Annotated in this window: 43 protein-coding genes and 1 riboswitch (2 of these 44 running past the window's edge); of the genes, 16 read left to right on the plus strand and 27 right to left on the minus strand. The window is 73.0% G+C overall.

Annotation, left to right across the window (positions count from 1 at the left end):
- Positions 1-430, plus strand: the 3' portion of a protein-coding gene (locus AB0C26_RS21295; protein WP_360249795.1) for an alpha/beta hydrolase. 416 nt of this gene lie to the left of the window's left edge; the window shows 430 of its 846 coding nt (coding positions 417-846); its start codon lies beyond the left edge, outside the window; the stop codon is at positions 428-430.
- Between the two features lie 256 nt (positions 431-686).
- Entirely contained in the window at positions 687-986 is a 300-nt protein-coding gene (locus tag AB0C26_RS21300; protein ID WP_360249798.1) for a hypothetical protein, read from the plus strand.
- On the opposite strand, the gene AB0C26_RS21305 is transcribed toward AB0C26_RS21300, so the two are convergent.
- Positions 960-2,681, minus strand: a complete 1,722-nt coding sequence (locus AB0C26_RS21305) for a trehalase family glycosidase (RefSeq protein WP_360249801.1) — start codon at positions 2,679-2,681, stop codon at positions 960-962. The two genes, AB0C26_RS21300 and AB0C26_RS21305, sit on opposite strands and share 27 nt — an antisense overlap.
- 317 nt (positions 2,682-2,998) lie before the next feature.
- Between AB0C26_RS21305 and ileS the strand changes: the two genes are divergently transcribed.
- Positions 2,999-6,103: an isoleucine--tRNA ligase gene (gene ileS / locus AB0C26_RS21310; RefSeq protein WP_360249804.1), complete on the plus strand. Its 3,105-nt coding sequence runs from the start codon at positions 2,999-3,001 to the stop codon at positions 6,101-6,103.
- Between the two features lie 48 nt (positions 6,104-6,151).
- On the opposite strand, the gene AB0C26_RS21315 is transcribed toward ileS, so the two are convergent.
- The 3 genes from AB0C26_RS21315 to AB0C26_RS21325 are packed head-to-tail and all read right to left on the minus strand — an operon-like array spanning position 6,152 to position 9,188.
- Complete coding sequence (locus AB0C26_RS21315; protein ID WP_360249807.1) at positions 6,152-6,991, minus strand: carbohydrate ABC transporter permease; 840 nt, start codon at positions 6,989-6,991, stop codon at positions 6,152-6,154.
- Complete coding sequence (locus AB0C26_RS21320; protein WP_360249810.1) at positions 6,991-7,923, minus strand: sugar ABC transporter permease; 933 nt, start codon at positions 7,921-7,923, stop codon at positions 6,991-6,993. Before AB0C26_RS21320 ends, AB0C26_RS21315 begins: the two co-directional genes overlap by 1 nt.
- On the minus strand, positions 7,920-9,188 hold the full coding sequence (locus tag AB0C26_RS21325) for an extracellular solute-binding protein (protein WP_360249813.1): 1,269 nt from the start codon (positions 9,186-9,188) through the stop codon (positions 7,920-7,922). The genes AB0C26_RS21320 and AB0C26_RS21325 overlap by 4 nt, the downstream gene beginning before the upstream one ends.
- Before the next feature lie 202 nt (positions 9,189-9,390).
- On the opposite strand from AB0C26_RS21325, the gene AB0C26_RS21330 reads away from it, so the two are divergent.
- Positions 9,391-9,957, plus strand: coding sequence for an NAD(P)H-dependent oxidoreductase (locus tag AB0C26_RS21330; RefSeq protein ID WP_360249816.1), 567 nt, complete (start codon positions 9,391-9,393; stop codon positions 9,955-9,957).
- Between the two features lie 57 nt (positions 9,958-10,014).
- On the opposite strand, the gene AB0C26_RS21335 is transcribed toward AB0C26_RS21330, so the two are convergent.
- Positions 10,015-12,108 (minus strand): alpha-galactosidase, encoded by a 2,094-nt coding sequence (locus AB0C26_RS21335; RefSeq protein ID WP_360249819.1) that lies wholly within the window; start codon positions 12,106-12,108, stop codon positions 10,015-10,017.
- Between the two features lie 93 nt (positions 12,109-12,201).
- Between AB0C26_RS21335 and AB0C26_RS21340 the strand changes: the two genes are divergently transcribed.
- Entirely contained in the window at positions 12,202-13,794 is a 1,593-nt protein-coding gene (locus AB0C26_RS21340; RefSeq protein WP_360249822.1) for a methyl-accepting chemotaxis protein, read from the plus strand.
- Between the two features lie 22 nt (positions 13,795-13,816).
- Positions 13,817-14,659, plus strand: coding sequence for a P1 family peptidase (locus tag AB0C26_RS21345; protein ID WP_360249825.1), 843 nt, complete (start codon positions 13,817-13,819; stop codon positions 14,657-14,659).
- Positions 14,660-14,670: 11 nt separating this feature from the next.
- On the opposite strand, the gene AB0C26_RS21350 is transcribed toward AB0C26_RS21345, so the two are convergent.
- The 3 genes from AB0C26_RS21350 to AB0C26_RS21360 all read right to left on the minus strand — a co-directional run bounded on the left by AB0C26_RS21350 (position 14,671) and on the right by AB0C26_RS21360 (position 21,018).
- Positions 14,671-15,078, minus strand: a complete 408-nt coding sequence (locus AB0C26_RS21350) for a hypothetical protein (protein ID WP_360249828.1) — start codon at positions 15,076-15,078, stop codon at positions 14,671-14,673.
- Between the two features lie 91 nt (positions 15,079-15,169).
- Positions 15,170-18,115 carry an FtsX-like permease family protein gene (locus tag AB0C26_RS21355; RefSeq protein WP_360249831.1) on the minus strand — a complete coding sequence of 982 codons (2,946 nt, stop codon included), beginning with the start codon at positions 18,113-18,115 and terminating at the stop codon, positions 15,170-15,172.
- Entirely contained in the window at positions 18,112-21,018 is a 2,907-nt protein-coding gene (locus tag AB0C26_RS21360) for an ABC transporter permease (RefSeq protein WP_360249834.1), read from the minus strand. Before AB0C26_RS21360 ends, AB0C26_RS21355 begins: the two co-directional genes overlap by 4 nt.
- Before the next feature lie 97 nt (positions 21,019-21,115).
- Here AB0C26_RS21360 and AB0C26_RS21365 point away from each other — a divergent pair, with 97 nt between their 5' ends.
- Genes AB0C26_RS21365 through AB0C26_RS21375 form a run of 3 tightly spaced genes read left to right on the plus strand, consistent with a single transcriptional unit; the run spans position 21,116 to position 22,977 of the window.
- Positions 21,116-21,985 (plus strand): TIGR03560 family F420-dependent LLM class oxidoreductase, encoded by an 870-nt coding sequence (locus AB0C26_RS21365; protein ID WP_360249837.1) that lies wholly within the window; start codon positions 21,116-21,118, stop codon positions 21,983-21,985.
- A 45-nt stretch (positions 21,986-22,030) separates the two neighbouring features.
- Positions 22,031-22,357: a metalloregulator ArsR/SmtB family transcription factor gene (locus AB0C26_RS21370; protein WP_360249840.1), complete on the plus strand. Its 327-nt coding sequence runs from the start codon at positions 22,031-22,033 to the stop codon at positions 22,355-22,357.
- Positions 22,357-22,977, plus strand: coding sequence for a cation transporter (locus tag AB0C26_RS21375; RefSeq protein ID WP_360249843.1), 621 nt, complete (start codon positions 22,357-22,359; stop codon positions 22,975-22,977). The genes AB0C26_RS21370 and AB0C26_RS21375 overlap by 1 nt, the downstream gene beginning before the upstream one ends.
- Here AB0C26_RS21375 and AB0C26_RS21380 read toward each other — a convergent pair.
- Genes AB0C26_RS21380 through AB0C26_RS21405 form a run of 6 tightly spaced genes read right to left on the minus strand, consistent with a single transcriptional unit; the run spans position 22,910 to position 32,638 of the window.
- Positions 22,910-23,485, minus strand: coding sequence for a DUF6518 family protein (locus AB0C26_RS21380; RefSeq protein ID WP_360249846.1), 576 nt, complete (start codon positions 23,483-23,485; stop codon positions 22,910-22,912). The genes AB0C26_RS21375 and AB0C26_RS21380 overlap by 68 nt on opposite strands.
- A 13-nt stretch (positions 23,486-23,498) precedes the next feature.
- Positions 23,499-24,002, minus strand: a complete 504-nt coding sequence (locus tag AB0C26_RS21385; RefSeq protein ID WP_360249849.1) for a hypothetical protein — start codon at positions 24,000-24,002, stop codon at positions 23,499-23,501.
- Complete coding sequence (locus AB0C26_RS21390) at positions 24,002-28,591, minus strand: AAA family ATPase (protein WP_360249852.1); 4,590 nt, start codon at positions 28,589-28,591, stop codon at positions 24,002-24,004. Before AB0C26_RS21390 ends, AB0C26_RS21385 begins: the two co-directional genes overlap by 1 nt.
- The gene (locus tag AB0C26_RS21395; protein ID WP_360249855.1) at positions 28,588-30,177 is read right to left on the minus strand and encodes a trypsin-like peptidase domain-containing protein; all 1,590 of its coding nucleotides are present in this window, start codon (positions 30,175-30,177) and stop codon (positions 28,588-28,590) included. The genes AB0C26_RS21390 and AB0C26_RS21395 overlap by 4 nt, the downstream gene beginning before the upstream one ends.
- A complete protein-coding gene (locus AB0C26_RS21400; protein WP_360249858.1) occupies positions 30,177-31,151 on the minus strand; it encodes a MoxR family ATPase in 975 nt (324 codons plus the stop codon). The genes AB0C26_RS21395 and AB0C26_RS21400 overlap by 1 nt, the downstream gene beginning before the upstream one ends.
- 8 nt (positions 31,152-31,159) lie before the next feature.
- Positions 31,160-32,638 carry a serine protease gene (locus AB0C26_RS21405; RefSeq protein WP_360249861.1) on the minus strand — a complete coding sequence of 493 codons (1,479 nt, stop codon included), beginning with the start codon at positions 32,636-32,638 and terminating at the stop codon, positions 31,160-31,162.
- Between the two features lie 182 nt (positions 32,639-32,820).
- On the opposite strand from AB0C26_RS21405, the gene AB0C26_RS21410 reads away from it, so the two are divergent.
- From AB0C26_RS21410 to AB0C26_RS21420, 3 genes are all read left to right on the plus strand, one after another.
- Positions 32,821-34,254, plus strand: coding sequence for a gamma-aminobutyraldehyde dehydrogenase (locus AB0C26_RS21410; RefSeq protein ID WP_360249864.1), 1,434 nt, complete (start codon positions 32,821-32,823; stop codon positions 34,252-34,254).
- Between the two features lie 188 nt (positions 34,255-34,442).
- Positions 34,443-37,142, plus strand: coding sequence for a LuxR family transcriptional regulator (locus AB0C26_RS21415; protein ID WP_360250024.1), 2,700 nt, complete (start codon positions 34,443-34,445; stop codon positions 37,140-37,142).
- The gene (locus AB0C26_RS21420) at positions 37,139-40,558 is read left to right on the plus strand and encodes a LuxR family transcriptional regulator (RefSeq protein ID WP_360249867.1); all 3,420 of its coding nucleotides are present in this window, start codon (positions 37,139-37,141) and stop codon (positions 40,556-40,558) included. Before AB0C26_RS21415 ends, AB0C26_RS21420 begins: the two co-directional genes overlap by 4 nt.
- Positions 40,559-40,660: 102 nt before the next feature.
- Here AB0C26_RS21420 and AB0C26_RS21425 read toward each other — a convergent pair whose 3' ends face one another.
- The gene (locus AB0C26_RS21425) at positions 40,661-41,839 is read right to left on the minus strand and encodes a saccharopine dehydrogenase C-terminal domain-containing protein (RefSeq protein WP_360249870.1); all 1,179 of its coding nucleotides are present in this window, start codon (positions 41,837-41,839) and stop codon (positions 40,661-40,663) included.
- 157 nt (positions 41,840-41,996) lie between these two features.
- Between AB0C26_RS21425 and AB0C26_RS21430 the strand changes: the two genes are divergently transcribed.
- Positions 41,997-42,455 carry an Lrp/AsnC family transcriptional regulator gene (locus AB0C26_RS21430; RefSeq protein WP_179855722.1) on the plus strand — a complete coding sequence of 153 codons (459 nt, stop codon included), beginning with the start codon at positions 41,997-41,999 and terminating at the stop codon, positions 42,453-42,455.
- Entirely contained in the window at positions 42,452-43,714 is a 1,263-nt protein-coding gene (locus AB0C26_RS21435; RefSeq protein WP_360249878.1) for an FAD-dependent oxidoreductase, read from the plus strand. Before AB0C26_RS21430 ends, AB0C26_RS21435 begins: the two co-directional genes overlap by 4 nt.
- A gap of 206 nt (positions 43,715-43,920) precedes the next feature.
- Here AB0C26_RS21435 and AB0C26_RS21440 read toward each other — a convergent pair whose 3' ends face one another.
- Both AB0C26_RS21440 and AB0C26_RS21445 read right to left on the minus strand, forming a co-directional pair.
- Positions 43,921-44,391 carry a GNAT family N-acetyltransferase gene (locus AB0C26_RS21440; RefSeq protein ID WP_360249881.1) on the minus strand — a complete coding sequence of 157 codons (471 nt, stop codon included), beginning with the start codon at positions 44,389-44,391 and terminating at the stop codon, positions 43,921-43,923.
- A 229-nt stretch (positions 44,392-44,620) separates the two neighbouring features.
- Positions 44,621-44,872 (minus strand): DUF3040 domain-containing protein, encoded by a 252-nt coding sequence (locus tag AB0C26_RS21445; protein ID WP_360249884.1) that lies wholly within the window; start codon positions 44,870-44,872, stop codon positions 44,621-44,623.
- Positions 44,873-44,954: 82 nt separating this feature from the next.
- On the opposite strand from AB0C26_RS21445, the gene ctaD reads away from it, so the two are divergent.
- Positions 44,955-46,700, plus strand: a complete 1,746-nt coding sequence (gene ctaD / locus AB0C26_RS21450) for a cytochrome c oxidase subunit I (RefSeq protein ID WP_360249887.1) — start codon at positions 44,955-44,957, stop codon at positions 46,698-46,700.
- Here ctaD and AB0C26_RS21455 read toward each other — a convergent pair.
- Genes AB0C26_RS21455 through AB0C26_RS21465 form a run of 3 tightly spaced genes read right to left on the minus strand, consistent with a single transcriptional unit; the run spans position 46,697 to position 49,162 of the window.
- Positions 46,697-47,488: a DUF72 domain-containing protein gene (locus AB0C26_RS21455; protein ID WP_360249890.1), complete on the minus strand. Its 792-nt coding sequence runs from the start codon at positions 47,486-47,488 to the stop codon at positions 46,697-46,699. The two genes, ctaD and AB0C26_RS21455, sit on opposite strands and share 4 nt — an antisense overlap.
- The gene (locus tag AB0C26_RS21460; RefSeq protein ID WP_360249893.1) at positions 47,418-48,368 is read right to left on the minus strand and encodes a sigma-70 family RNA polymerase sigma factor; all 951 of its coding nucleotides are present in this window, start codon (positions 48,366-48,368) and stop codon (positions 47,418-47,420) included. The genes AB0C26_RS21455 and AB0C26_RS21460 overlap by 71 nt, the downstream gene beginning before the upstream one ends.
- Complete coding sequence (locus AB0C26_RS21465; RefSeq protein ID WP_360249896.1) at positions 48,341-49,162, minus strand: alpha/beta hydrolase fold domain-containing protein; 822 nt, start codon at positions 49,160-49,162, stop codon at positions 48,341-48,343. Before AB0C26_RS21465 ends, AB0C26_RS21460 begins: the two co-directional genes overlap by 28 nt.
- Before the next feature lie 205 nt (positions 49,163-49,367).
- Between AB0C26_RS21465 and AB0C26_RS21470 the strand changes: the two genes are divergently transcribed.
- Positions 49,368-50,228 (plus strand): PhzF family phenazine biosynthesis protein, encoded by an 861-nt coding sequence (locus AB0C26_RS21470; RefSeq protein ID WP_360249899.1) that lies wholly within the window; start codon positions 49,368-49,370, stop codon positions 50,226-50,228.
- A gap of 19 nt (positions 50,229-50,247) precedes the next feature.
- On the opposite strand, the gene AB0C26_RS21475 is transcribed toward AB0C26_RS21470, so the two are convergent.
- The 7 genes from AB0C26_RS21475 to AB0C26_RS21505 form a co-directional block, all read right to left on the minus strand.
- The gene (locus AB0C26_RS21475; protein ID WP_360249902.1) at positions 50,248-50,901 is read right to left on the minus strand and encodes a hypothetical protein; all 654 of its coding nucleotides are present in this window, start codon (positions 50,899-50,901) and stop codon (positions 50,248-50,250) included.
- 154 nt (positions 50,902-51,055) lie between these two features.
- The gene (locus AB0C26_RS21480; protein ID WP_360249905.1) at positions 51,056-51,442 is read right to left on the minus strand and encodes a cobalamin biosynthesis protein; all 387 of its coding nucleotides are present in this window, start codon (positions 51,440-51,442) and stop codon (positions 51,056-51,058) included.
- Between the two features lies 1 nt (position 51,443).
- Positions 51,444-52,796, minus strand: a complete 1,353-nt coding sequence (locus AB0C26_RS21485) for a cobyrinate a,c-diamide synthase (RefSeq protein ID WP_360249908.1) — start codon at positions 52,794-52,796, stop codon at positions 51,444-51,446.
- A complete protein-coding gene (gene cobO, locus AB0C26_RS21490) occupies positions 52,790-53,380 on the minus strand; it encodes a cob(I)yrinic acid a,c-diamide adenosyltransferase (protein ID WP_360249911.1) in 591 nt (196 codons plus the stop codon). Before cobO ends, AB0C26_RS21485 begins: the two co-directional genes overlap by 7 nt.
- A gap of 229 nt (positions 53,381-53,609) precedes the next feature.
- Positions 53,610-55,679: a VWA domain-containing protein gene (locus tag AB0C26_RS21495; protein WP_360249914.1), complete on the minus strand. Its 2,070-nt coding sequence runs from the start codon at positions 55,677-55,679 to the stop codon at positions 53,610-53,612.
- A gap of 29 nt (positions 55,680-55,708) precedes the next feature.
- Positions 55,709-55,831, minus strand: a riboswitch (cobalamin riboswitch).
- Between the two features lie 44 nt (positions 55,832-55,875).
- Positions 55,876-57,450: a gluconokinase gene (locus AB0C26_RS21500; protein ID WP_360249917.1), complete on the minus strand. Its 1,575-nt coding sequence runs from the start codon at positions 57,448-57,450 to the stop codon at positions 55,876-55,878.
- 61 nt (positions 57,451-57,511) lie between these two features.
- Positions 57,512-57,671 carry the end of a hypothetical protein gene (locus AB0C26_RS21505; protein WP_360249920.1) on the minus strand. Its footprint extends 1,061 nt past the window's final position, so only the last 160 of its 1,221 coding nucleotides appear in the window; its start codon lies beyond the right edge, outside the window; it ends in the stop codon at positions 57,512-57,514.

The following is a 57,671-nucleotide window of genomic DNA, read 5'->3' on the forward strand; positions in this document are numbered from 1 at the left end:
GACCCCGGAGGCCGCGGCCGCCCTGGCCCGCCCACCGGCCACGACCAGGGACGAGATCATCGCCGGGGCCGCCGCCACGTCCCGCGTCATCGGCTCCCCGGCCTACCCGGCGAGCGACGAGTGGCTCCACAAGCGCGCGGCCGTCAAGTTCGACCGGGCCTTCAACCCCCTGGGCACCCAGCGCCAGTACGCCGCGATCATCGCCTCCCCCGACCGCACCCCCGGCCTGCGCCAGATCACCGCCCCCACCCTGGTCATCCACGGCGCGGCCGACCCGCTCATCGACGTCAGCGGCGGCCGGGCCACCGCCGCCGCCATCCCCGGCGCCGAACTCCTGGTCATCGAGGGCATGGGCCACGACCTCCCGCAGCCTCTCTGGCCCACGATCATCGACGCCATCGCCACCAACACCCACCGGCAACCCCTTTAGAGATACGGGATTCTCAACCCCCACAACAGCAGGCGGCGCCACCGCCGAGGGGCCTACTCTCCCGGCAACGCAAGGCCGCACGCCGCTTGCGACCATGTGGGCGGAATACTCGCCGTCACAGGGTCACGAGGAGGCGCACCGGTGGGTGAGTTGCGGGACGGGGACGAGCGGTACCGCGACGACCCGGCCCTGGCCGACGACCGGGTGGGCTCCCTCCGGGCCGGCGCCACCGCCGATCTCTAGTAGGCGAGGTGCGGTGGAACGGCATTTCGAGCGCGGCGAGGCCATCCGCTACCGCCAGGTGCGCGGCGGCCGGGTGATGCTCGCGGCGCCCTTGCGGGTCGTCGAGGACACGCCGGAACGGGTGGTGCTCTACCAGGCGCCGGACACCGCCTTCAAGTCGGCGCGCACCGCCGGCGGCAAGGATGCACGACACCGCGTGATCGAGCGCGTGCGGCGCTGGGACCGGCCTTTCTCCGAGGACCGCTGGCCGGCCTGGACCCCGCCGGCCGGGTGGTCCGCCCCGCCGTCACTGCCGGCGCCCGCTGGTGAGTGATCCCGATCGGGGATGCTGCTCGTAGGCGGCGGCGAGGATCAGGTAGCTGCTGGCCGTCCACGTGTAGGCGCGGTCGCGGAGTCCCTTTCCCGTTTCGGCGTCGAAGTTCTCGGCGAAGCCGGATTTCTCGCAGAGCGCGCGGAAGCGGTCGCTGATGGTGTCCGCGAGTGCGGGGTAGCCGGCGCGGCGCAGGCCGTCTTCGATGAGGACGGTGGCGGGCGCCCAGATCGGGCCCCGCCAGTAGCCGTCGGCGGCGTAGTGGGGCGACGTGGTGGGTTCGGTGGCCAGGCCGTGGGCGGTGAGGTGCTGTTCGATACGGGTCGCCAGGTGGGCTCGGACGTCGGCGGGCAGGTCGTCGCCGAGCACGATCGGCATGAGGTCGAGCAGACTCGAGCTGGCGCGCAGTTTCCCGGTTCGGGCGGCCGCCGAGACGAACCGGGAGTCCTGCCACAGCTCCGTCAGCAGTGCGTCGCGGAGAGAATCGGCTGTCGTTTCCCACTCCTGGGCGTCGGCCGGACGGCCGAGTTCGCCGGCCAGCGAGGTCAGCTCTCGCAGTTGGAGGATGAGGAAGGCGGCGAGGTCGGCTGTCTCGATGACGCGGTCGTCGTCGAAGGTGGTGGCGTTGTCCCAGCCGCTGTCGTTGCCGTGCTGGTAGTGCGGTAGCCGGTGGCCGGTCACTCGTCGCTGGTCGAGCCAGAACCGGGTCCAGGCGGCGAGCCGCTTGTAGGTTTCGCTCAGCTGTTCCGGGTCGAGGTGGAGCTGTCCGCGCAGCCGCCGGAGTGCCCAGCCGTGGATCGGTGGTTTGACGAAGTTGTGCAGCACTTCCGAGTGGGCGATCGAGTCGGGTAGCGCCCCGGTCGGGTCCTGGTGGTCGAAGGGCAGCTGGAACTGGTCCCAGGAGAGGCCCGGTTCGCCGGCGGCGAGGGCGAGGGCGTTGAAGCAGTGGTCCCAGCTCCAGACCTTGTCCATCCAATGCTTGGACATCAGGACGGCGGGCCGGTTCACCATGCCCGCCGGGTCGACGGTGGCCGACCACAGCACGTACGCGGCGAGTTCCGCGGCCGGTGTCCGGGAGCTGCGCCACGGCGCCACCGCGTCGGCGAAGGCGGCGAACCGGGCCGCGGCGGCGGCGGCGACCTCGTCGAAGCCGAGGCTCGAGCGGAACGGCGGGCGGCCCGTCCGGTACTCCTCGATCGCGATCTCCCACCCGGTCCCGGCCGGCAGGGTGAGGTGCCGGTCGCCGTGGCCGAGCGCTTCCACACCGGCCAGGCCGGTGATCTCGCCGGTGAGAACGGTGATCCGGTAGCGGCGGCCGGTCTCGTACGAGGTGAGCACGTGGGCGCCGGCCACCGGGTCGTGGAACAGGTAGCTGCCGGTGAAGGGGGTCAGGACGCCGGCGGCGACCTCGATCCGCAGGCCGAGGCCGTCGCCGCGGAGCCGGATCGTGTCGGGGTTCTCGTAGGCCAGTTCGACCCGGCCGCCGTCACTGTGCCAGGTCAGCCGCGACGGCGTGGCGGTGACGCGCGTGTCGGCGCGCGCGTCATCGTGCCAGGGCAGGAACCGGACGACCGGATGCATGCCGGTCTGGTGGGAGACCAGGTGCAGATCTTCGGCGTACGTCTTCTCGGCGATGACCGGGGAGACGTCGAACCACGATCCGCGGTAGGAGAACGGGATGTCGTGGAGGGAGAACACAGTTCCTGCTTTCGTGGCTCTAGAGGTCCCCGGTGGTCAGCGGGGCGGGCGGGGTACCATTTTCCGGCAAGGCGTTGATGGGGACGAGTACGGCCGTACGCAGCCGGGAGCGACCCGGGGGTGGTGTGAGCCCGGGGGTGTGCGCGGTCGGAAGATCACCCCGGAGCTGCCGGAGGAAAAGCCCGCCCGGGCCCAGTAAAGCCGGTCGCAAGCACCTCGAGTGGGCCGGGTTCACCCGGTCAAGGAGGGTGGTACCGCGGGGCCCCGAACGGCCTCGTCCCTCCGTTGGAAGCGCAACGATCCGACGGAGGAACACGATGTACCCCCAGGTGCCGGCCCAGGTCGACCTGCCCGCCCTCGACCACGACGTGCTCGCCTTCTGGCGTGACAAGGGCGTCTTCCACCGCAGTCTCGAGCAGTCGGCGGGACGTCCCGAATGGGTGTTCTACGAGGGGCCGCCGACCGCCAACGGCATGCCGGGCGCCCACCACATCGAGGCCCGGGTCTTCAAGGACGTGTTCCCGCGCTACCGGACGATGAAGGGCTACCACGTGGCCCGCAAGGCCGGCTGGGACTGCCACGGCCTGCCGGTGGAGCTCGCCGTCGAGAAGGAGCTCGGGTTCAACGGCAAGCTCGACATCGAGAAGTTCGGGATCGCCGAGTTCAACGCGCGCTGCCGCGCGTCGGTGACCCGGCACACGGACGCGTTCGCCGAGCTCACCGAGCGGATGGGCTACTGGGTCGACCTGGACGACGCCTACCGGACGATGGATCCGGGCTACATCGAGTCGGTGTGGTGGTCGCTGAAGCAGATCTTCGACAAGGGGCTGCTGGTCGAGGACTTCCGGGTGGCACCGTGGTGCCCGCGGGACCAGACCACCCTGTCCGACCACGAGCTGGCCCAGGGCTACGAGACCGACGTCGACCCGGCCGTCTACGTGCGCTTCCCGCTGACCAGTGGGCCGCTCGCGGGCGAGGCGAGCCTGCTCGTGTGGACGACGACGCCGTGGACGCTCGTCTCCAACACCGCGGTGGCGGTCAACCCCGACGTGACGTACGTGGTGATCACCGACGGCGCGGCGAAGCTGGTGGTCGCCGAGCAGCTGATCCCCGAGGGCTGGGCGAAGACCGGGGAGAGGTTCACCGGGCGCGAGATGGAGCGGTGGGCCTACACGCCGCCGTTCGACCTGGTCGAGGTCCCGGACGCGCACTACGTGATCCTGGCCGGCTACGTGACCACCGACAGTGGCACCGGGCTCGTGCACCAGTCGCCGGCGTTCGGCGCCGACGACCTGGCCAGCTGCCGGGCGTACGGGCTGCCGATGGTCAACCCGGTGCGGCTGGACGGCACCTTCGAGGAGGACCTTCCGCTGGTCGGTGGGCTCTTCTTCCGTACGGCCAATGCGCCCTTGGTCGAGGAGCTCCGCGCGAAGGGGCTGCTGTTCCGCAAGGACGACTACGAGCACCAGTACCCGCACTGCTGGCGGTGCCACACCGCGCTGATCTACTACGCGCAGCCGTCCTGGTACATCCGGACCACGGCGGTCCGCGACGAGATGATCCGCGAGAACGAGAAGACGAACTGGCAGCCGGCCACGGTCAAGCACGGCCGGTACGGCGACTGGCTGAACAACAACGTCGACTGGGCTCTCTCCCGCAAGCGTTACTGGGGCACCCCGCTGCCGATCTGGCGCTGCGCCGAGGGTCACCTCACCTGCGTCGGCTCGCTCGCCGAGCTGTCCGGGCTGAGCAAGTCCGACCTGTCGGACCTCGACCCGCACCGGCCCTTCATCGACGCGGTGACGTTCGACTGCCCGGACTGCGGCGCTGAGGCGCGGAGGGTGGAGGAGGTCATCGACGCCTGGTACGACTCCGGGTCGATGCCGTTCGCCCAGTTCGGCTACCCGTACCGCAACCAGGCCCAGTTCGAGAAGAGTTTCCCGGCCCAGTTCATCTCCGAGGCGATCGACCAGACCCGCGGCTGGTTCTACACGCTGATGGCGGTCGGCACTCTCGTGTTCGACAAGTCCCCGTACGAGAACGTGGTCTGCCTGGGCCACATCCTGGCCGAGGACGGCCGCAAGATGTCCAAGCACCTCGGCAACATCCTCGAGCCGATCCCGCTGATGGACACTCACGGCGCCGACGCGGTCCGCTGGTTCATGGCCGCCGTCGGCTCGCCCTGGTCGGCCCGGCGGGTCGGCAACACGACGCTGCAGGAGGTCGTGCGCAAGACCCTGCTGACGTACTGGAACACCGTCGCCTTCCAGGCGCTGTACGGCCGTACGGCCACGTGGTCGCCGTCGGCGAGCGACCCGGCGCCGGCCGACCGGCCGGTGCTCGACCGCTGGGTCCTGTCCGAGCTCAACGAGCTGGTCCGCAAGGTCGACGCCGCCCTCGAGGCGTTCGACACCCAGGAGGCGGGCAAGCTGCTGGCCGCCTTCGTCGACGACCTGTCCAACTGGTACGTGCGCCGCAGCCGCCGGCGCTTCTGGCGGGGCGACCCGGCCGCGCTGGCCACCCTGCACGAGGCCCTGCGCACGGTCACGCTGCTGATGGCCCCGCTGACCCCGTTCATCACCGAGCGGGTCTGGCAGGACCTGGTCGTGGCGGTCGACCCGTCGGCGCCCGACTCGGTGCACCTGGCCGCGTTCCCGGTCGCCGACCCGGCGCTGATCGACCCGTCCCTGTCGGAGCACGTGGCCACCACCCGCCGCCTGGTCGAGCTGGGCCGGGCCGCCCGGGCCGAGTCCGGCATGAAGGTCCGCCAGCCGCTGTCGCGGGCGCTGGCCTCGGCGCCCGGCTTCGCCGCGCTGCCGGCCGATCTCCTGGCGGAGATCGCGGCCGAACTCAACGTGGGCTCGGTCGAGGCGGTCGCGGGGTCGTTCGTCGACACCACGGCGAAGGCCAATTTCCGTACGCTCGGCAAGCGTTTCGGCAAGCGCGTGCAGGAGGTCGCCAAGGCCGTGGCCGCGGCCGACGCCGCGGCCCTCTCGGCCGGCCTGCGGACGGCCGGCACGGCCACTGTCGACGTCGAGGGTGAGCCGATCGTGCTCTCCCCCGACGAGGTCATCATCACCGAGACCCCGCGCGAGGGCTGGGCCGTGGCCTCCGACTCGGGCGCGACGGTCGCCCTCGACCTGCACCTGACCGACGCCCTGCGCCGGGCCGGGCTGGCCCGCGACGCCATCCGCCAGATCCAGGAGGCCCGTAAGACGTCGGGCCTGGACGTGTCCGACCGGATCGACCTGCGCTATACGACCTCGTCCGACGAGACCGCGCAGGCCCTGGAGGAGCACAGCGCGCTCGTGGCCGACGAGGTCCTGGCCGTCTCTTACGAGGTGGGCGAGCCCGGCTGGCCGGCCCCGTTCACCGACGAGTCGCTCGGCTTGACGTTCTGGCTGCGCAAAGCCGGCCGGTAGGCGGCACCCGGCGGCGGGAACGCCCGACGTTCCCGCCGCCGGATCGCGCTACTTCACCGCGCCCCGGGTGACCCCGGAGATCACCCAGCGCTGCGCGAACACGTACACGATGAGCAGCGGCGCCATGGCCATCAGGTAGCTGGCGAACGCGGCCGGGTAGTTGGTCTGGAACTGCGACTGGAAGACGTACTGCACCAGCGGCAGCGTCGCCGACTCGGGGTCGGAGAGGATGACCAGCGGCAGCAGGAAGTCGTTCCAGGCCCACAGGCAGGTCAGGATGCCGACGGTGGCGTTCATCGGGGCCAGCAGCGGGAAGATGACCTTCCAGAAGACGCCCCAGGTGGAGGCGCCGTCGATCTGGGCGGCCTCCTCCAGCGCCTGCGGGATGCTGTTGATGTAGGCCGTGAAGATGAAGATGTTGAAGGCCAGGCCGTAGACGACGTAGAGCAGGATCAACCCGACCCGGTTGTCCAGGTGCAGGATCGCCGTCTCCTTGGCCACCGGCAGCATGATGATCGGGAACGGCACGAACAGGGCCGAGACGAAGTAGAAGTACAGGCCCTTGAACAGCCGGCGCCGCATGTTGCGGGCGATGGCGTACGCCACCATCGAGTTGGTGAGCAGCGTCAGGACCACCGCCCCGACCGTGATGACGGCGCTGTTGAGCGCGGTCGTGGGGAAGTCGGTGAGCCGCCAGGCGTCGGCGAAGTTCTCCCACCGGACGTCGGTCGGCAGCCCGAACCCGGTGCCGCCGAGCTGATCGGTGGTCTTCAGCGCGGTGACCACGGCGAAGTAGAGCGGGACGGCGATGGTCAGCGCGAGCACGATGAGCAGCGCGGTGAGCCACCAGTTGACCCGGTTGCGTCCCGAGACGGCTGTGGTGGACATCAGACTTCGACCTCCCGGCGCCGCAGCACGCGCAGCTGAACGATGGAGAATCCGACGATGACGATGAAGAAGATGACCGAGTTGGCGCTCTGGTAGCCGTACTCGCCGCCCTGGAATCCGCCCTTGTAGATCAGCAGGGCCACCGATTCGGTGTCGGTGCCCGGCCCGCCGCCGGTGAGCGCGACGATGTGGTCGAAGATCTGCAGGAAGCCCTTGAGCGAGAGCACCATGTTGATGGTGAAGAAGCCGGCGATCATCGGGAACGTGATGCTGCGGAACCGCCGCCAGGCGCTCGCGCCGTCGAGGTCGGCCGCCTCGTACATCTCGGTCGGCACGGTCTGCAGGCCGGCGATGTAGATGATGATGTTGAAGGCGGCCGACTGCCACACGGCCAGGATGACGATCGCGATCCAGGCCGTGCTGGCCTTGGTCAGCAGCGAGGTCGACAGCGATTCGATGCCGAGCTTGGCCGCCAGCGCCGGCAGCGAGTTGGAGAACAGGTAGTTGAAGATGTAGCCGACGACCAGGATGGCCAGCACGTTGGGGATGAAGTAGATCCCGCGCAGCCCGTTCTTGAACTTGATCCGGCCGTTGAGCCCGACCGCGATGGCCAGCGAGACGATGTTGACCGCGATGGTGGCCACGGCGGCGATGAGGAACGTGAACCAGTACGCGTGCAGCACCCGCGGGTCGGTGAACAGGGCGACGTAGTTGCGCAGCCCGACGAAGTCGGCCGGGCCGTAGCCGGGCGAGTCGGTGAAGCTGTAGTAGACGCCCTGGATGACCGGGACCGTGTGGAAGACGAAGAACAGGACGAAGGCCGGCAGCACCATCAGGTAGTAGGCGCCCGACAGGCGGATGCCCCGTTTGCGCCGGGGGCCCTCGGCGCTCCCGGCGCTCGCGGCCGTACGGCTCGGCGTCTCGATGGTCATGATCGCATCACCGCCCCCAGTCCCCAGGTGCGCCGCTTGGCGACCTTGTCCCAGTCGTCGTCGAGTTTGCGCAGGAACCGGTCCTCGTCCCCGCTGATCAGAAACTCCTGCAGCAGCGCACCCAGCGGGATGGCCTGGATGAACTGGTGGTCGGTGAACCCGACGATGCGACCCTCGTCGATGTAGCTCTGCACGTCGGCCAGCGCCGGATCGTCGTTGGTCAGGCCCTTCAGCGTCGGGATGGCGACCTGGGCCTTGCAGTAGTCCCGCATGACCTTCTCGTCCATCAGGAACTTGATGAACTTGCCGGCCTCGGCCGGGTGGGCGCCGTCGCGGTCGGCCGTGATCACCACGTCGACGCCGGAGACCAAGGTGGTGCGGGCCGGGTCGTTGGTGGCCGGCAGGGCCATGCTGCCCACCGTGAAGTCGGGCTTGGAGGCGCGGATCTGCGGTACGGCGTAGCTGCCCAGCAGGAGCATCGCGGACTCGCCCTTGGCGAACGCGGCGGTGCCGTCCTCGTAGCCCTTGGACAGCGGATCCGGTTGCGTGTAGCTGTAGAGCTTCGCCAGTTCCCCGGCGGTGCTGCGCCAGCCCTCGGCGAACGTCGTCTCGCCCGCGAACCGCTTCGGGAAGAAGTCGGCCGGCTGCAACTGGGCCGACAGCGGGGCGAGCGGGGACTGGGCCGTCCAGGAGTCGGCCAGCATGCCGTAGAACGGGGTGACCCCGGCCGCCTTCAACTTCTCGGCCGCGGCGACGAGCTCGTCGAACGTCTTCGGCACCGCGACGCCGTTGCCGGCGAAAAGCTCCTTGTTGTAGAGCAGCCCACTCGCGTTGGCCGCGAACGGCACCCCGTTGACCTCGCCCTTCGACCCCTGCCCGAGGTTGCCGATCACCGACAGGTAGGCCGGGTTGACGCCGGTCAGCGCCGGGTCGCCGCGGAAGTCCCGGAAGATCCCGGCGCTGGCGAACTCGCCGAAGGTCCCGTTGGCGTTGAGCGTCATCACGTCCGGGACATCATTCTTGACCAGCCGGGTACGCAGGGCGGTCTCCGGGTCGGCCGGGTTGTCGACGACCACCCGGACGTCCGGGTTGGCCTGTTCGAACTGGGCCGCGAGCTGCTGGAAGTACTGCTGGGCCTCGGACTTGAACTGAAAGAACGTGATGGTGGTGCGGTCGTCGCCCGAGCAGCCGCTCAGGGTGGCGACGGCGAGAAGGACAGCGACCAGGAAGAGGGAACCGCTCGCCGTCGGTCGACGTGATACCACGAGGACCTCCCAACATATCGAGCATGTTAATTTCGACAAGGTTGAAACTAACTAACCCGGCGCCTGCTCGCACACGGGCGAGCAGGCGGAGCGTTCTCGGCGCGCTCTGATGTGAACCGGGCAACTTGTCCGTGTCCCGGCGATCCGGCCACGCTATGTTTGCGTACGCAAATAGTCTGTGTCTGAGGGAAACGGGACCGCTGTGAGTAATCTGAATCTGTTGGTGATCGTGGCGAGCACGCGGCCGGGGCGGATCGGGCCGAAGGTGGCCGACTGGTTCGTCGACGAGGCCAAGGCGCACGGCGGGTTCCAGGTGAACGTGGCCGACCTGGCCGAGGAGAGCCTGCCCCTGCTCGACGAGCCGCACCACCCGCGGGCCCGCAACTACCAGCACGACCACACCAAGCGGTGGAGCGAGAAGGTCGACGCGGCCGACGCGTTCGTCTTCGTCATGCCGGAGTACAACTACGGCATCTCGGCGCCGTTGAAGAACGCCATCGACTACCTGCACCAGGAGTGGGCCTACAAGGCGGCCAGCGTGGTCAGCTACGGCGGCGTCTCGGCCGGCACCCGCTCCGCGCTCGGCCTCCAGGTCCCGGCGTACCCGCTGAAGCTGTTCGTGGTCCCCGAGTCGGTGAACATCCCGTTCGTGAACAACTTCCTGGTCGACGGCCACATCCAGCCGAACGAGACCATGCGCACCGCCGCCACGGCCGTCCTCGACGAGCTGGGCCGCGTCGCCGCCGCCCTCAAGCCCCTGCGCAAGTAACCCGCACCTTCCGAAATCCACTTCGGCCAGCACAGCGAGACCTGCCTGGCCAGGAGGTCACACGGCGTCGGCTTGGTAGAGGACGACGGTGTCGGGGTGTACGCGCGGGCCGGCCACGCCGGCGTGTTCCAGGATCGCGCCGGTCAGCACGAGGTCCTCGGCCCACCAGCGCGGCGGGTGGTCGACGGGCTGGAGGGGCCGCAGCCGGTAGAGGCGTCGCGGGTCCAGGCCGCGGAACCGCAACGGCGCCGGCGGGTCCGGGTACGGGCTGGCCATCGTCACCATCGCGATGAGCGCCCGGGAACGGTCGGGGGCCACCACCCCGTGCACGAGCACGTCGTCGCCGTAGCCGTCCATCCGGACGAGGTCGCCGCCGAGCAGCAGGTCGCGCCAGTCCTTGTAGCGCGCGATCCAGTCCGTCAGCTCGGACAGCTCGGCCGGCGACGCGGTCGTGAGGTCCCATTCGATGCCGAGGTGGCCGAAGATCGCCGTCCCGGCCCGGAAGGACAGGTCGTGCCGCCGGCCGGTGGTGTGGGAGCGGCCCGAGGCGACGTGCGAGCCCAGGAACTCGGGCGGCACGAGCTGGGTGGTCCAGCGGAGCATGTGCTGGCGGTCGTGCGGGTCGATGTTGTCGGAGACCCACACCCGGTCGGTACGCTCGAGGACCCCCAGATCGATCCGGGCGCCCCCCGACGAGCACGATTCGATCTCCAGCGCCGGGTGGGCCGCGCGGATCTCGTCGAGCAGCTGGTAGAAGGCCTCGGTCTGGGCGTGGACCCCGGGTTCGCCGCCGGGCCGGGTGCCGGCGTCGATCAGGTCCCGGTTGTGGTCCCACTTGATGTAGTCGATCGGGTATTCGCCGAGGATCGCCAGGATCCTCGCCTTGATGTGCGCGTACGCCTCGGGAAGGCCCAGGTTGAGGACCTGCTGGGTCCGTGACTCGACCGGCCGGCCCGAGCGCGCCGCCATGATCCATTCGGGGTGGGCGCGGGCCAGATCGGAGTCCTCGTTGATCATCTCCGGCTCGAACCAGAGGCCGAACTGCATCCCGAGTCCTCGCACCCGCTCGATCAGCGGGTGCAGGCCGTCGGGCCACACGTCGGCCGAGACGACCCAGTCGCCGAGGCCCGCGGTGTCGTCCCGGCGGGAGCCGAACCAGCCGTCGTCGAGCACGTAGCGTTCGACGCCGACCGACGCCGCCAGCGACGCCAGCTCGGTGAGCCGGTCCAGGTCGTGGTCGAAGTAGACCGCCTCCCACACGTTCATCGTCACCGGCCGCCGCGGGCCGACCGGCCGGCTGCGGGCCCGCAGGTGCCGGTGGAACCGGCGCGCCACCTCGTCCAGCCCCACGCCGAAACCGCCGTACACCCAGGGACTGGTGTACGCCTGGCCGCGCGCCAGCCGCACCTCGCCCGGCAGCAGGAGCTCGCCGCCGCCCAGGCGCTGCTCGCCGGTGAAGACCCGCTCCGCGTAGTGGGTGTGGTTACCGCTCCAGGCGGTGTGCACCGCCCAGACCCGGCCCGACTCGAAGCCGAAGCCGGGCGTGCCCGCGTGCAGCAGGTAGGCGCTGTCGGCGCCGGTGCGGCCCTTGCGGTTCTCGCGCAGGTGGATGCCGGCGCGCAGCGGGGAACGCTGCGGGACGCGTTCCCGGTTGTGCCGGCCGGCGAAGTCGAGCAGCTCGGTCGCCTCGGCCGGCACCGGGTAGGACAGGACCAGGTCGTTCAGGACGTACGGGACGTCGTGATCGTTACGGACGGTGGCGCGCTGCCGGGCCAGCCCCGACGGCAGCAGCTGGATCTCGAGGCGCAGCGTGAGGCCCGCCTCCTCGTCCACGGCCTCGTAGACGAGCGGGCCGCCCGGCACGGCGTACGACCGGAACGAGGGTGACCACCCACGGCCCGACGCCGAACCGCTCAGGCCGGGGCGGCCGGTCCAGCCGGTGCGGTGCTCGGGCAGGACGGCGACGCGCGGCACCGGATCGATGTTGTTGGTGCCGGCGACCGGCTGCGACGCGCGCAGCAGGGCGGCCAGCCGGCCGTCGTCGAGCGCGGGCAGCTCGGGACCCCAGTAGGCGATCACCGGGAGGCCCGGTCCCGAGGCGTCGACGACCAGCGTGACCCCGGCCTCGGTGAGCGCGACGACATCCCGCACGCTGAACAGATTGGTGCGACGCCGGGGGCGTGTCAACCCTTGCTCTCCCGCAAAAGCCACGCATCGGATATTTCGCAAACGTACGGTTGCCAGGTGAGTAGTGGGTTCTTCGTCAACCTCAGCGTCCGAGTCAAGATCGTGATCGTGTCGGCGATCGGGGTCGTGGTGGCCGCCGTGGTGGGCCTGCTCGCGCTCGTGGCGCTCGAGGAGGCGGCCGGCGCCGCCTCCGACATCCACGCGGTGAACGTCGAGAACGTGGCCGAGGTCGGCGCCCTGGAGGCCGCGCTCGGCGTGGCCCGGGTCGACCTGGCCAACCAGCTGGTCTCCCGGGACGACGCCACCACCGCCAAGTACACGGCCAAGTTCGCCGACGACGTCGAGGTCTTCGAGAGCGCGCTCGCCGCGTACAAGGACGGCAGCCCCGCCGCCACCGCCGAGGAGATCGCGGCGCTCGAGGCCTTCTGGGCCGCCTACGTCGAGCTGGCCACCACCAAGCAGCTGGTCGCCGGCGCGCGCAAGGACTACGCCTCCTGGCAGACCGTCCGCGACACCGAGATCACCCCGCTGCTGGCCGACCTCACCCGCAGCATCGACGAGCTGGGCACCGCCGAGCAGGCCGAGGCGGCGGCGTCCGCGGCCCACGCCCGCGAGGGGTACCGGCAGAACCGCCGGGAGACCATCCTGCTGGTCGTCGCCGGCGGCGCGGCCGCGCTCGGCCTCGGCGTCGTCATCGCTCGCGGCATCGTGCGCTCGCTCAACCGGGTCCGCGCGGTCTGCGAGAGCCTGGCCGCCGGCGACCTGACCCGGACGACGGGCCTGCTGTCGGCCGACGAGCCGGGACGGATGGGCCGCGCCCTCGACGAGGCGCTGCTGAAGCTCCGCGGCACGGTGGCCACCATCGACACCTCGGCGATCCAGCTGGCCGGGGCGAGCGAGGAGATGAACGGCGCTGCCCAGCAGATCGCCGCGTCGGCCGAGCAGACCTCGGTGCAGGCGCAGGTGGTGTCCAGCGCGGCCGAGGAGATCTCGCGCAGCGTCGACTCGGTGTCGGCCGGCAGCGAGCAGATGGGCGCCGCCATCCGGGAGATCTCCCAGAATGCCAGCGAGGCGGCCCAGGTCGCCGGCGAGGCGGTGGGGCTGGCCGAGACCACGTCGGGCCGGATGAACCAGCTCGGCGAGTCGTCCTCGGAGATCGGCGACGTGATCAAGGTGATCACCTCGATCGCCGAGCAGACCAACCTGCTGGCCCTGAACGCGACCATCGAGGCGGCCCGGGCCGGCGACGCGGGCAAGGGCTTCGCGGTGGTCGCCTCCGAGGTGAAGGATCTGGCCCAGGAGACGGCCCGGGCCACCGAGGACATCTCCCGCCGGGTGGAGGCCATCCAGACCGACGCCTCCGGCGCGGTGAGCGCCATCGAGGAGATCACCCGCGTGATCGCGCGGATCAGCGACTTCCAGACCACCATCGCCTCGGCCGTGGAGGAACAGACCGCCACCACGGCCGAGATGAACCGCAGCGTCGGCGAGGCGGCCACCGGCACGAACGAGATCGCCCAGAACATCACCGGCGTCGCCGAGGCCGCCCGCCTGACCACCGAGGGCGTCCAGCAGTCGCAGCAGGCGACGAACGAACTGGCCCGCATGTCGTCGGAGCTGACGAGCCTGGTCTCGACCTTCAGATACTGAGTCCCTGAGGTATCAAGGACACATGCAGCTGAAGATCGGCCATTGGACAGGCGACGGGACCGGGGTCACGGTGATCGTCCCGCCGGCGGGCACGATCGCCTCCGGCGAGGTACGCGGTGGCGCGCCCGCCACCCGCGAGTTCGCCCTGCTCGACCCCACGCGCCTGGTCGACCGGGTCGACGCGGTGGTCCTGTCCGGCGGCTCGGCCCTGGGCCTGGCCGCCGGCGACGGCGTGGCCCGCGCCCTGTGGGAACAGGGCCGGGGCTTCCCCACCCCGGCCGGCGCCGTCCCGATCGTCGTGGGCATGTCGCTGTTCGACGCCTCGGTGGCCGGCACCCCGCCCACCGCCGCTGACGGCCGCGCCGCCCTCGAGGCGGCGACGACCGAGTTGACCCAGGGCCGCGTCGGCGCGGGCACGGGCGCGACGGTCGGCAAGTGGCGAGGCGGCTTCTCCCCCGGCGGCCTGGGCATAGCCCACGGCACCGCCGGCGGGGCGTCGGTGGTCGTGGTGGCCGTGGCCAACGCCTGGGGCGATGTGATCGGCCCCGGCGGCGAGGTCCTGAACGCCGCCGGCGACCCCGGCCTGGCCCCGGTCCCCCGCTTCGGCATGACCAACACGACCCTGGCCGTGGTCGCCACCGACGCCCGCCTGAGCAAGACGGACTGCTTCCTGCTCGCCCAGAGCGGCCACACGGGCTACGCCCGCGCCCTGCACCCGGCCCACTCCCGCTACGACGGCGACGCCGTGGTCTCCCTGGCCACCGGCGAGAGGGAGGCCGACCTGGACCTGCTGCGGGCCACCGTCACCGAGGTCACGGCCGGCGCCATCCGCCGCGCGATCGCTCCCGGCCCGTCCCAGCGCTGAGGCCGCCGAGGTCAGGCGATGGCGGTGCCCGACACGCAGGTGGCTTCCTTGATGTCGCCGCCGTCGATGAGGCAGAGCGTGATGTAGACCTTGGAGCCGTCCACGATGCTCTTGTTGAAGGACTTCGACGTTCCCGCGCCGTCGCCGTTGTAGAGGTCGGCCGGGTAGACCCAGACGTCGTCCGGGCGCTGGTAGTGGTAGCTGACGTTCACCCCGGCGCCGTCCGACCTCTGGTCGTAGACGGTGAAGATCTCGCCGGTGGCGTTGAAGAAGACGCCCCCGCCGCTGGCCCCGTACCCGTTCCCCGCCTTGGTGACCAGGGTCAGGTTCGTCTCCGCGTGCGCCGGCGCGGCGCCCAGCGCGAGCGCCACCCCGGTCGCGGCCGCCGTCCCGAGCACTCCGTTGATCAGTCTTCTCACGTTCGTTCGCATGCCGTTCCCCCGTTGTCCACATTGGATATAGCGAGGGATCGTATCGATGCGTGATCGCTTTGTCCACGCAGAGCGCGTGTCAGCGGATCTCGCGCAGGGTCCGGCGGCCGGCGGCCAGGGCGACCGCGGCCAGGATCGCCGCCGCGACCAGCCCCGTGGCCGTGAAGACCAGGGGGTTCGGCCACGTGGGCAGGGGAACCTCGGGGCGGGTCAGGCCGGCCAGTGGAAGAGCCCAGCCCGTCAGCCACCAGCCCAGGGCGGCCACGGCCATGCCGGCCAGGACCGCTATCGCCACCAGGGCGGGGTAGGTCCACAACGTGGCCTGGCGCAGGGCGCGCCGGTTCAGGCCCTGGGCGCGCAGGGCCGACAGGTCCTCCACGCGGCGGGCCCGGTCGACCGACGCCGAGAGGATCAGGGCGCCGGCGGCCAGGGCCGTGGCCAGGACCGCGACGATCACGTAGAACCACAGGGCGATGGCCGGGCCCTGGTTGTCGAGCCGGGCCCGGATCTGGGCCGCGCGCACGTCATCGATCACCGACAGGCCCTGGGCCTGGAGGCGGGCCACCACGTCGGCCGGTGCGCGGGCGTTCAGCCAGACCTGGGCGCCGCTGGTCGGGGCGCCGTCGGCGGCCAGGCGGTCGGCGTAGTCGAGGTCGATCAGGACGGCGGGGGCGCCGGCGCCGGGGATGGCGTCGGCCGTGACGGCGACCGTCACCGGGATCTCCCGGGCGTCCAGGCCGCCCACGCTCCGCACCGCGGTCACGCCGGCCGTGGCCACCGGCAGCGGCCAGGGCGCGTCGGCGGGCTGGACGACCAGGCCGTTGGGGAGGTCGTTCAGGGACGTCACGTCGATCTTCAGGCCGTCGGCCGACGTGGCCGCGGAGCCACCCTCGGAGGCGCGCCAGCCGGCCGACGACAGGGAGTGGACCGTCAGCTTCCCGGCGACGTCCAGGGTGCCCTGGCCGCCGGTCAGGCGCAGCGAGTTCAGGGTGCAGCCGTCGGCGCAGGCCGGCACGGACTGAGAATAGGTCTGCCGGCCGTTGTTGATCACGCCGTACGGGACGACCTCGTCGGGGCCGCCTTCGCGTGGGGACAGCACGGCCGTGAGGTCGACGGTCTTGTTCGGGGCGAAGCCGGCGGCCGTGATGTCGAACCCCACGGCCGAGCTCTTCAGCTCGACCGGTCGCGGGGCGGACGGGCGCAGGGCGTCCGCGTCCAGGGCGGGACCGAGCGCGACCCGGCCCAGGCGGGTCGTGTCGACGGCGAGCAGGGCGGGGCGGCCCGGGTCGGTGGTGAGGCGGACCGCGGCCATCGCGTACGCGCCGTCCGGGTCGACGGCGCGGACCGCGTGCAGCAGGTTCTGGCGGCCGGTCGCGGCCAGCGTGAGCACCCGGGTGGCGCCGGTACCCACCTCGGACTCCAGGGCGCGGCCGCGAGCGGCCACGTCGACCGCGGCGCCGGCGTAGCCGACCACGGCGACGGCCGCCGTCAGCAGCGCGAACAAACGGGCCGCGCCCGGCCGCCGGGAGAGCTGAAAGCCGGCCAGGGCGGCGCCGAGGCGGCCGTCGCGCAGCGCGCGGCGGGCCAGGACGGTCGCCCACGGCAGCAGCAGACGGGCGATGACCAGGGCGGCGGCGATCACGATGAGGGCCACGGCGAAGGTGCCGACGCCGATCAGGTCGGCCGAGAGCTGGACCGTGGCCACCGCCGCCAGCAGGACCACCACCGCCTCGACGGCCACGGCGCGGGCGCTGCCCCGCACGGCCGGGGCCCGGCGCAGCAGCTCGGCCACCGGGGTGGCGATCTGGCGGCGCTCGGCGAGCAGGGCGGTCAGCACGGCCGCGCCGGCGGCCACGGGCGCCCAGCGCAGCGAGTCGAGGCCGGGGTCGGCGCCGACGCCCGGGAACCGCCACGCGGCGAACAGGGTGACCAGGAGCTGGCCGGCCAGGCAGCCGAGGATCGCGCCGGCCACGATGGCGACGATGTTCTCGCCGGTCGCCAGCCACCAGCGCTGACCCCACCGGGCGCCGCGCAGCGCGACCACGGCCAGCTCGGGGCGGCGGCCCTCGGTGCCGTAGCCGACGGCCAGGAAGATGGTGAGGCAGGCCAGCAGGACCAGGGCCACGGCCAGCACCGGGACGATGCGGTGGGCGGCCCGGCGGCCCTCGTCGACGCGGGTGAGCAGGTCGGGCAGGCCGGAGCGCAGCTCGACGCCGGCACCCAGGCCGCCCACGTCGGTCCGCAGCTGGTCGAGGCCGGCCTGCAGCGCGGGCAGCCGGTCGACGTCGAGGGCGCCGGGCCCGGCGTACCCGTCGAGGGTCGTCCGCACGGCGCCGTGGTCCATGGTCCGCAGCGAGGCGCTGGTGACGAAGGCGGGCTCGCCGGGGCGGTCGCCGGAGTCGGGGCCGAAGTAGTTCTGGGTGCCCCAGAAGACATCGCCCGGGTCGGTGGCCCGGTAGAGGCCGGCGACCAGGAACTGCTTCGGTTTCCCGGCCGGGACGTAGTCCGGCTCGCGGGGATCCGGGCGTACGGCGAAACTCAGCGTGACCGAGTCGCCCGGCTCGAGCCCCATCCGGCGGCCGGTCTCGGCGCCGAGGACGACGTCGCCCGAGGCGATCGCGCAGCGACCGGCCGTCATCGTCAGGTGCCCGCAGACGTTCTGCCGGAAGACGAAGCGGGTGCGGTCGCGGGTGTCGGGCTCGATGCCGACGGTCGGGTACTCGGCCGAGTAGACGTACGTGAAGCCGCTCAGGCCGGTCAGGGCGGCGCCGGTGCGGGTCAGGTCGACGTCGGAGGGCGTGGACCCGGGCGCGTCCTCGCGATGGTCGACCATCTGGGTGGAGACCTCGATCGCCCGCTCGGTGGGCAGCGCCGTCGCGACCTGGCCGGCCGCGACGGCCCGGTCGGCGGCGCGCAGGTAGGCCGGGGCGGCGACCGCGGCCGCCACGCCGAACAGCGCCAGCAGGGCGACGACCAGGGCCTGGCCGCGGCGGTTCCAGACCATCGCGAGGACCAGGGAGATCATTTCAGGCCTCCCCGCAGGCGGCGCGCGGACAGCCCCGCGGTCACCCCGAGCACGACCAGCCCGGCCAGACAGGCCAGGGCCAGGGGTACGGGCCCGAGCGCGCCCGGCGGCGGTATCACCCGCCAGCCGTCGGCGAAGGGCGGCGCCGTCACGTCCGCCACCGGGCGGGCCACCAGCGCCGCCACCACACCACCGGCCAGGGCGGCCACGACCAGCGCGGCCTGACCGGCGTAGCCGATGGCCAGCGCCGTGGGCCGCGACAGGCCCTGGGTGCGCAGCGCCCGCAGCTGTTCGAGCTGGGCCTCGCGGTCGACGGTGGCCGCGACCGCGACGAGCGCGCCCGCCACCAGCAGCGCGATCGCGACGGTGACCAGGGCGAACGGCGCGGTGACGACCCGGCCCTGCCCGGCCAGCTGCTCGGCCCGGCCGGCGGTGGTGCGGTCGGCCAGCACGGGCAGGCCGATCGCGTCGACCACCGCCGCCGGCGCGTCCTCGGTCAGCCAGACCTGCATGGTGCCGCCCTGGTCACCGGCCCCGGCCAGGCGGCGGACGGCGTCGAGGTCGGTGAGGATCCCGGCCCGGCCGAGGACGGGCAGCACCTCGGGGGTGGCGACGACCCGGACCGGGGTGGCCGGGTCGCCGAAGCGGTCGAGGGAGGCGTCGTCGAACTGCCAGGAGTCGGGGCGCGGGCCGGCCAGGACGATCGGCAGCGGCAGCGGGGTGTCCACGGCGTACACGGCCGTCCCGGCGTCGTCGACGGTGTCGACGGAGAGCCGCAGGCCGTCGCCGGCCGACGTGGCCCGCACGGCGGCGCCGGTGAAGCCGGCCCGCCAGCGGGTGACGTCGGCCAGCTGGGCGCCGGTGAGCACCTCGCCGGCCGGGGTGGAGACGCCGCGCACGGTCAGCGCGCCGTTGTCGGAGCCGGCCGGCGTGTAGAGCTGGAAGCTGACCAGGCGGCAGCCGGGCGCGGTGGCGCAGCGTGGCACGGCGGCGGTCACGCTCTGCGCGCCCCGGTGGATGCCGCGGAACTCGACCTGGACGCCCTCCCCCGTGGCCTCCTGCTGCAACACGGCCCCGAGCAGCGTGGTCGTCCGCCGCTCACTGTCGACGCGGACCGTCATCCGGCCACCGGTCACCACCGGGCCCGGCGGCGACTGCGCCGAGATGTCGACGTTGTCCCAGGCGGACACGGCGGCGAAGCGCGCGGAGTCGACGGCCAGGACCGGCGGCGCGCTGGCGGTGTCGAGGACGGCGGCCATCGCGTACCGCCCGCTGGGGTCGGCCTGACGGACGGCGTACAGAAGCTGGGTCCTGGTCTGTGCCGTGACGGTCAGCACCCGGGCCGCCCCGAGCTCGGCGCCGGCCCGATCGGCCCGCGACGCCCGCCCGGCCGAGAAGACCCCGGCGGTGAGGCCGACCATCGCGATCGCCACCACCGCCAGCGCGAAGACCCGGTCCACGCCCGGCTGGCGCGACACCTGCACCGCGGTCAGCCCGAGCCGGATCCGGCCGGCCCGCAACGCCACCGCGCCGGCCCGGTCGGCGATCCACCGCAGCAGCCGCGCCAGCAGCAGGCCCACCGCCAGCGCGACCATGGCCGGCGCCACCACGCCGAAGCCGGCGCCGCCGTTGCGGGCCTGGAAGACCGCCCCCGCCGCCAGCGCGACCAGCGCGACGTCGACGACGCCGGACCGCCAGTCGCGCCGGTGCGCCGGCACCCGGCGCAGCAGCACCGCCACCGGCGCCCGGGTCGCGATCGCGTCGACCGTGACCAGCACGGCCAGCCCGACGAGGGTGACCGCCAGCACCGCCGCCAGCGACAGCAGGGCCGCGATCCAGAGCTCGACCGGCACCGGCCAGCCGCCGGCGAACGGCCACGCCACCAGCGGCCCGGCCAGCCAGCCGATCAGCGCCCCGCCGGCCAGCGGCACCAGATGCTGCCCGGCGGCCAGGCGCAGGATGGCGCCGTAGGTGGTGCCGCGCAGCTTGAGCAGGCCGGCGTCGGAGCGCCGGTCCCGCCCGGTGAAACGCCCCGCGAGCCCGACCGCGAACCAGGCCAGCAGCAGCGTCTGCCCGGCCGCGACGAGCACGCCCTCGGCCACCGCCAGCCGCGAGCCGCGGACCTGGTCGACCAGCCGGCCGGCCTCGGTGTCCAGGTCGAGCTGGGCCGCCGCGAACCGGGGCCGGGCCGCGTTGATCAGGCCGTTGAGGTCGTAGCCGCCGTCGCCGCGCAGCAACGGCTCGGGCACCTCGACGGCCCAGGCCCGGACGGTGTCGCGCAGCTGCGGCGCGCGGAACGTCTCCCGCGGGGTGAAGAATGGGTCGAGCGAGCCCTGCGACCGGAACAGCTGGTCGGACCAGTACGGGCCGTTCGGGTCGCTCGCCTGGTAGACGCCGGTGACGCGGAACCGCACCGGCGTCGCGTCGGTGACCGCGTGGGCGTCGAACGACGATCCCGGCTGGAGTTTGAGTTTGCGGGCGGCGTCGAGGCTGACCGCCACCTCGTTCGCGGCGGCCGGGCAGGCGCCGGTGATCCGCGCGTGGGCGCAGAACCCGTCCCGGTACGCGGCCGGCATGCCCGAGGCGGAGCCCGGCTTGCCGGGATAGATGTAGGTCATGTCGGCGGCCAGGCCGAGCACCGGCCGCCCCTCGGGCAGCCGCAGCAGACCGTCCACAGTGGCCGCGAACGCGTCCAGCTCACCGGCCGGGCCCCGGCCGTGGGCGAGGATCACGTGCTGGACGGCGGGCGCGTTCCGGACGTCGCTGCCGGCCGCTTGCGACGCCACGGTCAGCCCGTACCAGGCGGCGGCCGACGCGGCCGTGGCCGCGAGCGCGGCCAGGAGCAGCACGAGCAGCGCCTGCCCGGAGCGCCGGCGCACGGCACCCCAGCTCACGTAGTACATCCGCTCCCCCGATGTGCGAATCCTCAGACACTCTCGTCCGGCCGACAGGGTAAGCCAACCCTCGATGCCGATCCGTTACCGGCGATAAGGTCGGGGCATGAGCGTTGATTTCGGGGTTTTCGTGCCGCAGGGCTGGAAGATGGACCTGGTCGAGATCGCCGACCCGGAGGAGCAGTACGAGGCGATGACCGCTGTGGCCCGGGTCGCCGACGCCGGCCCGTGGGACTCGATCTGGTTGTACGACCACTTCCACACCTGGCCCGAGCCGTCCATGAACACGACCTTCGAATGCTGGACCGCCACCTCGACCCTGGCCCGCGACACCAGCCGGGTCAACATCGGCCAGATGGTGGGCTGCAACGGGTACCGGCAGCCCTCGCTCTACGCCAAGATCGCCTCGACCGTCGACGTGGCCAGCAAGGGCCGCCTCTACGCCGGGCTCGGCGCCGGCTGGTACGAGCACGAGTGGAAGGCGTACGGCTACCAGTGGGCGGACGTGCCCACCCGGATGGCCGAGTTCCGCGAGGCCGTCGAGATCATCAACAAGATGTGGACCGAGGACCGTCCCGTCCACCAGGGCAAGCATTTCTCGATCGACGCGCCGATCAACCAGCCCAGGCGCAAGCCGTCGTTCTGGCTCGGCGGCGGCGGTGAGAAGGTCACGCTCAAGCTCGTGGCCCAGTACGCGGACGGCTGCAACGTCGGCGGCGGCGACCCGGCCGTGGTCAAGCACAAGCTGGGCGTCCTGCGCGCGCACTGCGACCGCCTCGGCCGCGATTACGGCCGGATCCGCAAGTCGACGACGATCGAGCTCGACCTGAACCAGTCCACGAAGGACACCATCGCCCACGTCGAACGCCTGGCCGACGCCGGCGCCGACTACGTCCTGTTCTACGTCCCCCGGGTCGCCTACGACCACAGCCACCTGCTGCGGCTCGCCGAGGAAGTCGTACCGCAGTTCTCCTGAGACCCCGGCTTCTCGGAGTACAGCATCCGCTGTACTGTCAGCTCCATGGAGACGGTGACCCACGGCCAGGCCCTGTCCCGGTTCGGCCACGCCCTGTCCGACCCGACCCGCGCCCGTCTGCTGCTGGCCCTGCGGGAGGCGCCCGGCTATCCGGCCGACCTGGCCGGCCTGCTCGGCGCCACCCGGCAGAACCTCTCCAACCATCTGGCCTGCCTGCGCGGCTGCGGCCTGGTGGTGGCCGTGCCCGAGGGCCGCCGGGTCCGCTACGAGCTGGCCGACCCGCGGATCGCGCATGCTCTGACCGACCTGCTCGGCCTGGTGCTGGCCGTCGACCCCACCGCCTGCCCCGACGCCGCCGACGGGTGCTGTTGATGGAGATCTCGCTGACCACTCGACGGCGCCGCGAGGTGCTGGCCCGGCGGATCCGGCTGCTGGTCGCGGCCACCATCACCTACAACGTCGTCGAGGCGGCCGTGGCGATCGGCGCCGGGACGGCCGCCGGCTCGACGGCGCTGATCGGTTTCGGGCTCGACTCGGTCATCGAGGTGTCGTCGGCGGCCGCCGTCGCCTGGCAGTTCGGCGGGCGCGACCCCGAGGCCCGGGAGAAGACCGCCCTGCGCATCATCGCGGTCTCGTTCTTCGCGCTCGCCGCCTACGTCACCGCGGAATCGGCCCGGGCGCTGATCACCGGGCATGAGGCCGGCCCCTCGACCACCGGCATCGTGCTGGCCGCGGTGTCCCTCGCCGTCATGCCCGGCCTCTCGTACGCGCAGCGCCGGGCGGGCCGGGAGCTCGGCTCGCGGAGCGCGGTGGCCGACTCGAAACAGACGCTGCTGTGTACGTACCTCTCCGCGATCCTGCTGGTCGGCCTGATCCTCAACGCGACCCTGGGCTGGCACTGGGCCGATCCGGTCGCCGCTCTGGTCATCGCGGCCGTGGCGGTTCGAGAGGGTCGCGAGGCGTGGCGGGGCGACGCCTGCGGATGCTGCTGAGCCCGAGCAGGACCACCCCGAGCGCGGCCTCGGCGACGTAGGGACGAGGGTCGAGCGTCCAGTGGATCACCGAGCGCCACCCCGGCACGATCCGCGCCGAGACGATCACGATCGGTTCCAGGATCAGCAGCACGGCCGTGACCGGCAGCAGCGCCCGCCGGCCGGCCCAGGCCCCGAACGCGCCCATGACCGGCCCGCTCAGCAGCCCCGACCAGATCCACCGCCGGTTCAGCCGCAGCACGTGCAGCAGATGATCCCGCATGTCCGGCATCTGATCGTCCAGCGTGAGCGTCACCACCACGTAGAACCCGAGCAGCGCCACCAGCGTCGCCACCAGCCCGATCGCCGCGCCCCGCCACACCGACCGCGCGAACATCCCCGGGATGAACGCCACCAGCAGCCACGGCGTGCTGAGGTTTCCGACGGTGTCCCGCACCCCGCCGTGGTCACCTTTGACGAGCGCGCCGAGCGCCCCGAACAGCAGCGCCACCCCGAAGATCCTGATCATGATTCCGCCCAGGCTAACCGCCCGGGTACAGCTCGTCGAAGAAGGCCTTCAGGTCGGTCACCGCCCGCCCGTCGCCCGGCGCGGCCTCGTCGTCCAGGTTGATGTCGCTGCCGCTGCCGCCGCCCATACGGGCGCCGCCGGCGCCCGTGTTCATGTGGCGGACCGCCGCCGCGGCCATCCGACCCTTGGTCTGTTCGGCCGTGAGCTTCACCGACGCGTCGACGGCGGCGTCCGCGTTCTCCTTCGCCTCCTGCTTGGCCTCGGACGCTTCCGCCTTGGCCGACTCGGCCTCGGCCCGGTGGACCTCCTTGCCGAAGATCCAGCCGACAGCGGTGAAGACGATCGCCTCGATGGCGCCGAACACGTAGACCCGGCGCTGCCACACCGTCTCCGAGGTGTCGGCGCCGAAGAACATGAGGGCGGCCAGAACCAGGAAGAGCACGATCAGGATGACCGCCACGGTGAACTGCCAGGTCCATTTCAGGCCGGTCGCCGGTGGGTCGTCGTTGCCAGTCATCACGCCTCCGATTCGTCGTCGTTCCAGGGTTCGTCGAGCTGCCCGGGCCGGAACACCCGGGCGCCGGTGGCCGGTTTGAAGGCCGACTCCCCTCGCGGCTCGAAGACCGCGCCGACGTCCAGCTGCCACTCGTCCCGTACCGGGTCGTATAAGGTCAGGCGCAGGGCCGCCACCGGCACGCCGGGGGGAATCCGCATGTTGTAGACGGAGACGGCGGCCCGGATCGACGCCGTGTTCCCCGCCGCCAGCCGCCGGGGGATCACCAGCCGGCCGTCCTCCGTGACCGGGTCGGTGGGCCCGCCGGGCGGCCGGCGGATCTCGAGATGGTTCGGTGCGATGTCGAACTGGCGCGGCTGAAGGGGCAGGATGATCCGTACGGCCCGCAGCTCGACCGGAACCGGCGGCACGACATCGAATCGCAGCCGTACCCGCATGGTCCCCGGACCGCGCAGCTCGATCTCGTTGTCCTCGTCGCCGCCCAGAGAGACTTCCAGGGCCGGCGGTACGGGGTCGTGGTGCGGCACGTCGAGCTCGAGCACCCACAGGCGGCCGTCGGCGTCGCGGGCCACCGCCGTGTCGTGCACCGCGTCGACGGCCAGGAACGGCGTGGGCCCGGCCACGACGCCGAGCAGCCCCCGATGCCCGTGGTCCCAGAGCCGGATCGTCCCGTCGGCCGACGTGGTGAGCACGCCCTGCTCCGTCCGCCCGCCGACGGCCACGCCGGTGACGGCTCCGGTGTGGCCACCGGCCGGTGCGGCGTCCGGCCCGTCCACGGGAACCCGCCACAGCACGCCGTCGGAGGTGCCGGCGTAGACCGTCGTCGCCCCCTGATCGAAGGCGATCGCCTCGACCGGCGGAGTACCGGCGGCGATGAAGGCGCCGTCCGACCGCATCACCGTCACGCCGGCCCCGGCGGCGACGATCCCCGGGCTCTTGCCGGCGCGGGCCACCGTCACCGCCAGCGCCCGGGTGTCCTTCGGGATCCACATCGCGGCGCCGCCGGCGCGCGGTTCCCACCGGTCCAGGCGGCCGTCCCGGTCGTAGACCCAGAACCGCCGCCGGTCCGGCCGTTCGACGGCGAGGAGTTCCTTGTCGTCACCCGGCCACTCCTCGTTCTGGTGGAGGAGCCGGCCGTCCTGCCAGACGACCGCCAGCGTGTCCTCGCCGGCGGGGCCGGGCTCCCGGATCAGGCCGACGGCTCGCGGGGGCGACTCGCTCATGGCGTACGGAATCCACAACTGACCGTTGTCGAGCGACAGCGAGCCGGCGCCCCGAGCGGTGCCGTAGGCGACGCGGCGGCCGCCGGCCGAGAGGGCCAGCGCCCCCAGCGCCACCGGGCCGGCCGGCGGTGGCCAGTCCCGAACCGGGAACGCGGCGGCGCCACCGGCGTGCAGGACGACCACACACCCGTCGGCCGGGCTCCAGGCCAGGCCGTGGACGGGCGGCTCCACCCCGCCCGGGCGGACGTCGAGTCCCCGCGCTCCAGCCGCGTCCCAGGCGGTCAGCCGCCCGCTGCTGCCGGTGGTGGTCAGCGAGCCGTCGCACCAGACGGCGTGCTCGATCGCCGGCCCACCGGCCGCCTGAAGCGGTGTGCCGCCGACGGTCCGGCCCCGCAGCTCCCAGCGGTACAGCGCCCCGTCGGCTCCGGCCGTCACCACAACCTCGGTGCCGGGCTCCGCCGCAACCGGTACCACCGCTGTCACCGCGGCCTCGTGACCGGAGAGCACGCCGAGGTCGGCTCCGGTCGCCGGATCCCACCAGCGCAGCCCGCCCTTGGCGTCACCGGTGACCACCGCGCCGCCGCCGAGCACGACAAGGTGCCGAACGGCCGCGTGGTGCCGGCTGTAGACGCGCCGGCACACGCCGGTGGCGGGGTTCCAGACACGGACCGTCCCGTCGTCCCCGGCCGACACCAGACCGGCGCCGGTGACGGCCACGGCACCGGCCCGCGCCGCGTGCCCCAGCATCACCCGGGTGGCGATCGAGCCGTCCGCCCGGCGGCTGAGAACGGCCACCCGTCCGTCGTCGAGACCCGCGACGAGCAAGCCTTGCCCGGCGCCGAGACTGGTGACCGGGCAGGGCAGGACCGCCTCGGCCGGCAACCGGGAAGGCGGCCCCGAGGCCGAACCGGCGATGTACACCGCCGGGCCGTCGGCGACGGCCAGTGACCCGTCCCAGTCCGCCGCCGCGGCCGGCCCCGACAGCGTGACCGGCCCGAGCGAGGTCTCCGGGAAAGACCCTTCCCCCAGTACGCCCCAGGCGCTCGCGACCGCGAGGCCGCGGGATCCCACGACGGCGGCCACGCTGTTCGGCCCGGTGTGCTTCCAGGCCGGGGCCAGGGCATCGAGGTCGTACACCACGCGGACCCGCAGCGCCGGCGGCCAGCCGTCGGCGACCATGGCGTCGGCGAGGTCGGCGGCGCCCAGTTGATACAGCGCGTTGGCCACCAGGTCGGTGAAACGCCCGGGTTCGGCGGCGAGGGCGGGCGCCACGACCCGGACGGCCCGGGCGACGGTTCTGGCGTTCTCCCGCGAGCCGCCTGTGAACGTGGGGTTGCCGTCCCCTCCGACAGAGCCGAGCAGGTCGAGGTCGGCCAGCACCGCGCCGACCCCGTCCTGCCGCTGGCGCCGGTCGAGGAACGCGGCGTTGACGGCCAGTGACTCCTCCACCGACCCGATCGCGCCGATGTGGTGCACCACGGCCGCCGCGATCTGATAGGGCGTCGCCGCGGCCGGGTCCCGGTGCGGGAAGGCGCCGGCGTGGGCCGCGTGGCCGTCGCGGATCCCGTCCGCGCCGAACCGTTCCACGAACGCGTCCCGGACCGACGGGTGGGTCAGCGTCCACTCGTCACCGTCGCGGCGGGCCAGGCCGTCGTGTCCCATGGCCCGGAGCACCGCGTCGTCGCCGGTGACCAGGCGCGCGTCGACGCCGGTGAAGCCCGGCTGGGCGACGACGACCGCCGCGAGACCGCGCCGCGTCGCCGGATCGGCGTACCGGTCCAGCACATCGTCGATCCGGGCCGTCAGCGACACCGGGATCGTGTCCAGCCCGGCCGCACCCACCGGCTGGCTCACCAGCCAGTCGACGATGGCCGCGAGCCGGCCCGGCACGGAGCCGGCCCGGTCGACGAGCCGGGCGAACGCGGCGCGGGCCGCCTGCGTACCGCCGAGGACCAGCCGGAGCTCGTCCAGGCGCTCGGACAGCATCGCCTGGCACACTTCGCCACTGTTCATCGGGTCGAGCCGGACGACAACCGTGTCCCGGCGGTTGATCAGGTAGCCGTCCCGGCAGGTGAGGAGCACCGCCACGTCGTGGCGATCCGCCCATGGAAGGCCCTCCGGCACACCGGAAACGCCGTCCAGGGCGACGGTTCCGCGAGAGGCGGCGCCGGCCAGCTGCGCGTCGAGGGAGGCGTCGACCCGGTCCGGCCGGTCCCACGTCGCCCGATGTCCGTAGAAGTGCTGCGCCACCGGCTCACCGTCACGCCGCAACCGGTCCAGCACGGCGCCGAGCAGGACGCTCTTGCCGATGCCGGGCAGACCGGTGATGACAACCCACGACGGCTGGCGCAGATACTCCAGAATCTCCTCGATCTCCCGCTCGCGCCCGAGACACGGGCGCAGGGCGGCCCGCGCCGCCGAGAAGTCGATCCCGCGCGTGGCCGAGCCCAGCGCCACCCCGCCGGGCCGGGTCAGCCGGAACTTGTCGCCGGTCAGCGCCTCCAGTTCGACGCTGTCCACCCGCAATTCGAGCGGCACCTGCTCGTCACGGCGGAACCGCACCCGGCGGTGGTGTGTGCGCACGGTGTCGTGCCAGTGCGCCTCCAGCACCATCGGGTCGGTGTCCGGCACCTCGATGAAGACGGCGTCCTCGGCCGCCGCGTTGACGATCAGGCCGGCCGCGGTGAACCGTACCGGCACCGGCCTCGGGCGGATCCCGGCCACGCCGAGCAGCCACGGCATCCAGGCGCCGGCGATCGCCGGGCGCTCGTCGAGGTCGAGGCGCCCGTCGAGGCGGGTGCCGGCGCTGAGCCGGGCGATGACGCCGGCCTCGGTGCGGGCCGCGGCGCGCGGCATCCGGGCGAGCGCGCCGAGCAGCCAGCGCGCCGTCGAGACCGGGTCCGTGCCGGGCGCGTCGCCGGTGCGCAGGCAGGCGGTCGCGGCGAGCAGCAGCTGCTCGACCCGCTCGGGGCCGTCCGGCTCGTCCTGGACCAGGAGCCGGTTGATCTTCTCCTCCAGCCGCAGCGACCAGTGGTCGTCGGCGTGCAGGGTGGCCACGACGTCGCACGCGGCGTCGCGCAGCGGCCCGTATCCGGGCCCGGCCAGCTCGGCCTGAAGGACTTCGGCGACCTCCGGGCGGAACGAGAGGGCGACCGGCGACGCCGAGGCCAGCAGCTCGCTCGTCCACAGGTCCGCCTCGGCCCCGACGTCGGCGTGCGGAAGAAGCAGCCGCATCTGCCGTACCAGTGCCGGCTCGATCCGGATCGCCGTCGACAGCAGCACGGCGAGATCGGCGGCGGCCGGGCTGGCCGCACGCAGCCGGGCGACCGCCGCGACGGCGGCCCCGGCCGGGCCGGGCGGGGTGCTCATCGTCCCCGGCCGGCCACCCGGCCGGCCCCGGTGCGCGCGGTGCGGATGGCGTCGGCCACGCTGGTGCCGCGGTCCCAGGTCAGGATGGGCAGGACGGCCCGCAGCGCCGGCGGGTAGCGGCGGGTCGGCAGCGGGGCCAGGGCGACGACCTGGTGCCCGGACTCGCGCAGGCGGCCGGCGAAGAGCCGCCACCGGTTCTGCACCTCGGCCCGCCGGCCGGCCGGCGCGCACGCGCCGAGGTCGGACAGGACGATGACCGGCTGCCCGGTCAGCGGCGGCCGGTACTGCCGCCAGGTCCAGACCGGCCCGGGTCCCGCTCCCGGCGGGTCGAGCGGGGTGGTGGCGAACCGCAGGACCTCGAAGCCGTCCGGCCCGGCGATGCGCTCGAGCCGCTGGACGACCTCGTCCTGGTCGTTGACGAACGGGCGCATCCCGTCCCCGTAGTCCACCAGCACCTGCAGGCCGCGCCGGGTCGTCACGGTCACCGTCATGGGCAGCGCCCGGATCGGCTCCCGGCGCGCCATCCGGTCGACCAGCTCGTCGAGGTCGATCGCATCGGTCGCGACGGGACCGCCGCACAGTGCGGACAGGATCGCCCGCTGCCGCCCCGGCGGCAGCAGCGAGCCCGGTTCGAGGCGGGCGGCCGGGGTGTCATCAGGCAGCTTCGTCATACCGGCCATGGCCAGCGCGGGCGAGATCAGGGTGGCCCACTCGGTCTCCTTCACCATGGCGACGACCGCGTGGGATTCCAGGCCGAGGATCGGCCCGCCGCTCGTCCCCGGCGGAAGCTGGGCGTCTTGGAGGCGGACGAGTGGGCCGGAAACCTCGGCGGCGACGGCGCCGCCGAGGAGAGGGCCGGCCGGGTTCACACCCACCGCCAGGAGAGCTTCACCCGGCGCCGGAGGCTCCGTGGCGATCGGCAGTCGCGGAACGGAGGTACCGGCGGGCATGGCGACCCACAGCACCGCGACGTCGGGCAGGGCGAACCGTCCGCCGGCGTCCGGCCGGGCCGGCGACAGTTCCACGCGGAACGGATCCAGAAGGTGTTCCCGCCACCGGACCCGTGGGCGCGCCGACCGGCCGACCACATGCGCACAGGTCAGCACCACTCCGGGAGCGATGAAGAAGCCGGATCCGGCCACCTGCTCCGAGACGATCGCGACCGTCGCCTCGCGGACCAGATCGGCGAGGCCGTCCCCGCGCAGCCGGGGGTCGTCGAGGACGTCGGCCAGGGTGGGCAGCCGCCGCGGCGGGTGGTCCCGCGCGCCCGTGCTGCCCGGCTCCCGTTCGACCAGGGGACGGCCGGCGGGCTCCTCCGGCGGCGTCGACACCGACCGGGCGACCTCGCGGGCGGTCGGCGGCGCCGCCGGCGCCGAGCGGCGCCGGGCGACCACCGGCGCGGAACCGGCGGCCGGCGCCTCCCCGGCCGTGCCCACCGGCGACGGACCGGCCGGCGGCGCCCCGATCAGGCCGAGCAGTTCCAGGATCCGCCGCGTGGTGGCCGGGTCCGCGCTCAGGCGCCGCGCCGCCCGCACCGCGTCGGCGAGCCAGACCGCCGGCGGGGGTGCCAGGGGCCGGCCGGTCATCAGCGTTCCTCGGGCTGAATGGTCATCATCTTGGCCAGGAGCAGCCCGGTCAGCTCCTTGAAGGCCGCCGAGCCGGTGTCCAGCCCGAGGCCGCGGCAGGCGGCCAGCGCGTCCAGGAACTCGGCGACGCTGGGCGGCGGCTCGTACTGGGCGATCCGTTCCGCCCGCAGCCGCAGGTATTCGCCGCGCACGGCCTCGAGCAGCGGATCGGTCAGGTCCTCGAAGTGGGCCCGGGCTATCGTGTCGAGCCGGTCGGGATCGGGCTGGCGCAGGCCGAGGATGACGCAGCGGCGCAGGAACGCCCGCGGCAGCTCCCGCTCCTCGTTGGTGGTGACGATGATGAGCGGCACCCGCCGGGCCACCACCCGGGGGCCGTCGGTGACCCGGAACTGGTAGCTGCCGAGCGGCACCAGCAGGTCGTTGGGCACGTCCGGGTCGGCCTTGTCGATCTCGTCGATGAGCACCACGGCGCGTTCGGCGGCCGGGTTGACGACCGCCGGGTCCCGCGCCGGCTGGAGGTCTCCGGCGCTCTGGTCGAGCCCGCGCCGCCGGGCCAGGTCGGGGTCGAACGCCCACCACAGCACGCCGGGCTGCAGGTAGGCGGCGCGCGGCGGCATCGGCTCGCCCTCGCGCACGGCCTGCGCGTCGGCCAGCCGGGCCACGGTGTCGAACGTCCACAGCAGATCCCGCGCCGACGTGCGCGAGGAGACGGTGTCGGCGTAGAACCGCCACCCGAGCCGCTCGGCCACGCTGCGGGCCAGCGTGCTCTTGCCGGTGCCGGGATGGCCGCGCACGAGCAGGGGCCGGCCCGCGGCCAGCGCCACGTTCACGGCCAGGACGATGTCGTTGTCGTACACGTAGGGCAGGGAGTCGCTCGTACCGCGATCGCCGAGCCGATAGGCCCGTTTCTGGTCGAACGGCTGCTTCTCGAGGCGGGGATCGAACAGCGGCCGGTAGCCGCCGGTACTGGTCATGGCTCCTCCTAGGTGACCCGATGATCCGTCGGCAGCCCGATCTGCTCGAGCAGGTCCTTGCGGGAGTTGAGACCCCACCACTCGCCGTCGGCGTCGATGGCCGGCACCACGTCGAGAAGGATGTCGTCGGCGCCGTCCGGCAGCACCACGTCGCGCTTGCGGATGAGGATCCGGAACCCCTGGAACTCGGTGCGCAGCGCGGACAGGAAGGCGGTGTCGGGATCGCCGTCCACGCGTACCTGGAGGTAGACGTTCTGGGTGCGCAGCCGTTGCCGGAACGCGTCCCGGAACTTCTGCCACTCCCGCTCCCCGGCGCCGAGGCAGCGCAGGATCTCGGTACGCACGTCCCGCACCAGCTCGTCCGGTGGCCGTCGCGGCTCGGCACGGGCGGCCGAGGAGGGCCCGCCGGGCTTCTTGACCTCCCACGTGTCGTCCTCGACCGCGCGGCGCAGCAGCAGGCCCAGCGTGACCTCCTCGTCGGTGCCGACCCGCAGCACGCGCGGCTCGTCGGCCGCCGATTCGACACGGACGAGGTGGGCGGCGTCGCCGGGCACCCACCAGGCGAGCGGCCGGTTCATGGCCAGGCTGCACGCGACGTGGTCGAAGATGAAGATGATCGACTCGGGGTCGAGGGCGCCGCGCGCCGCCAGCAGGGCGGCCGCCAGGTCGTCCAGGGTGAGGCAGAACAGCCGCCGGGCGACCCATTCCGGGATGTCGGCGGCGGCCACCGTGGGCGGCGGGCCGAGCCGGTTCGCGAGCAGGCTGACCGCGCCCTCGTGGGACAACAGCTGGGCCAGGACCCGGTCCGGCAGGCGGCCCAGCATGGCCTGGCCGTTGCGGACCGCCCGCAGGGTGTCCGCGTGGAACTCCGCGTTGCGCTGGGCCAGGGGCTCGGCCACGATGGCCAGGGCGTCCGCGATCGGCGTGATCCACCCGCCCAGCTCGGTGTCCCGGCCCTGGGTCGCCTTGGCCATCCCGAAGACCTCGTACGTGCCGAGGTTGAGCACCGGCCCGCCGCTCATGCCCGGCGCGAGCTGGCCCTGCTGCACCCGGATGAACTGGCCCGCCCGCGCGTTCGCGACCGTGAGCCGCGACCCGTCCGGTTCCGGGCGCCCGGTGCGGACCCGGTTCATCCCGTACGCCCAGACCTCCTCCCCGGGCGACGGCAGATCGGTGCCGATCGGCACGCAGATCTCCTGCTCCGGCCCGGGCACCTCGACCTTGAGCAGCGCCGCGTCCGGGAAGCCGAACCGCTCGTCGGCGTCGGCGGCCGCCGGCAGGACGTGCTTCTCGATCGGGGTCAGCTCGGAGCCTCGCCACAGCACCCGGGGGCGCGTCGCTTTCGCGACCACGTGGGCGCAGCTGAGCACCCATCCGGGTGCGACGAAGAAACCGGATCCGTACGGCACCCGCCCGCCGGCCTTCTCGGACGTGATGACGACCGTGGCGGCGCGCACTAGCTCGACGATCCCGTGATGGCCCAGCATCACGCCGAAGCGTACGGCCGGGAACCGCCCGGACCGGCCGCTGAGTCGGATGGTTGCCTCTCGCCCGGCCGGCCCGGCCCACCGGCCGGGAGCGCGGATCGAGTCGCCTGACCCTCTTGTCAGCTACGGAATCAGTGGGAAGATGGCACGCGAACAGTGGAGATCCTGCGTCTGGAGACCGTGTGACCGCCAAGACCGTGCTGCACAACTTCATCGGCGGCGAGTCGGCCGCGCCGGCCGAGGGCCGATACGAAGACCTCATCGATCCCGCGACCGGCGAGGTGTTCGCGTCCGCTCCCGTCTCCGGCCAGCCCGACGTCGACCGGGCCATGGAGGCCGCCGCCCAGGCCTTCGAGACCTGGCGCGACACCACTCCCAGCGAGCGCCAGCGGGCCCTGCTCAAGTTCGCCGACGCCGTCGAGCGCCGAGCGGACGACCTGGTCCAGGCCGAGTCGCGGAACACGGGCAAGCCGCTGGGCCTGACCGCCAGCGAGGAGCTGCCGCCGGCGGTCGACCAGCTGCGCTTCTTCGCCGGCGCCGCCCGCCTGCTCGAGGGCCGTTCCGCCGGGCAGTACCTCAACGGCTACGAGAGCTACGTGCGCCGCGAGCCGATCGGCGTGGTCGCCCAGGTCACGCCGTGGAACTACCCGCTCATGATGGCCGTCTGGAAGATCGCGCCCGCGCTGGCCGCCGGCAACACCGTCGTGCTCAAGCCGTCGGACACGACCCCGCTCACCAGCGTGATGCTGGCCGAGATCGCCGCCGAGTTCCTGCCCGCGGGCGCGTTCAACGTGGTCGTCGGCGACCGGGACACCGGCCGGCAGCTGGTCACCCACAAGACCCCGCAGATGGTCTCGATCACCGGTTCGGTCCGGGCCGGCATGGAGGTCGCCTCGGCCGCCTCCGCCGACCTCAAGCGCACCCACCTCGAGCTGGGCGGCAAGGCCCCGGTCGTGGTCTTCGACGACGCCGACGTGGAGGCGGCGGCGGCCGCGATCGCCGAGGCCGGCTACTTCAACGCCGGCCAGGACTGCACCGCGGCCACCCGCGTACTGGCCGGCCCCCGGGTCTACAGCGACTTCGTGGCCGCCCTGGCCGAGGCCGCGAAGGGCACCAGGACGGGCGCCGCCGACGACGAGGACGTCCTCTACGGCCCGCTCAACAACGCCCGCCAGTTCGACCGGGTCTCCGGCTTCGTCGACCGCCTGCCCGACCACGCGGTTCTGAGCGCCGGCGGCTCCCGCGTCGGCGACCGCGGCTACTTCTACTCCCCCACCGTCGTCTCCGGCCTGCGCCAGACCGACGAGATCATCCAGGACGAGGTGTTCGGCCCGGTCATCACGGTCCAGCAGTTCTCCGACGAGGACGAGGCCGTCCGCTGGGCCAACGGTGTCGAGTACGGCCTGGCCTCCTCGGTCTGGACCACCGATCACGGCCGCGCCATGCGGATGACCCAGCGCCTCGACTTCGGCTGCGTCTGGGTGAACTGCCACATCCCGCTGGTCGCCGAGATGCCGCACGGCGGTTTCAAGCACAGCGGCCACGGCAAGGACCTCTCGGTCTACGGCCTCGAGGACTACACCCGCCTCAAGCACGTCATGCACAGCCTCGGGTGAACACCTGAGACGGCCCGGGCCGTTTTCGGTCCGGGCCGTCCTTACAGGCAGAAGGGGTACGCCTTCTCGGGCAGTACCGGGGAGCTCGGGGGCGGCCTGAGCGTCCGGTCACGGCCGTTGCGCCCCTTTCGCGTGGGGCGCGGGGCCGCGCTGAAAGAGGACCCACCCGCTAACGTGAACAAGTGATCATGCCGCTGCCGCCGGACGACCTGGTGGACCGCACCGATGAGCGGGCCCGCCTGGGCAAGCTGCTCCTCGAGACCCCGGCCGGCGGCACCGCTCTGCTCATCGAGGGCGTGGCCGGCATCGGCAAGACCGCGCTGGCCCGCGACACCGCCGCCCGGGCCCGCGAGCGGGGCTTCCAGGTGCTGCTCGCGCGCGGCGTGCAGAGCACCGCCGGCGCCGGTTTCGGCGGCCTGCACGAGCTGCTGTACCCCATCCTGGACCGGGTCGCCCTGCTGCCGCCGCGGCAGCGGTCCGCCCTGCTGGTCGCCTTCGGCCAGGAGGAGGGCCCGGCGGCCGACCGGATGCTGATCAGCCTGGCCACCCTGAGCCTGCTCGAGGAGAGCGCGTCCACCCGGCCCCTGCTGATCCTGGTCGAGGACCTGCACTGGCTCGACCGGTCCAGCGCCGAGGTGGTCGCCTTCCTGGCCCGCCGGCTCGGGGCGGTCCCGGTCACCCTGCTCGCGATGACCCGTACCGACGGCTCCTACCCCGACTGGAGCGGCTCCTTCCCGCACGTGCTGCCGCTGGACGCGCTCTCCGAGGAGTACTCCGGCGAACTGCTCGACCGGGTCGCTCCCGGCCTGGGCGCGCCGTCGCGGGAGCGGATCCTCAGCGCGTCCTCGGGCAACCCGCTCGCCCTTCAGGAGCTGCCGGCGGCCCTGCGCGACCGGGACCTGCCCGGCTCGTCCCGGCTGCCGCTGACCGAGCGGCTGGAGCAGGCGTTCCTGTCCGAGGTGGGCCAGCTGCCCCCGGCCGGTCAGCGGGTGCTGCGCCTGGCCGCGGCCGGCGAGGACGCGACGGCCGCCGAGCTGGTGGCCGCGATGGGTGTGCTCGGCCTGGACCGGCTCGACCTCGACCGGGTGGAACGCACCGGCCTGCTGCGGATCGTGAACGGCCGCCTGGTGTTCCGCCACCCGCTGCTGGCCTCGGCCGTGCAGGGCGCGGCGTCGTCGGTGGCCCGCGCCGAGGCCCACCGGGCGCTGGCCGAGGTGTCGGCCGACCCGGTGCGGGTGGCCTGGCACCGGTCCGCCGCCACCTACGGCTGGGACGAGGACGTGGCGGCCGGCCTGGACGCCGTGGCGCTGGCCGCGCAGCGGCGCGGCGCCCACCACGAGGCGATGGTCGCCTACCGCCGGGCCGCCGAGCTGTCACCGGCGGCCGACCGGCGCGTGCACCGCCTGGCCGAGGCCGCGGAGGCCGCCCGCCGGGCCGGCCTGACCGCCGAGGCGGCCGAGGTTCTGCAGGAGGCGCTGCCGGCGGCCGAGACACCGGCCGACGTGCGCGCCCTCGCCCGTACCGAATGGCTTCTCAGCATGACCGCGAGCCTGCCCGGCCGCGGCGCCCGCGACCTGGTCCGGCTGGCCGGCCCCGGCTCCGACCGCCCGGTCGAGGTGCTGCTGTGGGCGGCCACCAAGGCGTTCATCCTGCAGGAGCCGCCGGACGTGCGGGAAGAGGTCCGCGCCGCCCTGGAGCGGGCCCCGGCCGAGACCCGCGACGAGCCGCTGCGCGAGATCGGTTTCGTCCTGCTCGACCCGCGCCACGGCATGGACGCGCTCCGCTCCGACCTCGGCGTGATCCTGCCCCGCCTCCTCGAGGAGCAGGCGGAGATCGTCAACGTGCTCGCCTTCGCCGCCGAGGGCCTGGGAGACTTCGAGACGGCCGAGCGCTGCTGGACGGCCGCCGTCGACTTCCACCACGCGTCCGGCCGGATCAGCGACGAGGCGGTCACCGTCTGCGGGCGCGGGATGATGCGCGTCGCCACCGGCCGGATCGCCGACGGCCTGGCCGACAGCGAGCAGGCGCTGCGGCTGTCCCTCGACTTCGACCTGCAGATCGTCGGCGCCATCGCCGCCGCCGCCGTGGCCGTCGCCCGGGCCGTCCGCGGCGAGGACGGCGAGGCGGCGGCGGCCCTGGAGCAGGCCCGGCAACTGCTCGGCTCGGCCCCGTTCGCCCGCGTCCAGGCGGTGATGGCATGGGCCGCCGGCCTGCTCGCCCTCAACGAGGGCCGCCCCCAGGACGCGCTGACCGCCCTGGCCGGCACCACCGTGAACCCGCCGGTCGAACTGTGGGCCGGCCCCGACCTGGTGGAGGCGGCCGTGCGCGCCCAGCGCCCCGGCGCCGCCGGCCATTGGCTCGAACTGGCCGAGGCCGCCATCGCCGCCTCGCCCTTCCCCGACCGCCTGGCCCAGGCCCGCGACCGTTCCCTGGCCCTGCTCGGCACCGAGCCCCGCGCGCACTTCGAGGCCGCGCTCGCGCACGGCGCCCGGGCCGGTTCCCCGCTCGATCTGGGCCGCACCAGACTCGCGTACGGCGAATGGCTGCGCCGCGACCGCCTCATCGCCGAAGCCCGCACCCAGCTCACCGAGGCCGTCGACCTGCTCCGCGCCGCCGGCGCCACCCCCTGGGCGACCCGGGCCGAGGCCGAACTGGGCGCCACCGGCGGCGGCTCCGGCGGCCGCCAGGCCCGCCGCGACGCCGGCCAGCTGCTCACCTCGCAGGAGCTGCAGGTGGCCCGGCTGGCCGCGCAGGGCCTGACCAACCGCGAGATCGCCGACCGCGTCTACGTCTCCCACCGCACGGTCGCCGACCACCTGAGCCGAGCCTTCCTGAAGCTCGGCATCTCCCGCCGCTCCCAGCTGAGCTCCGCCCTCGAGCAGTCTTGAGCCCTCTCATCGGTCGCCGGGCCGACCTCGACACCCTGATCGCCGTCCTCGGCACCCCCGGCCGCGCGGTGGTCCTCGAAGGCCCCGCCGGCATCGGCAAGACCACCCTGGCCGAGGCCTTCATCCGTACCGCACCCGGCCGTGTCCTGCGCGGCACCGGGGGCGCCCCCGACCCGTACGCCGGGCTTCGCGCTCTGCTGTTGCCTCTGGCCCCCGCCGCGGCCTCCCTGCCCACCCCGCAACGCGACGCCCTCCGCGCCGTCCTCGATCCGTCCGCCGGCGCGCCACCCGAGCCGCTCCTGGTCCACCTGGCCACCCTGAGCCTGCTCGCCCACCACCCGTCGCTGGTGGTCGTCGACGACGCGCACACCTGGGACCGCCTCAGCCGGGCCACGCTCGCTTTCGTCGTACGCCGCCTCCCCGGCACCCCCGTCGCCGTCCTGGCCACCGTCCGCTCCGGCCCGCTGTTCCCCGGCGAGGACGCCGTCCACCTGAGCCTCGGCCCGCTACCCCGCTCCGACAGCGAACAGCTAGCCGACCTGATCGCACCCCGGCTGAGCGCCCCCTTCCGCCGCCGGGTCCTGGCCGAGGCCGGGGGAAACCCGCTGGCCCTGCGCGAGTACGCGGCCACCGCCGCCGCCCTGCACCGCACGGGAGCCGAGGCCCCACCCCGCCTGCCGGTGAGCCGCCGCCTGGAACGGGCCTTCCTCCCCGAAGCCCTGCCCACCCCGAGCCGCACCCTCCTGCTGCTGGCCGCCGCGGCCGGCGAGAACACGTCGCTCCCCGAGATCCTGGCCGCCGGCGCCCGAACCGGCGCCACCCCCCAGGACCTCGCCCCCTTGGAGAACGCCCGGCTCATCACCCTGACCCCCCAGGCCGTGACGTTCACCAACCCACTGATCCGGTCGGTGGCCTACGGCGCCGCCACCCCCACCCAGCGCGCCGACGCCCACCGCACCCTGTCCGCGGTAGCCACCGACCCGGTCCGCGCGGCATGGCACCGAGCCGCCGCAACCACCACCCCCGACGAGGCGGTAGCCACCACATTGGAGGCCGCCGCCTCAATAGCCACCCACCGTGGAGCCACCCACGAGGCGGTGGCCGCCTTACGCCGCGCCGCGGCCCTGTCTCCCACCGAGCCCGCCCGCGCCCACCGCCTGGCGGTCGCCGCGGAGCTGGCTCGCCGCTCAGCCCTCCCCACGGAGTCCCAGTCCCTGTTGACCGAGGCCGCTTCCTTACCGTCCACCCCCGACGACGCGGTCGCCCAGGCCGCCACCCAGACCTTGCTGTCCTTCCAGACCGGCGCCCCATACCACCCCCTCCCCACCCTCACGCCCTCCTCCAGCGCCACCCCAACGGCCGCCTCCACCTCGCCCTCCGGCGCCGCACCCGCTGCCGTCTCTCGCGCCGCGGCCCCCTCCGCGACCCCTCCCACCGCCGCACCCTCCCCCACCGCCGCACCCCCCGCGGCCTCCCCCACCGCCGCACCCCCCGCGCCCTCCCCCACCGCCGCACCCTCCGTCGGTGCGCCCAGCGCCGCCTTCACCACCGCACCCTCCGCAGCCGCGCCCTCCATCGGTGCGCCCACCGCCGCGCCCTCCGTCGGTGCGCCCACCGCCGCGCCCTCCGTCGGTGCGTCCAGCGCCGCCTTCACCGCCGCCGGCGAACTCCGCTTGCTGGCCCTCGCCGCCTTCCGCGCCTGGACCACCGGCCAGACCTTGAGCCCCTCCGCCCCCGGCCCGGTGTCCTGGCAACGCGACATCGCCGACGCCCTCGGCAACCCTCCCGCACATGCCCGAAATATCCGGCACCGCCGGAGCGCCGGCCACGACACGGCGTTCGCCTGGGCGTTCGACGGCGCCGGCCGCGAACAAGAGACAGGCCGCGGCCAGTGGCTGCTCCTCCTGGCGTACGCCGCCGAGGCCCAACACGACCCCGACCTGGCCGCCCGCTGCTGGCAGCAGCTGTCCGCCCTCCATCACGCCGCCGCCGCCACCGCCGACGAGGCAACCGCTCTGACCGGCCGCGCCCTGACCCGCATCCTCACCGGCGACCTCCGCGCCGCCACCGCCGACAGCGAACAAGCGTCAGCCCTGGCCGAGGCAAACCACCTCCCCGCCCTGGCCGCCCTGGCCTCCGCCGTCTCAGCCCTGGCCCACACCCACCGTGGCGACCACCCCAAAGCCGCCACCCGCCTCACCGCGGCCACAGGTTTCACCACCGCGGCCGCCCTCCACATCAGCACCGCCTCGACAGATCTCGCCACCGCGGCCGCCGTACACACCGACACCACCTCGACCGGTCACGCCACCGCGGCCGCCGTACACACCAACACCACCTCGACCGGTCACGTCACCGCCGGCGGGTACCCCACGGTGATCACCGCGCGGGTTCGCTGGGCGGCCGGGATTCTGGCGCTGGCCGAAGGGCGCTATGCCGACGCCTGGCGCGAACTGTCCGAAGTGAGCGCCCACCCCACGACCGGCCTGTGGGCGATCGCGGATCTGGCCGAGGCCGCTCAGCACCTCGACAACGCGCCCGAGCTCAAGTCGCAGCCCAAGCCGAAGGCAGTCGCAAGCGCGGAAGCGGTGACGGAACCGAAAGCGGTAACCGAGCCGGAAGCAGTGACCGAGCCGAAAGCGGTAACCGGGCCGAAAGCAGTGACTGAGCTGGAAGCAGAGTCGAGGCCGGAAGCGGGCACGACGGCCCAAGCGGGCACGACGGCCCAAGCGGGCACGACGACCCAAGCGGGCACGACGACCCAAGCGGGCACGACGACCCAAGCGGGCACGACGGCCCAAGCGGGTACGACGGCCCAAGCGGGCACTATGGCCGAAGCGAACGTGGAGGCTCGGGTGGCGGCCGCGGAGGAGCAGGCCGCCGCCTTTGGGTCGGCTCACCTCTGGGCGCTTGTGCATCGGGCGCGCGCGATCATCACCGCGGGGCCGGAGGCTGAGCGCAGTTTCGAGCAATCCTTGCGGTACGCGCGTGAGGCCGGCAACGTCTGGGAGCGGGCGCGGACCGAACTCGCCTACGGGGAGTGGCTTCGGCGGCGGCGCCGCATCGTCCGGGCGCGGGACTTCCTCAACGCCGCGCTGGGGGCCTTCCGGGACGCCGGGGCGTCCCGGCTGGCCGACCGGGCGGCGCTGGAGCTGCGGGCGGCCGGTGTGGCCGTCTCGCCGGGCGGTGCCGCGAGCGCGCCGGCCGCCGGCCTGACCTCGCACGAGGAGCAGATCGTGCGGCTGGCCGCTACGGGCCTGACCAACCGTGAGATCGGCGAGCGCCTGCACCTGTCGCACCGGACGGTCGGCACGCACCTGCACCGGGCGTTTCCCAAACTGGGTGTGAAGAGCCGAGCCCAACTACCCGCGGCCCTGCAACGCCTCGACCAGGCCAAGCCGCCGGAGAAGCTCTGACCGCGGCCCCGCGCCCCACGCGAAAGTGGCCTGACGGCCCTGGCCAGAGGCTTCGATCGCCGTGAGCTCCTGGGTGCCCTTCGAGGATTCGTACTTCTGAAGTTATTGCTCCCGAATTGCCCAAGGGCTGCCGTATTCGACGAGTTTGTCGAGGAACGGGACGGGGTCGAAGGCCTCCGGGCCGAGGACGCCCTTGCCCGCCCACGTGCCGGCGGCCAGGAGTTCCAGGGCTATGACGGGGTTGACGGCGGTCTGCCAGACGACGGCCTGGGAGGCGTATTCGCGCATGGACCACTCGTTGTCGACCAGGTGGTGCAAGTAGACCTCGCGCGGTTCGCCGGAGGTGCCGAGGCCGCGGACCCACGTGCCGGCGCAGGTGACGCCGGTCATGCGGTCGCCCAGGGTGGCCGGGTCGGGGAGGACCGCCGCCACGACGTCGCGCGGGGAGACCGGGGCGCCGCCGACGCGGACCGGGGTGGTGCGGTCCAGGCCGAGCTTGTGGAGGGTCTTGAGGACGTCGATGAACTCGCGGCCCAGGCCGTACTTGAAGGTGACCTTGCCGGCCTGCACCCAGCGGGGGATGAGCAGGACTTCCTCGTGTTCGACGTGGACGCACTCGACCGGGCCGATGCCGCCGGGGAAGTCGAAGACCTCGGGTTCGCTGAACGGCTCGAGGGTGTACCAGCCGCGGTCGCGTTCGTAGACGACGGGCGGGTTCAGGCACTCCTCGATGGTGGTCCAGATGCTGAACGAAGGGGCGAAGTCGTAGCCGTCGACGACCAGATTCGAGCCGTCGCGGACGCCGATCTCGTCGATCCGGGAGAACAGGTGATCGGCGGCATACCGGGCGAAGATGTCCGACAGACCGGGCTCGACGCCGATGCCGACGAGAGCGAGCCGGCCGGCCTCCTCCCACTGCGGGGCCTCGGCGAACTGCTCGTCGCCGAGTTTGACGCCGGTGGCGGCGTGGCTGAGTGACATCGCCATGTCGAGGTAGTCGGCGCCGGCCTCGAGGGCGCCGCGGAAGACCGGCATGACGAACCGCGGATCCACAGCGTTGAGTACGTGGGTGATGCCGTGCGCGCGGCACAGGGCGGCCACCGCGGCGGGATCGGAGGCGTCGACCCGCTCGGCCACGAAACGGTCATCGGCGGATGCGGCGGAGGCGGCGCGGTCGAGGGAGTAGTCGGCGACGACGAACAGGTCGTAGAAGGAGCGGCGGGCGGCGATGCGGGCGGCGGCCGCGCCGACACCCCCGGCGCCGATGGTCAGGATGCGCATGAAGAACCCTCCCGATCACTGAAACCGTGTCGACAGAGCCTCTTCGCGCCGGAAAAGCTTGTCAAGAGCGATCAACTCTGCGATAAACGCAGGTATGCCGAACGCCGAGCCCATCCGGGCGATTGCCCCGGCCGCCAGCGGCGGGAAGAATCGCGGCGTGACGGCGGACGTGGCACTTGACGAGATCAACAAGCAGATCATCGAGCACCTTCAGCGCGACGGGCGGATGTCGTACGCGACGCTGGCCAAGACCATCGGGCTTTCCGAGGCGGCCGTACGCCAGCGCGTGCAGCGCCTGCTCGACGGCGGCCTGATGCAGATCGTGGCGGTGACCGACCCGCTGACGCTCGGCTTCGCCCGGCAGGCGATGGTCGGGCTGAAGGTCAACGGCGATCTGCGCGCGATCGCCGACGAGATCGCCGCCATCCCCGAGGTCGACTACGTGGTGATCTGCGCGGGCGGCTTCGACCTGCTGGTCGAGCTGGTCTGCACCGACGACGAGCACCTGCTCGACCTGCTCAACGAGAAGGTCCGCACGATCAAGGGCGTCGCCGTCTGCGAGACGTTCATGTACCTGAAACTGGCCAAACAGACCTACGCCTGGGGAACTCGATGACGCCGTCCTTCTGGTTGTCCACTCTCGGCCCGATCACCGAGCGCCCCGCCTTGCCGGGCGACCGGTCGGCCGATGTGGCGATCGTGGGCGGCGGCTACACCGGCCTGTGGACGGCCTACTACCTGTCCCAGGCCGCCCCGGAGCTGTCCATCGTGGTGCTGGAGTCGCGCTATTGCGGCTTCGGCGCCTCCGGGCGCAACGGCGGCTGGGCGTCCGGCCTGTTCCCGGTGTCGGAGGCGAAGCTGGCCCGCCGGCACGGGGCCGCTCAGGCGGCGGCGATGCATTCTGCATTGGCGGGGGCGGTGGACGAGGTGGGCCGGGCCGCCGAAGCCGAGGGCATCGACTGCCACTTCGCCAAGGGCGGGACCATTTCCCTCGTACGATCCCCCGCCCAGTTCCGCCGCGCCCGCAACGCCCCCGGCTTCCTGGGCGCCGCCGAGGCCCGCGCGATCTGCGGCGCCACGGACGTGCTGGGCGGCGTCTACAGCCCCGACTGCGCCGCCCTGCACCCGGCCCGGCTGGTGCGTGGCCTGGCCGAGGCGGTCGAGCGGCGCGGCGTCAAGATCTTCGAAGGCACGAGGGTACGGGGCATAGCCCGCGGCCGCGTCGTGACCGACCACGGCGTCGTCACCGCCGGGACGGTCGTGCGGGCCCTGGAGGGCTACACGGCCCAGCTCGACGGCTACCGGCGCGCGCTGGCGCCCGTATACAGCCTGATGATCGCCACCGAGCCGCTGCCGTCGTCGTTCTGGGACCGGGTGGGCCTGGCCCGCCGCGAGACCTTCACCGACGAACGCCACATGATCATCTACGGTCAGCGGACGGCCGACGACCGCCTCGCCTTCGGCGGCCGCGGCGCCCCGTACCACTTCGGCTCACGGATCGAGCCCGGCTACGACCAGGTCCCGGCCGTCTTCGACGCGCTGCGCGACACCCTCGAGCAGATGTTCGGCGTCCGCCCGGACATCGCCGCCCGCTGGGGCGGCCCGCTCGGCATCCCCCGCGACTGGATGCCCTCGGTGGGCCTGGCCGACGGCATCGCCTGGGCCGGCGGCTACGTCGGCGACGGCGTCGCCGCGGCCAACCTGGCCGGCCGCACCCTGTCCGACCTGATCCGCGGCGCGGAGACCGACCTGACCACGCTGCCCTGGGTGGGCCACCGCTCCCGCCGCTGGGAGCCCGAGCCCCTGCGCTGGCTCGGCATCAACGCGGGCCTGCGAGCCACCAACCTGCGCGACTCCCTGGAGAAGGCCCGTTAGGTTCTGTGGATCGCCGTGGCGGGACCCGCCCGACCGGTATGGACCGGATCACGCCGGGGCAAGCCGCCGACACCCTGTTCGTCGCGGTCCAACCCGGAAGGCGTTGCGGGACAAACACATCACCACGACGATCCCGGAGCCGGGCGATCAGATCACCGCCCGGCTCCGCACAGGCCGCAACGGAGACGGTCGCTGGTACTACTGCGCTAGTCAGCTGTCATGTAAAAGTTCACCAGCGGGAGTCCTGTGAACCCGACTGCCTCATAGAGAGCTCGCGCGGGCGCGTGGCCGGGATCGCCGCCCGTTCCCACGTTGATGAGCTTGAGCCCTTGATCCCGGAGCCGCTGAACGGCGAACTCCAGCAGAGCTCGGCCATGACCACGACGCTGGTGCTCCGGGTGTACCGCGATCATCTCGATCACCCCCAGCGACTGCTCCTTGTCCTGCTGGAGAACCACGAAACCGGCCACAACGCCCTCGGGCGTGGCCCGGACGAACGATTCGGCGTCTTCCGCGAGACAGTTCCTTCGGACGCTGACCGCTTGAGCCATCCGCCACTCCGGACGGTACAGGAGGCCGAAGATCGCGGATCCGAGAACGTTCTCGAACGAGACGAAGACCGGCTCCCAGGCCAGGAGAGACAGCTCGACGACAGCTTCCAGATCAACCGGCGTCAACGGCCGAATCTGGGGCGACGGCTCGGTGGCGCGAGACTGTGCGGGCATGCGAGTGCTCCGTTCCATGACGGCGAAGGCCCATGCGGGACACGTACGGGCCGGGGACGCTGGAAGCGGCGGAGCAAGGCTGGAGGTTGCCCGCCGCTCAGGAGCGGCGGGTTCGCCCAGCTGCGGCGCAGTGACAGATGCAGGTCATGAGACGCACGATAACGTGCGATCAGCGACGTTGTCAGTGGCGTCGGCGGTGGACGGCCACGGCGGCCAGGGCGATCGCGAAAGTGGCGGCGACGACCTCGAGGCCGGTCCAGCCGAACAGGAACTTGGACATGGGCGCGCAGATGTAGAGGCACGCGCAGAGGAAGAAGACGGTGGGGAATCGCCGCGTTCGCGGCGGGGCCAAGTGGGCACTCAGCGCGGGGTCCTCGCTCGCCAAGTGTCGTTCGATGTCATCCAGGGCACGACGGTCATGATCGTCAAGCATCGATGCACCATCCCGATGGACCGCTGGGGGTGAGCGGTCCTACTCTGAGCAAAGCATCGATCCCACGAGGGGGGAACTCCCCATGACGTCCGTCGTGCCGAAGCCGATCGTCACCCGGCCCTACCCGGTGCGGCGCACCTTCCGGGGCTCGGCCCTGGCCCGCACGCTGCGCACGACGGACGCGAAACAGATCGGGATCATGTATCTGGTCACCGCCTTCGCGTTCTTCCTGGTGGGCGGCCTGATGGCGCTCATCATGCGGGCCGAGCTGGCCCGGCCGGGCATGCAGTTGCTCTCCCCGGAGCAGTACAACCAGCTGTTCACGATGCACGGCACCGTCATGCTGCTGTTCTTCGCGACGCCGATCGTGTTCGCGTTCGCCAACTTCGTGGTGCCGATCCAGATCGGCGCCCCCGATGTGGCGTTCCCCCGGCTCAACGCCTTCGCGTACTGGCTGTTCCTGTTCGGGGGCACGCTGACCATCTCGGGCTTCGTCCTGCCGGGCGGCGCGGCCGACTTCGGCTGGTTCGCCTACACGCCGCTCAGCGACTCACTGCACTCGCCCGGCATCGGCGGCAACATGTGGGCGGTCGGGCTCGCGCTCTCCGGCCTGGGCACCATCCTCGGCGGCGTCAACATGATCACTACGATCCTGACCCTGCGCGCGCCCGGCATGACCATGTTCCGGATGCCGATCATGACGTGGAACATCCTGGTCACCAGCCTGCTGGTGATCATGGTCTTCCCGTTCCTGGCCGCCGCGCTGTTCGCGCTCATGGCCGACCGGGTCCTCGGCGCCCACGTCTTCGACATCGAGACCAACGGCCCGATGCTGTGGCAGCACCTGTTCTGGTTCTTCGGCCACCCCGAGGTGTACATCGTGGCGCTGCCGTTCTTCGGCATCATCACCGAGGTCATCCCGGTCTTCAGCCGCAAGCCCGTGTTCGGCTACAAGGGGCTGGTCTCGGCCACCCTGCTGATCGCCGCGCTGTCGATGTCGGTGTGGGCGCACCACATGTTCGTCACCGGCCAGGTCCTGCTGCCGTTCTTCAGCCTGCTGAGCTTCCTCATCGCCGTACCCACGGGAATGAAGTTCTTCGTCTGGATCGGCACGATGTGGCGGGGCCAGATCAGCTTCGAGACGCCGATGATGTTCGCCCTCGGCTTCCTGGTCACGTTCCTGTTCGGTGGCCTGTCCGGCGTGCTGCTGGCGTCACCGCCGATCGACTTCCACGTCTCCGACTCGTACTTCGTGATCGCGCACTTCCACTACGTCCTGTTCGGCACGATCGTGTTCGCCGTCTTCGCCGGCATCTACTTCTGGTTCCCCAAGATGTTCGGGCGGATGCTCGACGACCGCCTCGGCAAGGTCCACTTCTGGCTGACCTTCATCGGCTTCCACAGCACGTTCCTGGTCCAGCACTGGCTGGGCACCGAGGGCATGCCCCGCCGCTACGCCGACTACCTGCCGAGCGACGGGTTCACGTTCCTGAACACGTTCTCCACGATCGGGTCGTTCGTGCTGGGCCTGGCCACCCTGCCGTTCATCTACAACTGCTGGAAGTCCTACAAGGTGGGGCAGCTCGTCACCGTCGACGACCCGTGGGGTCACGGCAACAGCCTCGAGTGGGCCACCTCGTCCCCGCCGCCGCTGCGCAACTTCGACAAGATGCCGCGCATCCGCTCCGAGCGCCCGGCCTTCGACGCCAAGTTCCCCGAGCTCGCGGCGGGCGCCCAGTCGGTGGCCGGCCCGCCCGAGGGCGGCGCCCGCCCGCTGACCGAGGAGTCGTCGGGCGGCGCCCGCTACCAGGAGGACCCCGACGCTTAGAAAAGCGTCGTGGGTACGGGCTCGGGCAGCGCCTGAAGGCCGGGCGTCCGCTGCCGCACCTCGTCGTGGAACCGTCGGGCCAGCGCGGGCGCGTCGACGTTGTCGGGCGTGTGCATGAAGAAGGTCGGCGAGCGGCCCTCCTTCAGCCACCCCGAGACGACCTCCACCCACGGCTGCCAGCCCTCGACCGTACGGGCGGTGTCGTCGCGGCCCAGGTAGCGCACGATCGGCCGCGCGGTCAGCGCCCGCGTCCGGCGCGGCATCCGCGGCTTCTTCGTCCACGCGTCCCGCTCCATGTCACTGGTGGGCGGGCTGGCGAACATCACCGTCGTGTCGAACGGCACCCACTCGGCGCCCGCCCGCTCCAGGACGCTCTCGAGCCCCCGCGGGTCATCGAAGAACCCCCGGTGCCTGACTTCGACCGCGTAGTCGTACGCCGGGGGCAGCCGCCGCAGAAACGCCGCGAGCACGTCGAGGTCGCCGGGCCCGAACGACCCCGGCAGCTGCACCCACAACGCGTGGACCCGCTCCCCGAGCGGCTCGATCGCGTGGAGGAAACGCCGGAGTTCGGGTTCACCCCCGGCCAGCCGGTTCTCATGAGTCACCGGTTTCGGCAGCTTGAGGACGAACCGGAAGTCCGCCGGCGTCTGCCCGGCCCAGCCGGCGACGGTCTCCCGGCTCGGCGTCGCGTAAAAGGTCGTGTTGCCTTCCACCGCGTCACACCATTCGGCGTACGCCTTCAACCGCTCCGGACCCGCCGAGAACTCCCACGCCTTGTGCGTCCACATGGCGCATCCGACATGCAGCCGCGAACCTTGCTTCCCATCCACCGCAGAAACCTATCGCGAACAGCGTGACGACCACGATTCCCTCCTCGGCGACGGTCAACACCGCGACGCCGTACGGCTCGTCGCGGAACCACGTGAGCACGGCCGGCTGGCCGTTCGCCTCGGTCGCCGCCATCCGCCACTCCCCCGGCGCTCCCATCGCCGGCGCAGCGAAGGCCAGGCACGCCTCCCGCCCGGCCGCGTACGAGCCCGGCGAGCCCACCGGATCGATGGCCGCGTCCGCCCGCAGCACCTTTCGGAAAGCGTCGGCGTCGGACGCCTCCCAGGCGGCCATGTAGGCGGCGAGCAGATCCCGGGCGCGCGGCGAGGACGCGTCCAGCAGGTCATCGCGGCCCGGCGCCACCTCGGCCAGCCGGGCCCGGGCCCGCTGCAGGGCGCTCTTCACGGCCGGCACCGTCATCCCCAGCGCCTCGCCGGTCTCGGCCGCCGAGAAGGCCAGCACTTCCCGCAGCAGCAGAACGGCCCGTTGCCGCGGCGGAAGGTGCCGAAGCCCGGCCACGAAAGCGAGCCGCACGCTCTCGCGCGAGGTCACCAGGTCGGCCGGATCGGTCAGGAAAGGCCCGATTTCCGGTACGGGCGGACGCCGCGCCCGGTCCTCGATCACGGTCAGGCACACGTTGGTGGCGATCCGGTACAGCCACGTCCGTACGGACGAACGCCCCTCGAACGCCGCCCAGCCGCGCCACGCCCGTACATAGGTCTCCTGCACCATGTCCTCGGCGTCGTGGAAACCACCGAGCATCCGGTACGCGTGAGCGAGCAACCCCCGGCGTTCGGCTTCGAAGGCCTCGGTCAGAGTCCCAGTCGCGGGCGCACCCATGCTGCCATCCTCCCGATCGCCTCGTCGGCCACCGGCGCGCGCCCGGCGGCCATCTGGAACGTGTGCGGCTGCCCGTCGAAGACGTCCAGCCGAGCGCCAGTCTGCTGGGCCAGGCGCTCGCTGTCACCCCGCCCGCTCTCGTCGCCGCCACACTGCACGTAGACCGGCGGCAGCTTGCTCAGGTCGGCGTGGAAGGCGTTGACCTCGGGCGCCGTGCCGCTCATCCCCGCCGGCAGATACTGCGCGATGAGCCCCCGGACCATCGTGCGGGTGAAGAAAGGATCGGAGTTCCCGTCGTACGAGGTGGCGGTCTGCGCCGGATCCATGTCGACCCACGGTGACATCAGCAGAAGCGCGGCCACACCCGGTTCGCGCCGGGCCACCTGCACCGCCAGGCCGCCGCCGCTGGAGTCCCCGGCCAGCGCGACCGTGTCCGCGTGCCCCGCCGCCCAGCGGTAGGCCGTGACCGCGTCCTCGACCTGGGCCGGAAACCGGTACGCCGGGGCCAGCCGGTAGGTGGCGAGCAGCACCCGCACACCGGCAGCCTTGGCCAGGTGCCCGTACATCTTGCGGTGCGTGTAGAGCGACCCGCCCACGAACCCGCCCCCGTGCAGGGCGACGATCACCCGGTCCTGGTCGGCGCCGTGCGGGCTCAACCACATCGCCGGTACGCCGCCCGCCGACACCTCCGCGTAGTCGAGGCCGCGCGGCTCGGCCGTCACGTCGCCCCACTGGTCGTCCACGCCCATGTCCCCGGCGGCCCAGCGGGCGTACATGTCCTTGATGGCATTCATGTGAGTACCGACCGCGGATCCGCCGCAAAGGAATCGGTCGTGGAAGCTGAGCATATGGAGTGGACGCTCACCTGGGCCGGATCGGTGCCCGGCGGATGGTGGCGACGGCCGCGTCGTCCGCGCGCCGCAGGCGCAACCGGACGTCAGCCTTGGGCGTCACGAAGCATTCGTCCCCGCTCGAGGGCAGACGTCGATAATGATGGCCATGATTCGCTTCTACTTCGTTGATGTGTTCGCGGACCGTCCGCTGACCGGCAACCCGCTGGCGCTGGTTCCCGACGCGGACGACCTCACCGTGCCACAGATGCGGGCCATCGCCCGGGAATTCAACCAGTCCGAGACGACGTTCCTGCTGCGGCCCGGCGAGGACGGCGCCGACTGGCGGCTGCGCTCGTTCACCCCGGCCGGGGCCGAGGTCGACGGCGCCGGGCACAACGCTCTCGGCGCGTGGCTGTGGCTGGCCGGCCAGGGGCTCACCGGCGACCAGCCGGCCGTGACGATGCGCCAGCGGATCGGCGGCGAGGTGCTCGCCGTGGAGATCCTTCGCGAGGCCGCTGGGCGCAATCGCATCGTCATGGATCAGGGCTCCCCTTCGTACGGCAAGGATTTCACCGACACCCCACGGCTGGCCGGCGCACTCGGCCTCGCCAAGGAGCAGGTCTTCCCCGCGCAGGTGGTGTCAACGGGCGTCGGGCACCTGCTTGTCCCGATCGTCTCCCGGGAGGCTGTCGACGCGGCCGTGGCGCACGACCGGGACCTCGCCGCGATCCTGGCCGAGGCGGGTGGCGAGGGCTGCTATCTCTACACCACCGAGGGGGACGACGCCGCCGCGTACACCCGCTTCTTCAACCCCACCGTAGGCATAGCCGAAGACCCGGCGACGGGCACGGCCGCGGGTCCGCTCGCCGCCGCTCTCGTGCGGTCGGGGCACGCGTCGCCCGTCTTCATCGAGCAGGGCCACCACCTGGGGCGGCCCAGCCGCATCCGGGTCGACGTGGACGGCGACCGGGTCCGGCTGTCGGGCTCCGGCCTGATCGTCGCTCAGGGCGAGCTGCGCCTGACCTGAGGATCACCTGCCGCGGCGGTCAACTATCCTCTGCGGTCGACGGTGCCACGGTCGCGGCTTTCCGGCACCGTTCGACCACCGCCTTGCCGCCGCGCTCGGCCGGGGCCGGCTCCGCGCGCAGGCAGGCGGCGAGGTCCCCGCACCAGGCGGTGCCACCGCGATAGGGCAGGACCACGCTGATCAGGCTGCGCGATGCCCCTCGGCTGTGGTGCTGACAGGCGAGCCGGACGGACGTGCCCTCGGCCCGGAAGCCGCGGACCGCGGCCGGATTCACGGTGATGGCCGTGATGGTCTGGTCGTCCACCGCGACGAGGTAGTAAATCGTGACCTCGCCGCCGACCTGCACGGCGATCTCGCGAGGAAGCCCGTACAAGGCGTAGCTCTGTGCTACCTCCCGGAGCTCGCGCATCTGCGCCACGGCGCCGACCGTGACGAGAACAGCGCCGATCAACGCCGCGACGAACCACAAGGGACGGCAGGCCGTGGCCGCCAACACGACGACCGCGAGCAGGAGAAGCTGCACGGTCGCGTAGGTCATCGGTACGAAAGGCCGAAGCAGCGCCCCGAGAACGACGGCCGAGACCGCGACCGCCCGCCGGTGGGTGGGGCCTACGAGACGGGTTCCGGCCAGATAGAGCACGACCCCGATGACCGTCGGCAGGAACGGACACATCTGCGCGAGGAAGAGCTCGACTACACCCGCTCCCCCTCACGCATGGCGCCTCATCCGAACCAGATCCGACCGGTCGCGCACCCCAGGACCAGATCCGACCGGTCGCCGACACGAACGGACAGGCCTGAACGGACGTCATCGTGAGGGCTATTGGCTACGTCGCGCTCGGCCGGGCGATGGCGACGGTGACCGACGCGACGACCGTCTTGGGCACGAGCAGGACGCTGTCCGGGCCGGCGGCGCACAGCGCCGCCGCCTCGGCGACGCTCGGGGTTCCCACGGCCGATGCCACGGTCCAGCTCGGATGGGGTACGGGCCGGCGCGCCAACTCGGCCGCTGGCAGCCCGGCCAGACGCCAGCCGCGGGCGGAAGCCAGGTCTCGTACTGCCGGGTCAGCGGCCCGCCGGTCCACGGTCGCCAGGGTGCCGATGGCGGCGACGGCGAGCCCGGCCGCCGTCAGCACCTCATCGACGGCGGCGCGGAGGGCGGCCGGGCCGGCGCCGCGGCGGGCGCCGAGGCCGAGGACCAGGTCGCCCGGCACGCTAGGTGAGGGAGCCGACGAGGCGTTCGGCGATGCCGCGGTGGCCCGCCCAGTGCAGGTGCAGGTAGGACGCGTGCACCGACGGGGTGGCGAAACCCTCGGGGTCGGCGCCGCGCCACTGCCAGGCCGCGCCGCCGGCCGGGGACAGCAGCAGACCCGAGCGGGGGTGCACGGCCGTACGGTGGAACTCGTGCCCGGTGACTCGGGTCCCGGCCGGGGCGAGCGGGCTGTCGGCCAGCGCCACCGCGTCGCGGTAGCCCAACGTCAGCGACGGCGTCATGGCCGCCTCGGCGTCGATCACCCCGCACATGTCGGCGCCGTCGAGGCTGCGGCACAACCACAGCAGGCCCGCGCATTCGGCCACGATCGAGCCGCCGCCGTCGGCCAGGGCCCGCACTTCGGCGCGCAGCGGTTCGTTGGCCGACAGCTCCGCCGCGTACACCTCGGGGAAGCCGCCCCCGACGACCAGCGCCCGCGTGCCCGCCGGCAGCTTCTCGTCCCGCAGGGGGTCCACCGTCACCACCTCGGCGCCCGCCCCGGCCAGCAGTTCGGCCGTCTCGGCGTACGCGAACGAGAATGCCGGACCACCCGCAAGCGCGACCACCGGACGGCCGGCGGAGGGCGAAGCCGACGCCGGATCCCACGGCCGCACCGCGAGCGGCGGCGCCGAGGCGGCGATCGCCGCCACCTCGTCCAGGTCGACCGAGGCGGCGACCAGCGAGGCGAGCGCGTCGACCGAGGCCCGCGCCTCGGCCCGCCGCTCGGCCGCCGGCACCAGGCCGAGGTGGCGGGACGGCGCGGCGACCGCGTCGGCCCGGCGCAGCGCGCCCAGCACCGGCGTGCCCACCTCTTCGCAGGCCTCACGCAGGATCGACTCGTGCCGGTCGGAGCCGACCCGGTTGAGGATCACCCCGGCCAGCCGTACGGTGCCGAAGCTGCGGAAACCGTGCACGAGCGCGGCGATCGACCGGCCCTGGGCGGCCGCGTCGACGACCAGGATCACGGGCGCCTCGAGCAACTGGGCCACCTGGGCGGTCGAGCCGGTCTCGCCGGCACCGGTCCGCCCGTCGTACAGGCCCATCACGCCCTCGACGACCGCGAGCGACGCGCCCTGGCTGCCGTGCGCGAACAGCGGCCCGATCAGGTCCTCCCCCACCAGCACCGGGTCGAGGTTGCGTCCCGGCCGGCCGGCGGCCAGCGCGTGATAACCGGGGTCGATGTAGTCGGGCCCGACCTTGAACGGCGCCACCGGCACACCGCGCCGCGCGAACGCCGCCAGCAGCCCGGTCGCCACAGTGGTCTTGCCGTGTCCCGAGGCCGGCGCGCCGATGACGACGCGGGGAATGCTCACCATTCGATGCCCTGCTGTCCTTTGCGGCCCGCGTCCATCGGATGCTTGACCTTCGTCATCTCGGTGACCAGGTCGGCCGCGTCCAGCAGCGCCTGCGGCGCGTCCCGCCCGGTGATCACCACGTGCTGGGTGCCGGGCCGCTCGTTCAGGGTCGCCACGACGTCGTCCACGTCGACCCAACCCCACTTCAGCGGGTACGTGAACTCGTCGAGCACATAGAACTTGTGCGTCTCCGCCGCCAGGTCCCGTTTGATCTGCGCCCACCCCTCGGCCGCGTGGTCGCGCTCGGATCCGGCCCGCTGGATCCACGACCACCCTTCACCCATCTTGTGCCAGGTCACGGGCGCCCCGCCGGTGGCGCCGAGCGCCTTGAGCGCGGATTCCTCACCGACCCGCCACTTCTCCGACTTGACGAACTGGAACACCCCCACGGGCCACCCGGCACTCCAGGCCCGAAGCGCCATCCCGAACGCCGCCGTCGACTTGCCTTTGCCGTGCCCCGTGTGCACAGCGAGCACAGCCTGCCGCCGCCGCTGCCGCGTCGTCAGCCCGTCATCGGGCACGCTGGCCACTTTCCCTTGCGGCATCAGACCCCACTTCCTTTCCCGTACGCGTCACTGGCACCGACCGGGCCACGCCCGCAACCCTCCCGCACGACCCGCACGCCAGGCGGGCCGTCCGCTCTCCCGGCCCGCGCACCTTCCGGCTGCCGGCGGCTTCCTCCGGCACGGCCGTCGGCGGCGCGGGCACGCTCGGCGTGACCGGAACCGCCCGGCGTCTCGACAGCTGTCCACCACCCGGTCGCGGCCGGCAAGGTCAAGCTGCCGCGCCCCTCATCTCCAGCGCCTCCAACGGCATGAGGTCGGCGCCGAGCGCCGTGGCCAGCCGCCCGGCCAGGTTGAGCCGGATCGGCCCGGTCTCGCAGTCGACGACCACCGTGGACACGCCGGCCAGCGCGGGCGCGACCGTGACCGGGTCGGGCCCGCTGGTGGCGCGCCCGTCGGTGACGACGATCAGCAGCGGCCGCCGGCGCGGATCGCGGCGGCGCTCGGTGGCGATGGTGGCCGCGGCGGAACGCAGCCCGGCGGCCAGCGGCGTACGTCCCCCGGTCCGCAGACTGGCCAGCCGCATGACGCCGACCTCGTGGCTGGACGTGGGCGGCAGCACCCGCTCGGCCTCGTGCCCCCGGAACGTGATCATCCCGATCCGGTCCCGCCGCTGGTAGGCGTCCCGCAGCAGCGAGAGCACAGCAGTCTTGACAATCGTCATGCGCTTGCGGGCCGCCATCGACCCGGAGGCGTCCACCACGAAGAGCACAAGGTTGGCTTCCCGCCCGACGTGTACCGCCTCGCGCAGATCCCGGGGATGAACCACACTGCCGGTCCGCGCGTCCCGGCCGCGCCGGTGGAGGGCCGCGCGCAGCGTGGCGGGCAGGTGGGGAGCGCCGGCGAGCTTGCCCTGAGGCACCCGCGAGCCGACCACCCGCCCGCGCCGGGCGTAGGCCGGGGAGCGCTTTCCGGCGTGGCCGCCGACGCCGCGCCGGGCGATGCTCAGGTTCCGGGGGCGGTAGGCGGCGCCGGCGGGCGCGGCCGCCGCCGGGGAGGGCTGTTCCTGGCCGCCGGCCGGCGGCTTCGAAGCCTGTTCCTGGCCGGGGCCGTGATCGGCCGGGCTGTCGCCGCCGCCGTTCGGCCGGGGCGCCGGGCCACGGTCGTCGGGACCGGGGCCTCCGCCGCCGGGCCCGCCGCCCGGTGAAGGCGGGTCGTCCTCGGGGTCCGTGTCGTCACCGGAGCCGGTGTCCGTGGCGCCGCCGGGCCGCGGTGGAGCCTCGCGCTCGGCCTCCTGCTGCTGGGCGTCGGCTTCGGCCAGGGCCTCGTCGAGCTTCTCCTCGTCGGTCCCCGGCGGGTCGAGCGGGTCGCGCCGGCGGCGGTGCGGCAGGGCGAGCCGGGCCGCGTCCCGGACGTCGTCGGCGGTGACCACGTCGCGGCCGTGCCAGGCGGCCAGGGCGACCGCGCAGCGGGCCACCACGATGTCGGCGCGCATCCCGTCGACGCCGTAGGCCAGGCAGACCCGGGCGATCCGGTCGAGCTCGTGGTCGGGCAGTGCCACCCGGGGCAGCCGTTCGCGGGCGGCCGCGATCCGGGCCGCCAGCTCCCGCTCGTCGCCGGCGAAGCGGGCCGCGAACGCGTCGGGGCCGGCCTCGTAGGCCAGGCGCCGCCGCACCACCTCGGCCCGGTCGGTGGCGTCGCGGGGCGCCGCCACCGTCACCACCAGGCCGAACCGGTCGACCAGCTGCGGGCGAGGCTCGCCCTCCTCCGGGTTCATGGTGCCGACCAGCAGGAACCGGGCCGCGTGCTTGACCGAGACCCCGTCGCGCTCGACGTGGGCCCGGCCCATCGCCGCCGCGTCGAGCAGCAGGTCGACCAGGTGGTCGGGAAGCAGGTTGACCTCGTCGACGTAGAGGACCCCGCGATGCGCCGCGGCGAGCAGCCCGGGCTCGTACGCCTTGACCCCGTCGGCGAGCGCGCGCTGAATGTCGAGCGTGCCCACGACGCGGTCTTCGGTGGCTCCGACCGGCAGTTCGACCAGCGTCGCCGGCCGGCGGAAGTGGGGGCTGTCCGGCGCGTGCGGCCCGTCGGGGCATGCGGGGTCGGGCGCCGCCGGGTCGCAGGCGAACCGGCAGCCGCGCACGACGGCGACGTCCGGCAGCAGGGCGGCCAGGGCCCGCACGATCGTGCTCTTGGCGGTGCCCTTCTCTCCCCGGACCAGCACCCCGCCGACGGCGGGGGAAACGGCGGTGAGCAGCAGGGCCAGGCGCAGGTCGGCCAGGCCGACAACGGCCGAGAACGGGTACGGCGTCACGCGGATCCCTTCTGTGCGGGTGTCCACGCCCGCACGATGAGTGACACGAGCGGCCGGAGTCTCCTGACTCCCGGATCAGCGCTCCCCGCACGCCTTCCGGCCTGGCCGGCCGTGGCTTCTCGGCGGATCGCTCCCCGGTCACAGTGGCGGGACCGTCCCGGATTTCCACCGGGTTCCTCCGCTACCGCTCGTGGGCCATGCTTTCCTACGGCTCACCGCGCCGTCAACGCGGGGTGTCGCTCACCGCTTTTTCGGTGTCCGGGATCGGCTGGGGCGCCAGCTTGTCGAGTTCCTTGACCACGTCGAGCACGGCCAGGGCCGACGTCTCGATCAGCGGCCGCAGCCGGGCGTAGAGTTCCGCGTTCTCCGGGTCGGGCACTGTCGGCTCGCCGATCGGGACGAGCGCGGCCGCGTGGTCGAGGTCGGGCAGCTCACCCAGCGCGTGCCGGGCCAGCAGGCACGCTCCGAGGGCGGTGCCCTCGGGGGTGTCGGCCACCGACACCGGCAGGTCGAGCGCGGCCGCGAGCACACCCACCCACAGGTCGGAGGCGACCGCCCCGCCGGTGGCCCGCACCTCGGTGACCGCGATGCCCTCGGCCGTGAACGAGTCCCGCACCAGCGCCAGCTGCTGGCAGACCCCCTCGACGGCCGAGCGCACCAGGTGGGCCCGGCCGTGTTCGCGCCGCAGGCCGAGGTAGGCCCCGCGCAGCCCGGACCGCCACCACGGCGCCCGCTCCCCCAGCAGGTACGGCAGGCAGAGCAGCCCGTCGCTGCCCGGAACGACCCCCTGCGCCTCGATGAGCAGGGCGGCGTCGCGCTCGTCGGCGTCCTCGCCCTCGGCGCCGGGGCGCTCGAACCCGCCCGCGAAGCTCTCGCCGGCCCAGCGCACGACCGATCCGGCGTTGTTCACCGCGCCGCCGATCACCCACCGGTCGTCGGTGAGCGCGTAGCAGAACAGCCGCCCCGCCTTGTCGGCCGTGGGCCGGTCGACCACCGTGCGCAGGGCGCCGCTGGTGCCCAGCGAGATCGCCGCGACCCCGGCCGGGGTGGCGCCGACGCCGAGGTTGGCCAGCGGCCCGTCGGCGGCGCCGATGATGAGCGGGGTGGCCGGGTCGAGGCCGGCCGCGCGGGCGACGCCGGCGTTCAGGCGCAGCCGCCGCGTGGTGCTGACCACCTCGGCCAGCTGCTCGGCCCGGACGCCGCCGATCTCCAGCGCCTCGGGATCCCACCGGCGCTCGTGGATGTCGTACAGCCCCGTGCCGGACGCGACCGACAGGTCGAGCAGGAACGGCTCGTCGGCCACCGCCGCCAGCACCAGCTCCTTGACCCCGCCCCAGCGCGGCGTGGACCGCAGCGTCTCCGGGTCGTTCTCGCGCCACCAGGCCAGTTTCGTCAGCGGCGACATCGGGTGCACGGGCGTGCCCGTACGCCCCTGGAGCTTCTTGCCGAGCCCGGCCTCGATGATCTCGTCGCACTGCTTGCCGGCCCGGCCGTCGGCCCAGGTGACCAGGGGGCCGAGCGGCGCGCCGGCGCCGTCCATGGGCACGAGGGCGTGCAGGAACGCGCTGAGGCCGACCGCGATGACCCGGTCGCCCTGCTCGTGGCAGGCGGCGGCGACGTCGATCAGCGCCTTGACGGCCGCGTCGCGCAGCTGGGCCGGGTCGAGCTCGGCGCGCCCGGGTCCCGGCACGGAGAGCGGATAGTGAACGCTGACCAGCGCGCGCAACTGCCCGTCGGGCCCGGCCGCCACCCCTTTCGTCGCGGTGGTCCCGGTGTCGATCCCGATCACGACGTCCATGCGCAGCCTCCAGCTCTCCAGCGCCTTCCGACCTCCAACCTAGTGCCCCGCCCGGCGCCGCTCACGGCAGAGGCACCAGGATCGGCCGCCCCCGCGTGGGAGTGACCTCGAGCTCGGTGGCCGCGCCGGGAAGCAGCGCGGCCGGACCGGTCACCGGAAGCCAGGAGCCGCCGTCGGCGCGATAGCGCAGGGCACAGTTCAGTGCGGCCACGGCCACGCCC

The sequence above is a fragment of the Actinoplanes sp. NPDC048796 genome (genome assembly GCF_040650035.1).
In the GTDB taxonomy this organism is placed as follows: domain Bacteria; phylum Actinomycetota; class Actinomycetes; order Mycobacteriales; family Micromonosporaceae; genus Actinoplanes.

What these genes read in the sequence shown, in the direction of transcription:
- ileS (WP_360249804.1), top strand. Translation starts at nt 2,999, where the DNA reads ATGTACCCCCAGGTGCCGGCCCAGGTCGACCTGCCCGCCCTCGACCAC.
- AB0C26_RS21315 (WP_360249807.1), bottom strand. Translation starts at nt 6,991, where the DNA reads ATGTCCACCACAGCCGTCTCGGGACGCAACCGGGTCAACTGGTGGCTC.
- AB0C26_RS21320 (WP_360249810.1), bottom strand. Translation starts at nt 7,923, where the DNA reads ATGACCATCGAGACGCCGAGCCGTACGGCCGCGAGCGCCGGGAGCGCC.
- AB0C26_RS21345 (WP_360249825.1), top strand. Translation starts at nt 13,817, where the DNA reads ATGCAGCTGAAGATCGGCCATTGGACAGGCGACGGGACCGGGGTCACG.
- AB0C26_RS21355 (WP_360249831.1), bottom strand. Translation starts at nt 18,115, where the DNA reads ATGATCTCCCTGGTCCTCGCGATGGTCTGGAACCGCCGCGGCCAGGCC.
- AB0C26_RS21360 (WP_360249834.1), bottom strand. Translation starts at nt 21,018, where the DNA reads ATGTACTACGTGAGCTGGGGTGCCGTGCGCCGGCGCTCCGGGCAGGCG.
- AB0C26_RS21365 (WP_360249837.1), top strand. Translation starts at nt 21,116, where the DNA reads ATGAGCGTTGATTTCGGGGTTTTCGTGCCGCAGGGCTGGAAGATGGAC.
- AB0C26_RS21370 (WP_360249840.1), top strand. Translation starts at nt 22,031, where the DNA reads ATGGAGACGGTGACCCACGGCCAGGCCCTGTCCCGGTTCGGCCACGCC.
- AB0C26_RS21375 (WP_360249843.1), top strand. Translation starts at nt 22,357, where the DNA reads ATGGAGATCTCGCTGACCACTCGACGGCGCCGCGAGGTGCTGGCCCGG.
- AB0C26_RS21380 (WP_360249846.1), bottom strand. Translation starts at nt 23,485, where the DNA reads ATGATCAGGATCTTCGGGGTGGCGCTGCTGTTCGGGGCGCTCGGCGCG.
- AB0C26_RS21385 (WP_360249849.1), bottom strand. Translation starts at nt 24,002, where the DNA reads ATGACTGGCAACGACGACCCACCGGCGACCGGCCTGAAATGGACCTGG.
- AB0C26_RS21390 (WP_360249852.1), bottom strand. Translation starts at nt 28,591, where the DNA reads ATGAGCACCCCGCCCGGCCCGGCCGGGGCCGCCGTCGCGGCGGTCGCC.
- AB0C26_RS21395 (WP_360249855.1), bottom strand. Translation starts at nt 30,177, where the DNA reads ATGACCGGCCGGCCCCTGGCACCCCCGCCGGCGGTCTGGCTCGCCGAC.
- AB0C26_RS21400 (WP_360249858.1), bottom strand. Translation starts at nt 31,151, where the DNA reads ATGACCAGTACCGGCGGCTACCGGCCGCTGTTCGATCCCCGCCTCGAG.
- AB0C26_RS21405 (WP_360249861.1), bottom strand. Translation starts at nt 32,638, where the DNA reads ATGCTGGGCCATCACGGGATCGTCGAGCTAGTGCGCGCCGCCACGGTC.
- AB0C26_RS21415 (WP_360250024.1), top strand. Translation starts at nt 34,443, where the DNA reads ATGCCGCTGCCGCCGGACGACCTGGTGGACCGCACCGATGAGCGGGCC.
- AB0C26_RS21425 (WP_360249870.1), bottom strand. Translation starts at nt 41,839, where the DNA reads ATGCGCATCCTGACCATCGGCGCCGGGGGTGTCGGCGCGGCCGCCGCC.
- AB0C26_RS21435 (WP_360249878.1), top strand. Translation starts at nt 42,452, where the DNA reads ATGACGCCGTCCTTCTGGTTGTCCACTCTCGGCCCGATCACCGAGCGC.
- AB0C26_RS21445 (WP_360249884.1), bottom strand. Translation starts at nt 44,872, where the DNA reads ATGCTTGACGATCATGACCGTCGTGCCCTGGATGACATCGAACGACAC.
- ctaD (WP_360249887.1), top strand. Translation starts at nt 44,955, where the DNA reads ATGACGTCCGTCGTGCCGAAGCCGATCGTCACCCGGCCCTACCCGGTG.
- AB0C26_RS21455 (WP_360249890.1), bottom strand. Translation starts at nt 47,488, where the DNA reads ATGTGGACGCACAAGGCGTGGGAGTTCTCGGCGGGTCCGGAGCGGTTG.
- AB0C26_RS21460 (WP_360249893.1), bottom strand. Translation starts at nt 48,368, where the DNA reads ATGGGTGCGCCCGCGACTGGGACTCTGACCGAGGCCTTCGAAGCCGAA.
- AB0C26_RS21465 (WP_360249896.1), bottom strand. Translation starts at nt 49,162, where the DNA reads ATGAATGCCATCAAGGACATGTACGCCCGCTGGGCCGCCGGGGACATG.
- AB0C26_RS21470 (WP_360249899.1), top strand. Translation starts at nt 49,368, where the DNA reads ATGATTCGCTTCTACTTCGTTGATGTGTTCGCGGACCGTCCGCTGACC.
- AB0C26_RS21475 (WP_360249902.1), bottom strand. Translation starts at nt 50,901, where the DNA reads ATGTGTCCGTTCCTGCCGACGGTCATCGGGGTCGTGCTCTATCTGGCC.
- AB0C26_RS21485 (WP_360249908.1), bottom strand. Translation starts at nt 52,796, where the DNA reads ATGGTGAGCATTCCCCGCGTCGTCATCGGCGCGCCGGCCTCGGGACAC.
- cobO (WP_360249911.1), bottom strand. Translation starts at nt 53,380, where the DNA reads ATGCCGCAAGGGAAAGTGGCCAGCGTGCCCGATGACGGGCTGACGACG.
- AB0C26_RS21500 (WP_360249917.1), bottom strand. Translation starts at nt 57,450, where the DNA reads ATGGACGTCGTGATCGGGATCGACACCGGGACCACCGCGACGAAAGGG.